Source organism: Streptomyces sp. Ru71, assembly GCF_002920535.1.
Lineage (GTDB): Bacteria > Actinomycetota > Actinomycetes > Streptomycetales > Streptomycetaceae > Streptomyces.
The window spans coordinates 1-56,367 of the sequence record NZ_PQSS01000010.1; the positions used below are offsets into that span (position 1 = coordinate 1).

Here is a 56,367-nt window from a genome sequence, read left to right on the forward strand (position 1 = left end):
GGCGGTTCCGACTCTATCAGATCCTTTCGGCGTCTGACCCCCAGTCAGCGGGGTTCGTCTTCCCGGCCGTTGGGCCGTTCCGACGAGTGAGACTTTAGCGGATTCCCGGCTCCCGAGCTAATCGGGGGCCCTGCGTCCTTTCGAACGCGGATTCCTCATTTCGCAAATGCGCGCGCCAATGACACGAGGGCAGCATCGTGAAACGACTGCCGTCGAGTAGTGGTGGTGCTTGCGGAATGGCTGCCCGCGGACCGACCGGGGTCGGCTCTCACGCCGGACAACTCGAAGAACCTTACGGATGCCACCGGGGTGTGTCAACTCATGGCGGGACCCCACCCCGGCGGGCGATCTGGGCCGATCGGCGGGGTCAGTCCTTCTTGCCGGAGGCGAGCTCGCGGCTGCGGTCGCGGGCGGCTTCGAGCGCTGCGATCAGGGCGGCTCGGACGCCGTGGTTCTCCAGCTCCCGGATGGCGTTGATCGTGGTGCCGGCGGGAGAGGTGACGTTCTCGCGGAGCTTGACGGGGTGCTCACCGCTGTCGCGGAGCATGGTCGCGGCGCCGATCGCTGACTGGACGATCAGGTCGTGGGCCTTGTCCCGGGGCAGGCCGAGCAGGATGCCGGCGTCGGTCATGGCTTCGACCAGGTAGAAGAAGTAGGCCGGGCCGGAGCCGGACAGGGCGGTGCAGGCGTCCTGCTGGGACTCGGGGACGCGGAGCGTCTTGCCGACGGCGCCGAAGATCTCCTCGGTGTGGGCCAGGTGGTCCGCCGTGGCGTGGCTGCCTGCGGAGATGACGGACATGGCCTCGTCGACGAGGGCGGGGGTGTTCGTCATGACGCGGACGACCGGGGTGCCCGCGGCCAGGCGCTCCTCGATGAACGCGGTGGTGATGCCCGCGGCTCCGCTGATGACGAGGCGGTCGGCGGGGACATGCGGGGCGAGCTCGTCGAGGAGGGCGCCCATGTCCTGCGGCTTGACCGTGAGGATCAGCGTGTCGGCGGTCTTGGCGGCCTCGGCGTTGCTGACCGGGGTGACGCCGTATCGGGTGCGGAGCTCGTCGGCGCGTTCCTGACGGCGGGCCGTGACGAGGACGTCGGCCGGGGTCCAGCCGCCGCGGATCATTCCGCTGAGCAGGGCTTCGCCGATCTTGCCGGTGCCGAGAACTGCGACTTTCTGCGTCATGGCTGGGGATGCCTCCGAGGGGTGCGTCGTCCTGGAGGCATCCTCGCACCCGGGGGCGGGCCCGGCCCGGGTTGTCCGGTGGGCGGGACGCCTGCGCGTGCGGCCGCCGTCATGCCGTACGGCGTCGGAGGGTGGCTGCGCCGAGGGCGAGGACGAGGAGGGCGCAGCCGGCCACGATGAGCACGTCGCGGATGAACGTGGCGGTCATGTCGCTGTGGTGAAGGACCTCGTTCATCCCGTCGACGGCGTACGACATGGGGAGGACGTCGGAGATCGCTTCGAGGGCGGGGTGCATCTGGGACCTGGGGGTGAACAGGCCGCACAGGAGGAGCTGGGGGAAGATCACTGCCGGCATGAACTGGACCGCCTGGAATTCCGAGGCCGCGAAGGCCGAGACGAAGAGGCCGAGGGCTGTGCCGAGAAGGGCGTCGAGCAGCGCCACCAGGAGGAGCAGCCAGGGGCTGCCCATGACGTCCAGGCCGAGGGCCCATACGGCGAGGGCGGTGGCCAGCGCGGACTGGATGATCGCGACGGTGCCGAAGGCGAGGGCGTATCCGGCGATCAGGTCGCCCTTGCCGAGGGGCATGGCGAGGAGGCGTTCGAGGGTGCCCGAGGTGCGTTCGCGCAGCGTGGCTATGGACGTGACCAGGAACATCGTGATGAGCGGGAAGATGCCGAGCAGGGAGGCGCCGGTGCTGTCGAAGGTGCGCGGGCTGCCGTCGAAGACGTAGCGCAGCAGGAAGAGCATCAGGCAGGGGATGAGGAGCATCAGCGCGATGGTGCGCGGGTCGTGCGCGAGCTGGCGCAGGACCCGGGCGGCGGTGGCGGTGGTGCGGGCGGGGTTCAGGGCGCGGGCGGGGGCCGGGGCCGTGGTGGTGCTCATCGGGTCGTCTCCTGTGCGCGGGCTGCGTTGGTCGCCTGGTCGACCAGGTGGAGGAAGGCGGTCTCGACGGTGTCGGCGCCGGTGCGGGCGCGCAGGGCGTCGGGGGTGTCCTCGGCCAGGATCTCGCCGTCGCGCATGAGCAGCAGGCGGTGGCAGCGCTCGGCCTCGTCCATGACGTGGGAGGAGACGAGGAGGGTGGCGCCGCGCTCGGCGAGGGTGTGGAAGAGGTTCCACAGGTCGCGGCGCAGGACGGGGTCGAGGCCGACGGTGGGTTCGTCGAGGACGAGCAGTTCGGGGGTGCCGAGGAGCGCGACCGCGAGGGAGACGCGGCTGCGCTGGCCGCCGGAGAGGTTGCCGGCGAGGGCGTCGGCGTGGTGGGTGAGGTCGACGTCGGTGAGGACGCGGTCGACGTCGGCGCGGCGGTCGGGGGCGGGCTGCGCGGGGTCGAGGATCGCGGCGAAGTAGTCGAGGTTCTGGCGGACGGTCAGGTCGTCGTAGACGGACGGGGCCTGGGTGACGTAGCCGATGCGGGTGCGCAGGGCGGGGTGGCCGGCGGGGTGGCCGAGGACGTCGAGGGTGCCGGTGACCTTGGCCTGGGTGCCGACGATCGCGCGCATGAGGGTGGACTTGCCGCAGCCCGAGGGGCCGAGCAGGCCGGTGATGCGGCCGCGCGGGACGGTGAAGTCGAGTCCGCGCAGGACGGTGCGGGGGCCTCGGACGGCGGTGAGGCCGGTGGCGTGGATGGCCGGGGACAGGGGCGCTTCGGGGGCTCGCCGGGGGTGCGCCGGACACGTAATTCATCATGTGGTGAATAATGCGTCCGGTGGTGGGGAACGTCAAGCGCCCGCGGGGCGCGGGGCCTCGCGGGCGCGGGTCGGGGGTGTCGGCCGGGTCAGGCGGTGCGGGCGACCAGCAGCTGGACGTCGTAGGTCTCCTCCACCACGCCGTCCGGGAAGGCGGTCAGCAGATGGGCGCGCTCGGCGGTGAGGAAGGCCTGGGCGCTCGCCTCGCCGTGGACGAGGAAGACGGAGTGGCTGCCGATGTTGGCGAGGTGCGTGTCGACGGGGACGCGGCGGCTCCAGCGCACCCGGCGGTGCGCGAAGTGGAGGCTGCCGGTGGGGTCGGCTGCGGCCGGGTCGAAGGCGCCCTTCTTCGCCTGGGCGTCGTCGATGTGGAAGTGGCGGGCGATCCGGACCGACTGGTCGGCGATCCAGGACACGTCGAGGGCGCTGGTGTTCCACCACAGCGCCAGTGCGCCGCCGGGCCGCAGCACGCGCCGGGCCTCCGGCACCGCGCGGAGCGGGTCGGTCCAGTGCCAGGACTGGGCGTAGGTGAGCAGGTCCAGGGAGGCATCGGCGAGCGGCAGGGCGTTGCCGTCGCCGCGTACGAGGGGGACCCCGGGCAGGCTGCGGTGCAGCTCGGCCGCCATCCCGGCGCCCGGCTCCACGGCGAGGACGTCGGCGCCGCGGCGGGCCAGCAGGGCGGTCGCGATACCGGTGCCCGCTCCCACGTCGGCGACGCGGGCGCGGGCCAGGGGGCGTCCGGCCAGCTCCTCGACGGCGTCGAACAGGGCCTCGGGGTAGGACGGGCGGTGAGCGGCGTACTGGGCCGCGGCGGCGTTGAAGGAGTGGGCGCGGGCGGCGTGGAGGCGGGCGGGGTCGCGTGGTTCGGGTGCGTGGGCGCGAGTGGATTCCGACGTGGCTGCCATGGGGCCATGGTGGGCGCGTGGGGGTGTCGGGGGCAGCCGGTTTTCGGGTCGCGCGGGGGCCGGGTTCGGGGCCTGCAGGGGCTCGGGTTCGGTCCGTGCAGCGGCTGGTTTGCGTGCGTGCCGCGGCCGGCTTCGGTACGTGCAGCGGCCGGTTTTGATGCGTTCCGGGTGCGTACTGCGTACTAGGAGCGGCGGCGCTTCTTGGACGGGCCGGCCGTGCTCTTGCCCGGGTTGCCCGAGCGCTTGGCGGTGCGGCGCCGGTGCCGGTCGAGGGCCTCTTGGTACTCGGCGCGGTGGAGCTTCTCGCCCGGTGCCTCGGTCAAGGAGCGGAAGAAGTAGGCGAGCAGGGAGCCGATGAAGCCGATGGCGAGCAGACCGCGCAGGTTGGCCTGCCGCTCGGCGTCGGGACGCTTGCCGAAGGAGTCCCAGGTGTGCCGGAAGGCGAGTGCGCTGCAGATCGCGAACATCGCGACGACCAGCACGGTCAGGAAACTGCCGGTGGCCGCGAGGGCCAGTCCCTCGTAGGCGAGGCGGAGCACCAGGCAGGCGGCGGCCGCCGCGGCGAGGGAGCCGACGGCCACGCCGATGCGGCGGGCGGTGTAGCCGTGCGCGTGGTCGACCCAGGTGGTGCCGAAGAAACGCAGGGGCTCCGGCCGGGGGCCGGTGGTCTGGGTGCCGTTCTCGTCGCTCACGCCCTCGATTATGGCGCTGCCGGCCCGGCGGGCCCGGGCCGCGGCTGCGCGTGCTCGCCGCGGCTCGGGATCGTCCCTGCTCAGGAGCAGCGTGGCGCGATGTAGCCGTCGCTGCCGGTGTTCACATAGGCGTCGGAGACGAACTCGCCGTTGGCGATGTTGTCCCAGATGTTGGTGGTGCCGTAGTAGCCGGACACCCAGGTGCCCGGCGACTGGCAGTAGACCGGCACCTTGATGCCCTCGGGCAGGATCTTGACGATCGGGTAGCCGGTGCCGGGGCCGCTGCGGACGTTCAGCCGGACGCCCGGCGCCACCGAGTAGTAGCGCAGAGCCGTCGTGGCCTGGCTGCGCACGTCCGCGTTTTCGTCGACACGGTCGACGGACATGATGACCTCCCCCGTTGCACCCCATGACGTCCATGGGGTCCCGTTGATTCACTCGCGTCGCGCGGCGGAACGCCTGTACGCGACTCGCGCACGCGAACGCTAGCAAGCCGCCTCGGTCCTGTTCGAGTCATCGACTAGGCTCCGTGCGTCGCGCGCGCGGACGAACAGCACGGGGGTGGTTCCATGGCGCCACGGAGGAACACCGGAGCGGGCGCGGAAGCGGAACTTCCGGAATACGCCGGTCACTATCTGCTGGAGTCCCGGCTGGGCTCGGGCGGTATGGGCGTCGTCCACCTGGCCCGCAGCCCCTCGGGCATGCGGCTCGCGGTGAAGGTCGTGCACGCCGAGTTCGCGCGGGACCCCGAGTTCCGGGGCCGGTTCCGGCAGGAGATCGTGGCCGCGCGCCGGGTGAGCGGCGCCTTCACCGCGCCCGTGGTGGACGCCGATGCGGAAGCCGAACGGCCGTGGATGGCCACGCTGTTCATCCCCGGACCGACGCTGTCCGAGCATGTGAAGCAGAACGGTCCCATGGGGGCGGCGGAGTTGCGCCGGCTGATGGCGGGGCTCGCGGAGGCGCTGCGCGACATCCACCGGGTCGGGGTGGTGCACCGGGACCTGAAGCCGAGCAATGTGCTGCTCGCCGAGGACGGTCCGAAGGTCATCGACTTCGGTATCTCCCGGCCCAAGGACAGCGAACTGCGCACTGAGACGGGGAAGTTGATCGGTACGCCGCCGTTCATGGCCCCGGAGCAGTTCCGGCGGCCCCGGCAGGTGGGGCCCGCCGCCGACATCTTCGCGCTGGGTTCGGTGATGGTGCACGCGGCGACCGGGCGGGGGCCGTTCGACTCCGACAGTCCGTACGTCGTCGCCTACTCGGTCGTGCACGACGAGCCGGATCTGACGGGCGTGCCCGGGAACCTGGCGCCGCTGGTGAGACGTTGTCTGGCCAAGGAACCGGAAGAGCGGCCGACACCGGACGAGCTGATGCGCGAGCTGCGCTCGGTGGCGGCCTCCTACGACACGCAGGCGTTCATACCGGCACAGCGGGCGGCGGACGGCCCATCGCCGTCCGTGCCGGGCGAGAGCGGGGACGACGAGAGCAGCAGGGACAGCGGGAACAGCGGCGCGACGGGGGGTGGTCGAGGGGCTGAGCGGAAGGAGAGCGCTTCGGCGCGCGGCGGCGCCGGTGCGAGCGGTGGCTGGGCCGGTGCGGGCGGCGGCGGGGCCGGTGCGGGCGGCGGCGGGGCCGGTGCGGGCGGCGGCGGGGCTCAGCGGGCGGCGGTGCGCAGGCGTCGGCTCGGGCGGGTGCTGCTGGCCGCCGGGGCGGTGGCGCTGCTCGCGGGCGGTGCGCTGGCCGTCGTACCGCTGATCGACGGCGGTCCGGCGCGGAGTGCGGCGCCGCGGTCCGCGCCGGCCGGCTTCGCCGGGTGGGAGGCCGAGGCGGCGGTGGCGGGCGGCGGTGCCGCCGAGTGCGCCCAGGGCGGCGGCAGGCTGCTGTGCGCCCGGCCCGGGATGGTCTTCGCGCTCGATCCCGGTGACGGGCGGCTGTTGTGGCGGCACCCGGCGGCGCGGGGGCGTGCCGGTGGTCCGCCGGTCGTCGCGGGCGGGCTCGTGTACGCGCCCGCGGACCAGGGGCGGCGCCTTGAGGCGCTCGACCCCGCCTCGGGTGAGGTGCGCCGGAGCCAGGACGTGCCCGCGTACTCCGGGTTCTCGGCCGTCGGCGGCATGCTGCTGCTCACCGGCGCGCACGGCACGGTGACCGGCGTGGACGCGGCGACGGGCGCCACGGTGTGGAGCCACCGGATCCCCGGACAGGCCATGCCGTCGTTCGAGGCGTTCGCGGGCAGCCCGCTGGCGTTCTCGGCGAGCGTGTCGGGCGACGGGAAGCACACCCGCGTCACCGCCGTGAACCCGCGCACCGGTGACGTGCGCTGGGACACCCGGCTCGACGGGATGCTGGAGCCGGTCGGCGCCGAGGACGGGTCGGTCTATCTGCTCGCCCTCGACCGGGCGTACGGCGAGGCCACGGGCGTGGTCCGCCACTCCCCCGCGACGGGCGTCACGCGCCGGGTCGCGCTGCCCGTCTCCCGGCAGGGGGTGCAGGCCACCGTGCGGGGGGACGTCGTCTACCTCATGGCGGTCGGGGGTTCCCTGGACGCCGTCGACATGGGCGCGCGCAGACGGCTGTGGTCGTTGGAGACGTCCGTGAGCCGGGCCTCGGCGCCTTCCGCCGACGGCGACCATGTGTATGTGACGGCGGCCGACGGGCGGCTGCTCGGCGTCGACGCCCGCTCGGGCGACCTCGTCGGCCAGACCCGCGCCCGGCTGGGCAGCGGCGCGGACCGGGTCCCCGCGGCCCTGCCCGTCCCGGTGGTCAGTGGCGGCCGCGTGTACGCCTCCGCGCCCGACGGGACGGTGTTCGCGGTGCCCGCGGGGGCGCCGGGCGACTGGTAGCCAGGATCCGCATACGACGAAGGGCCGCCCCCGAGGGAGCGGCCCTTCGTCGTCGTACGGCTGTGCCGTCCGGCCGGGCGCGGTCAGCCCAGCTTGGACACGTCGCGGACCGCGCCCTTGTCGGCGCTGGTGGCCATGGCGGCGTAGGCGCGCAGGGCGGCCGAGACCTTGCGGTCGCGGTTCTTCGGGCGGTAGGCGCCGTTCAGGGCCTGCTCGCGGCGGGCCAGCTCGGCGTCGTCGACCAGGAGCTCGATGGAGCGGTTCGGGATGTCGATGCGGATGCGGTCGCCGTCCTCGACGAGGGCGATGGTGCCGCCCGAGGCCGCCTCCGGGGAGGCGTGGCCGATGGACAGGCCCGAGGTGCCGCCGGAGAAGCGGCCGTCGGTGACCAGCGCGCACGCCTTGCCCAGGCCCCGGCCCTTCAGGTACGAGGTCGGGTAGAGCATCTCCTGCATGCCGGGGCCGCCCTTGGGGCCCTCGTAGCGGATGACGACGACGTCGCCCTCCTTGACCTGCTGGGTGAGGATCTTCTGGACGGCCTCCTCCTGCGACTCGCAGACGACCGCGGGCCCCTCGAAGGTCCAGATCGACTCGTCGACGCCGGCCGTCTTCACGACGCAGCCGTCGACGGCGAGGTTGCCCTTGAGGACCGCCAGGCCGCCGTCCTTGGAGTAGGCGTGCTCGGCGGAGCGGATGCAGCCGCCCTCGGCGTCGGTGTCCAGCGCCTCCCAGCGCTCGGACTGGGAGAAGGCCTCGGCGGAGCGGACGCAGCCGGGGGCCGCGTGCCACAGCTCGACCGCCTCGGGCGACGGGGAGCCGCCGCGCACGTCCCAGGTCTTGAGCCAGTCGGCCAGGGACGGGCTGTGCACGGAGTGGACGTCCTCATTCAGCAGGCCCGCGCGGTGCAGCTCGCCGAGGAGGGCGGGGATGCCGCCGGCGCGGTGCACGTCCTCCATGTAGTACGTGCGGTCCTTGGCGACGTTCGGCGCGACCTTCGCCAGGCACGGCACCCGGCGGGAGACGGCGTCGATCTGCTCCAGACCGAAGGGCACACCGGCCTCCTGGGCGGCGGCCAGCAGGTGCAGGATCGTGTTGGTGGAGCCGCCCATCGCGATGTCGAGCGCCATGGCGTTCTCGAACGCCTGGAAGGTGGCGATGTTGCGCGGCAGGACGGAGTCGTCGTCCTGCTCGTAGTAGCGGTGGACCAGGTCCATCACGGTGCGCGCGGCGTCGACGTACAGCTTCTTGCGCGCGGTGTGGGTGGCGAGGACCGAGCCGTTGCCGGGGAGGGACAGGCCGATGGCCTCGGTCAGGCAGTTCATCGAGTTGGCGGTGAACATGCCGGAACAGCTGCCGCAGGTCGGACAGGCGTTCTCCTCGATACGGAGCATGTCCTCGTCGGAGATCTTGTCGTTCACGGCGTCGGCCATCGCGTCGACCAGGTCGAGCGTGCGGACCGTGCCGTCGACGAGGGTGGCGCGGCCGGACTCCATCGGACCGCCGGAGACGAAGACCGTCGGGATGTTCAGGCGCAGGGCCGCGTTGAGCATGCCCGGGGTGATCTTGTCGCAGTTGGAGATGCAGACCAGGGCGTCGGCGCAGTGCGCCTCGACCATGTACTCCACGCTGTCCGCGATCAGGTCGCGGGAGGGCAGGGAGTAGAGCATGCCGCCGTGGCCCATCGCGATGCCGTCGTCGACGGCGATCGTGTTGAACTCGCGCGGGATGCCGCCCGCCTCCTTGATCGCCTCGCTGACGATCCGGCCGACCGGGGCCAGGTGGGTGTGGCCGGGGACGAACTCGGTGAAGCTGTTGGCGACCGCGATGACGGGCTTCCGGCCGATGTCCGCACCGGGTACACCGGAGGCGCGCATAAGGGCGCGGGCGCCCGCCATGTTGCGGCCGTGGGTGACTGTGCGGGACCTCAGCTCGGGCATCGTCGCTCGCTCCTTCTAGGACCTTCGGTCAGAGACTTCTGACTTCAGTCGAGCGTACGCCGGTCATCCAGGGGGCGGACGGGGTGTCCGGAATGCGGGACGGGCGTCTCGCCGTTCAGCGTCTTCCGGGCGCCGGTGACCTGCGCGGGTATCGCTCTCAGTCGCCGGTCAGGTGCGTCTGTACGACCGGGGCGAGGCGGGCGATGATCTGTTCGATGTCCGCCGACGCCAGCGGCTCCACCTTGATCACGTACCGCAGCATCACCGTGCCGACCAGCTGCGCGGCCGCCAGCTCGGCGCGCAGCTCGGCGTCCTCGGCCTGCAGTTCCCCGGCGATCCGGCGCAGCAGCTGGGCGGAGACCAGGCGGCGCAGGGCGGCCGCGGCGGTGTCGTTGTTCACCGCCGAGCGGATGATCGCGAGCAGCGGTGCCCGGCTGGCGGGGTTCTCCCACAGGCCGAACAGCAGGCGGGTCATGCGCTCGCCGACGCCGGTGACGGGGCCGGCCAGGGCCGCGTCGCGCATCGTCAGGGCGGGCGCGAAGGCGACCTCGATGGCCGCCTCGAAGACCTGTTCCTTGGTGCCGAAGTAGTGGTGGACGAGGGCCGAGTCGACACCGGCGGCCTTGGCGATGCCGCGCACGGACGTCTTCTCGTAGCCGCGCTCGGAGAACTCCTCGCGGGCCGCGCCCAGGATGCGGTCGCGGGTGTCGGCCGACTCGGTGCGCGGCGGGCGGCCCCGGCGGCGGGACCCGGCGGTGCCGGCCTTGGTGATCGCCGGGCCGGCGTCGCGGTGCGCCGTCGCCGGAGTGCCTTCGCGGGGGGTCGTCGCCGGGGTCCCTTCGCGGGAGGTCGTCGCCGGGGTCCCATCGCGGGAGGTCATCGCCGGGGCACCTTCACGGCGGACGCCAGGTGCAGGCGGGTGAAGGCGAGGGCCTCGGCGAGGTCGGCCTCGCGCTCCGCGCTGGACATGGCGCGGCGGGTGTTGACCTCGATGACGACATGGCCGTCGAAGCCGTTCACGGCCAGCCGCTCCAGCACCTCTGCGCACGGCTGCGTGCCGCGGCCGGGCACCAGGTGCTCGTCCTTGGCCGAGCCCCGCCCGTCGGCGAGGTGCACATGGCCGAGGCGGTCGGCCATGCGGTCGATCATCTGCAGCGCGTCGGTGCGGGCGGTCGCGGTGTGGCTGAGGTCGATCGTGAAGTGGCGGTAGTCGTCCTTCGTGACGTCCCAGTCGGGGGCGTAGGCGAGCATCTCGCGGTCGCGGTAGCGCCAGGGGTACATGTTCTCGACGGCGAACCGCACATCCGTCTCGTTCGCCATGCGCCAGATGCCGTCCACGAAGTCCCGGGCGTACTGGCGCTGCCAGCGGAAGGGCGGGTGGACGACGACCGTGCTCGCGCCCAGCTTCTCGGCCGCCGCCTGGGCGCGCTGGAGCTTGGTCCACGGATCGGTGGACCACACCCGCTGCGTGATCAGCAGGCAGGGGGCGTGCACGGCGAGGATCGGGATCTGGTGGTAGTCGCTGAGCCGGCGCAGCGCCTCGATGTCCTGGCTGACCGGGTCGGTCCACACCATGACCTCGACCCCGTCGTAACCGAGGCGCGCGGCGATCTCGAAGGCCGTGGCCGTCGACTCCGGATAGACCGAGGCCGTCGACAGCGCGACCTTCGCATCCGGGATCCGTACGACTGGCTCTGCCATGGGGGACAGGTTACGGGGTGCGGCATCGTGGACGCCGGGTGCGTAATCGCCGTTGTGGTGAGCGCCATATCGCGGCTGCGGGGTGGGGTGGGGGCGCGGGTTCGCCGTGCGGCGGGCACCACGCGCGTGTGCGGGGCGGGCCGGGGAGCGCGTCTTCGCCGTTGTGGTGAGCGCCCGTGCGCGTGTGCGGGGCGGGGCGGGGGCGCGTGTGCGCCGTTGCGGCTCGCGCCCGTGCGCGTGTGCGGGGCGGGGCGGGGCGGGGGCGCGTGTGCGCCGTTGCGGCTCGCGCCCGTGCGCGTGTGCGGGCTGGGGTGGGGCGCCCACTCGCCGTTGTGGTGAGCGCCGTGCGCGTGTGCCGGTGCGTTGTGGCTTGTCGCGCGGTTCCCCGCGCCCCTCTGGGTCGGCTACGCGGAGCCCATGTGGTCGAGGCGGCGCAGGATCACGCCCTCTCTCAGGGCCCAGGGGCAGATCTCCAGGGCCTCCACGTCGAAGAGGTCCATCGCGCCCTCCGCCACCAGCGCGCCCGCCAGCAGCTGGCCCGCCCGGCCCTCGGAGACTCCGGGGAGCTCCGCGCGCTGGGCCGCCGTCATGTCGGCGAGCTTGGGGACCCAGGCCTCCAGGGTCTCCCGCTTCAGCTCCCGCTGGACGTAGAGGCCGTCGGCCGAGCGGGCGGCTCCCGCGAGGCGGGCCAGTTGTTTGAAGGTCTTGGAGGTGGCGACCACATGGTCGGGTGCGCCGAAGCGGCTGAACTCGCCGACCGTGCGGGCGATCTCCGCGCGGACATGGCGGCGCAGGGCGCGCACGTCCTCGGGGTCGGGCGGGTCGCCGGGCAGCCAGGCGGCGGTGAGGCGGCCGGCGCCCAGCGGCAGCGACACCGCCGCGTCCGGCTCCTCGTCCATGCCGTAGGCGATCTCCAGGGAGCCCCCGCCGATGTCCAGGACCAGCAGCTTCCCGGCGGACCAGCCGAACCAGCGGCGGACGGCGAGGAAGGTCAGCTTGGCCTCCTCCTCGCCGGTGAGCACCTGCAGCTCGACGCCGGTCTCCTCGCGCACGCGCGCGAGGACGTCGTCGGCGTTGCCGGCCTCGCGCACGGCGGAGGTGGCGAAGGGCAGCAGGTCCTCGACGCCCTTGTCCTCGGCGGCCTGGAGGGCGTCCTGAACGACCGAGACCAGTTTGTCCACGCCGTCGGCGCCTATGCAGCCCTCGTGATCCAGCAATTGGGCGAGCCGCAGCTCCGCCTTGTGCGAGTGGGCGGGCAGCGGGCGCGCGCCGGGGTGCGCGTCCACCACCAGCAGGTGCACCGTGTTCGATCCCACGTCGAGGACACCGAGTCTCATGTACGGAACGCTACTGCCAGCGGCGCGATGCTCGGACCGGCGAGCGGTGCCGGTTGACGCGCGGGGCGACTTACCCTGGACGCGTGCCAAAGACGAAAAAGGCGAAGGACGAAAACCCGGCGAAGTCGGCGAAGGCCGACAAGGTGACCAAAACATCCAAGGTTCCTTCGCAGGCGAAGGCGGCCAAGAAGTCGAAGAAGGCCCTGGAGACCGACGAGAAGGGGCTCGACTTCGCGCGCGCGTGGGTGGAGTTCCCGGATCCGGCGGACGACGAGCAGGTCTTCCGCTGCGATCTGACATGGCTGACCTCCCGCTGGAACTGCATCTTCGGCAGCGGCTGCCAGGGCATCCAGGCGGGCCGTGCGGACGACGGGTGCTGCTCGCTGGGCGCCCACTTCTCCGACGAGGACGACGAGAAGCGGGTCGCCGAGCACGTGGCGCGGCTCACGCCGGAGATCTGGCAGCACCACGCCGAGGGCACGAAGAACGGATGGGTCTCCGAGGACGAGGACGGCGAGCGGCAGACACGGCCCTACCAGGGCTCCTGCATCTTCCAGAACCGGCCCGGCTTCCCGGGCGGCGCGGGCTGCTCACTGCACATCCTGGCCCTGCGCGAGGGCCGCGAGCCGCTGGAGAGCAAGCCGGACGTGTGCTGGCAGCTGCCGATCCGGCGCACCTTCGACTGGATCGACCGGCCCGACGACACGCGTGTGCTGCAGGTGTCGATCGGTGAGTACGACCGCCGGGGCTGGGGTCCGGGCGGCCACGACCTGCACTGGTGGTGCACGTCGGCGACGTCGGCGCACGGCGCGGGCGAGCCGGTGTACGTCTCCTACCGGGCGGAGCTGACCGAACTGATGGGCAAGGCCGGCTACGACCGGCTGGTCGAGCTGTGCGAGGAGCGGCTGGCGTCCCAGCTGCCCCTGCTGGCCCCGCATCCGGCGGACCCGGCCGGCTGACGCCGCCACGGGGCGTGCGGCTCCGTCTCTCCTACGGCCCCGTATCGCGTCCCCCGCGCCGCCGGGTGTACGGCGCCGTATCGCGTCGGGCGCGCTGCCAGACGTACGGCTTCGTATCGCGTCCGGCGTCACGACGTCGCCGGGCTCGGGGTGCCGCTGTCGCCGGGCGGCGGGGAGGAGCTGCCGGGGTCGGTCGAGCCGCCCGGCTCGGACGGGGCGGGGTCGGTGGGCGTCGGGTCGGGGGACGACGGGGGGGCTGCTCGGGGTGGGCGAGCCGCCGGGGTCCGTGGGGGCCGAGGAGGTGGGCGTCGGGTCGGGATCGGGGGGCGTGGACGGGTCGCCCGGGGTGCCGGTGCCGGGGTCGGAGGGGCCGGGCGCGGTGCCGTAGCCCTCGATGGAGACGACGGCGCCGGCGGGTGCGATCGCCACCCGCGCGCTCCAGTGGCCGGACGGCTCGCGCAGGGGGTCGACGTGCACCTGGATCGTGAACGACTCGCCGGGGCGGAGGGTTCCCGAGGACCGGCTGAAGTAGAGCCAGTGGGCCGTGGTGCCGGCCGACCAGCGCACGGGGGCCGACCCGGTCGCGGTCAGCGTGATCAGCGTGGAGTCGCCCCGGCTCGCGGCGGTGACCTCCAGCACCCCGGTGCCGCTGCCGGCCCCGGCGACGCTGACCACCTCGACCGACACCTCGGGCTTGCCGCCCGGACCGAAACGGGCGCCGGGCCGGGTGCTGGCGTTCCCGGCGTTCTCGTAGCCGCCGCTCGCGCGCTCGCCGTCGAGGCTGTCCGCGCCGTGGTCCTGGCGGGCGGTGGCCGGGCCGGCGGCGCCCTCGCCGACCGGAGCGCCCCGGTAGGCGGCCCACAGGGCGAGCACGGGCGCGGCGACCACGGTGGCGACGACCGTCGTGGTGACGGCACGCGCGCGCAGGCGGTCCCGGCGGGCCGCCCGGTCCTTGGGGTCCATGGGGAAGCCACGCCGGTCGAAGCGCGGCGCCGCGTGACCACGCGCGCGTGGATGGTGCGCCAGAGCGACGTGCAGCACCGCGCGGGGCGCCTCCAGCACGGGCAGTTCGGCGGGCGTGACGGTGGCGCCGGGCCAGCGGCCGGGGACCGCGCGCTCGGCGGTACGGCGGCAGCGGGGGCAGTCGTCGACGTGCCGGACCAGTTCGCGGCGCAGGGTGCTGCTCAGCACGAACCGGCCGTCGCCGGTGAGGCGGGCGGCGCTCGCGCAGGTGCCGGTCTCGACGACGGCGAGCGCGGCGCGGGTGCGCTCCACCTCGCAGGCCGCCGCGGCGAGCAGTTCGCGGGCGGCGGCGAGGTCCATGCCGAGCACGGCGGCGACCTCGTGGGCGGCCAGGTGGTGGCGCACGGCGAGTTCGAGGGCCTCGCGCTGCTCGGGGGTGGTGCCGGCGGCCTCCGGCCAGGCCAGCAGGCCCAGTTCGCGGCGCCGCTGCTCCTGCACCTCCGGGGCGACGGGGACCTCCGGTTCCTGGCGCCCGTGCCCGCCGGGCCGGCCCGCCGCATGGGTGGCCTGACGTTTCTGCTTGGCCTCGGCGAGCTTGCGCAGGCACGACCAGCGGGCCAGCGCGTACAGCCAGGCGCGGCGGTCCCCGGCGGCCTCCGGTACGCGCGTGCCGCGCCGCTCGGCGAGGGCGAGCGCGTCGGCGAGGGCGGCGGTGGCCGCGTCGTGGTCGCACAGGACGGACAGGCAGTAGGTGAACAATCCGTCCAGGTACGGCTCGTAGCGCGCGGGCGGGCGCTGCGCCAGCGTGCGCGCCGCGGCGCGGTCGCGCGCCTCCCGGTGCGCTCGGTGTGCGCCGGTGGTGCGGGTCGTGGTCTCCGGACTGCTGCTCATCACCCGTGCGACCGTAGGCGGCATGAGCAGGCCCTCCCGGGCGCCTTGAGCACTTTTAATCCGTACGGGTGAAACGATCCCTCAATAGGGGACACGAGCCGTTCGTTCCGTGGCCGGTTCCGGGTGGAGGGTGGCCGGTTCGGGATGCGGGGTGGCAGGTTCCGGGTGGAGGGAGACCGGTTCCGGGCGAAGGCAGGCCGGTTCCGGATGGGGGGTGGCGGTTGCTGCCGGGAGAGCTGCGGGCAGTCGTGGCTCCGCCCGTGCCTCAAGCCGCTGTCAGACCCGCCCGCTACGGTTTGACGCATGGCTGCCCGTACCAAGACCACCAAGGACCGTCCCTCCTACCGCTGCACGGAATGCGGCTGGCAGACGGCGAAGTGGCTCGGCCGCTGCCCCGAGTGCCAGGCCTGGGGCACGGTCGAGGAGTACGGCGTGCCCGCGGTCCGTACGACGGCGCCGGGCCGTGTCACCACCTCCGCGCTCCCCATCGGGCAGGTCGACGGCCGTCAGGCCACCGCCCGCTCCACCGGCGTGCCCGAGCTGGACCGGGTGCTCGGCGGCGGCCTGGTGCCCGGCGCGGTCGTGCTCGTCGCCGGCGAGCCCGGCGTCGGCAAGTCCACCCTCCTCCTCGACGTCGCCGCGAAGTCGGCCAGTGCGGAGCACCCCACCCTCTATGTCACCGGTGAGGAGTCCGCGAGCCAGGTCCGGCTGCGCGCCGACCGGATCAACGCGATCGACGACCACCTCTACCTGGCCGCCGAGACCGACCTCGCGGCCGTGCTCGGCCACTTGGACGCGGTCAAGCCGTCCCTGCTGATCATGGACTCGGTGCAGACGGTCGCCTCCCCGGAGATCGACGGCGCTCCCGGCGGCATGGCCCAGGTCCGTGAGGTCGCCGGCGCCCTGATCCGCGCCTCCAAGGAGCGCGGCATGTCCACGCTGCTGGTGGGCCACGTCACCAAGGACGGCGCGATCGCCGGTCCGCGCCTGCTGGAGCACCTGGTGGACGTGGTGCTGCACTTCGAGGGCGACCGGCACGCGCGTCTGCGCCTGGTGCGCGGCGTGAAGAACCGCTACGGCACCACGGACGAGGTGGGCTGCTTCGAGCTGCACGACGAGGGCATCATGGGCCTGGCCGACCCGAGCGGACTTTTCCTGACTCGTCGTGACGAACCGGTACCGGGCACCTGCCTGACCGTCACCCTGGAGGGCCGCCGCCCGCTGGTGGCCGAGGTCCAGGCGCTCACGGTGGACTCGCAGATCCCCTCCCCGCGCCGTACGACGTCCGGCCTGGAGACGTCCCGGGTGTCGATGATGCTGGCGGTGCTGGAGCAGCGGGGCCGGATCAGCGCCCTGGGCAAAAGGGACATCTACTCCGCGACGGTGGGCGGGGTGAAGCTGTCGGAACCGGCCGCGGACCTGGCGATCGCCCTCGCCCTGGCGTCCGCCGCCAGCGACACTCCACTGCCGAAGAACCTGGTCGCGATCGGCGAGGTGGGTCTGGCGGGCGAGGTCAGACGGGTCACGGGCGTGCAGCGGCGCCTGTCCGAGGCGCACCGGCTGGGCTTCACGCACGCGCTCGTGCCGGGCGACCCGGGGAAGATCCCGCCCGGTATGAAGGTCCTGGAAGTCGCCGACATAGGGGACGCGCTGCGGGTGCTGCCGCGCTCCCGTCGCCGAGAGGCCCCACGGGAGCAGGAGGACCGCCGGTAGACTTTGCCCTGGTCTCGCCCGTCCGTACGAACCGAGTGCGCGAAACGGGAGCGCCCCAGAACCTGCGACCGGAGGAGTGCAGTGGCAGCCAACGACCGGGCAGCGGCTCCCGGAAAGTCCGGTGGGAGTGCCGGTTCCGATGGCCTGATGCGCGCCTCGCTGAGCGCCGTGGCACCCGGCACGTCCCTGCGGGACGGCCTTGAGCGGGTGCTGCGCGGCAACACGGGCGGACTGATCGTGCTCGGCTCCGACAAGACCGTCGAGGCGATGTGCACGGGCGGCTTCGTGCTGGACGTGGAGTTCACCGCCACCCGGCTGCGCGAGCTGTGCAAGCTGGACGGCGGCATCGTGCTCTCCTCGGACCTGTCGAAGATCCTCCGGGCGGGCGTGCAGTTCGTGCCCGACGCGACGATCCCGACGGAGGAGACCGGTACCCGGCACCGCACGGCGGACCGGGTCTCCAAGCAGGTCGGCTTCCCGGTCGTCTCCGTCTCCCAGTCGATGCGGCTGATCGCCCTGTACGTGGACGGGCAGCGCCGTGTCCTGGAGGACTCAGCGGCGATCCTGTCCCGCGCCAACCAGGCGCTGGCCACCCTGGAGCGCTACAAGCTGCGCCTGGACGAGGTCGCGGGCACGCTGTCGGCGCTGGAGATCGAGGACCTGGTGACGGTCCGGGACGTCTCCGCGGTGGCCCAGCGGCTGGAGATGGTGCGCCGCATCGCCACCGAAATCGCCGAATACGTGGTCGAACTGGGCACCGACGGGCGTCTGCTCGCTCTCCAGCTCGACGAGTTGATCGCCGGCGTCGAGCCCGAGCGCGAGCTGGTCGTGCGGGACTACGTCCCCGAGCCGACCGCGAAGCGTTCCCGCACGGTCGAGGAGGCGCTGGCCGAGCTGGACAAGCTCACCCACGCCGAGCTGCTGGAGCTGTCCACGGTGGCCCGCGCGCTGGGCTACACCGGCTCCCCCGAGGCCCTCGACTCCGCGGTCTCCCCGCGCGGCTTCCGGCTGCTGGCCAAGGTCCCGCGGCTGCCCGGCGCGATCATCGACCGCCTGGTGGAGCACTTCGGCGGTCTGCAGAAGCTGCTCGCCGCCAGCGTCGACGACCTCCAGACGGTCGACGGCGTCGGCGAGGCCCGCGCGCGCAGCGTCCGGGAGGGCCTGTCGCGCCTCGCGGAGTCGTCGATCCTGGAGCGGTACGTCTAGCCTGCGGCGCCAGTGCCGCCGACGTACGTGAGGGGTGCCCGGCCGAGACGGCCGCGCACCCCTCGTCGTATCACCGGACCCCGCCGCCGTATCGGCGTCAGTCCGCCGCCAGCACGAACGACGTCTGCGCCTTCTCGAACCCGGGCGCCTTCGCCTGCACCAGGTACGTGCCCGGCGCGGCCGTCCCCGCCTCGGGCGTGGCGCACTGCGGCGCGCTCTGCCTGCGGTCCCACGTCACCACGTAGGTGATGGTGCTGCCTCCGGGCACCCGGTACAGCAGACTTCCGCTGCCCTTGGGGCAGTCCGCGGACGACCACAGATCGTCGGCGCCGTCTGCCTGAGTGATCGTCACCACCGCGCTCCTGGGCCCGAGATCGACCTTGCAGTCGTGGGCGGAGGTGTTGCGCGCGACGATCTGGAACGTCGGCGTCTGCTCCGGCGTGTAGCTGTTGCGGACGCTGCGCAGCGTCAACGAGACCGTGCTGGGAGTGCAGTTGGGCAGCGGGGAGCCGGCGGGCAGCGTCGTACCCGTGCCGCTGCCGCCGCCGGCGCTGCCGTTGATGCCGTCGTCCAGCCCGCCGGCGGAGCCCGCGCCGGCACCGCCGGAACCGCTCGTGTCACCCGGGTCGGAGCCGGTGCCGGCGCCGGAACCGGAACCGCTGGAGTCCCCGCCGCTCGACTCGTCGCGTCCGCCGGGGTGTTGGCTGATCGCCGGACCGGAACCGGACGGTCCGGGAGTGATCGAGGGCGCGGGATTCTTGCCGTTGGATCCGCCGGTGTCCTTCTTGCCGCCACCGCCACCGGAGGTGACGATCAACGTGATCACGAGCGCCAACAGCGCGATCACAGACAGCAGTACGGCCCTCCGTCGCCAGTAGATGGAGGAGGGAAGCGGCCCGACCGGATTGCGCAGAGATCCCACGGCGCAAACTGTACGAGAGATCACCGCGTTCGCCTGCGTCACCCGCCGCCCGCAGCGCAACTTTTCCGGATCATCATCCCGGAGACATGCCCGGTCACCGCCGCCTTTCGCCGGGCACGCCACCCGGTGATCGCGGACGGTCACCGAACGGCGCCCGCACTCACCGTCCGTGACCGTGAGCGTCGGTGCAGCGGAACTCTGCGGCGACATCACCGGGGCCGGCGCGGCACCCCTTCGTGGGTACGGCGCGCGGCGGGAATCCGGCCCCGCCCCGGCCTCCGAAGTGACGGGTGGGACCGGGGAGTTCGCAGCTCGGGGCGCGAGGGAGGCGGTCCGCGCGGGCGGCGGGCGCAAGCGCCGCACCCCGACCCGCCCCCTGTCGGTACGCACGCGCGCGTGCCGCCGCATGGCAGGATCGGTAGCGTCATGACTGCGCCCACGAAGCTTCCGAACAGCAGCCCCGTCCCGTCGGCCGCGCCGGCCGGGGAGGAGCTGCACACCCCCGTCATCGCCTGGTTCGACGCCCACGCGCGCGACCTTCCCTGGCGGCGCCCGGAAGCGGGCGCCTGGGGCGTGATGGTCAGCGAGTTCATGCTCCAGCAGACGCCGGTCAGCCGGGTCCTGCCGGTCTACGAGCAGTGGCTGGCCCGCTGGCCGCGCCCCGCCGACCTGGCCGCGGAGGCGCCCGGCGAAGCGGTGCGCGCCTGGGGCCGGCTCGGCTACCCGCGCCGCGCGCTGCGGCTGCACGGGGCCGCGGTGGCGATAACGGAACGGCACGGCGGCGACGTACCGTCCGACCACGCCCAGTTGCTCGCGCTGCCCGGCATCGGCGAGTACACGGCGGCCGCGGTGGCCTCGTTCGCGTACGGGCAGCGGCACGCGGTGCTGGACACCAACGTGCGGCGGGTCTTCGCGCGCGCGGTGACCGGCGTGCAGTACCCGCCGAACGCCACGACGGCCGCCGAGCGGCGGCTGGCCCGCGTACTGCTGCCGGAGGACGAGCGCACCGCCGCCCGCTGGGCCGCCGCCTCGATGGAGCTGGGCGCGCTGGTGTGCACGGCGAAGAACGAGGACTGCCACCGCTGCCCGATCGCCGCACAGTGCGCGTGGCGGCTGGCGGGCAAGCCGGAGCACGACGGCCCGCCGCGGCGCGGTCAGACGTACGCGGGCACCGACCGGCAGGTGCGCGGCAAGCTGCTCGCCGTTCTGCGGGAGGCGCACGCGCCGGTGCCGCAGGCGGCGCTGGACCGGGTGTGGCACGAGCCGGTGCAGCGCGCCAGGGCGCTGGACGGCCTCGTCGCGGACGGTCTGGTGGAACCGCTGCCGGGCGGCCTGTACCGGCTGCCGCTGAGCTGAGGCACGGCCCGTGCCGGGCTGACGCACAGACACATCACGGCGTCGGTCCACGCGTTACGGTCCACCACAGACGCCAAATCGGGACATACAGCACCCAATCGACCAACCCCTCTACCCACGACCGGCTTTCGTTACACAACCGACGGACAGCCGAGCGCTGGCCGCAGGCTGCTCCGCACAACGCCGTGACAACGCCTCCGTAGCTTCTTCCTCGTGCCCGACAGGGGCACGACGGGGACAGACCACAAGCGGGACACCGGCAGCAGGCAGCCGGCACCACGGGGACTTTTCGGAGGCGGTTGATCATGGCGCAGGGCGAGGTGCTCGAATTCGAGGAGTACGTCCGCACCCGGCAGGACGCGCTGCTGCGCAGCGCCCGTCGGCTGGTGCCGGACCCGGTCGACGCCCAGGACCTCCTCCAGACCGCGCTGGCCCGCACCTACGGCCGCTGGGAGGGCATCGCGGACAAGCGGCTCGCGGACGCGTACCTGCGCCGGGTGATGATCAACACGCGCACCGAGTGGTGGCGGGCCCGCAAGCTGGAGGAGGTGCCCACCGAGCAGCTCCCGGACGCCTCCGTGGACGACTCCACCGAGCAGCACGCCGACCGCGCCCTGCTGATGGACGTCATGAAGGTGCTCGCCCCGAAGCAGCGCAGCGTGGTCGTGCTGCGACACTGGGAGCAGATGTCCACGGAGGAGACGGCCGCCGCCCTCGGCATGTCGGCCGGAACGGTCAAGAGCACGCTGCACCGGGCGCTCGCCCGGCTCCGCGAGGAGCTGGAGGCCCGCGATCTGGACGCACGCGCGCTGGAGCGTGAGGAGCGGGAGCGGTGCGCGGCCTGACGGAAGGGGAGGTCTCCCCGGCCCGGGGAAGTCTTCAGGCGGTGATCACGGCAGCGGCCGTGCTCGCCGCCCTCGCCCTTTTGGTCTCCGCCTGTGCCACCGGCGGCACCGGGACCCGTGACGAGGGTCCCGCCCACGCCGACTCGGTGGCGGGCGCGGCGGCCGCCTCGCCCTCCCCCAGCCCCGCCCCCACCCTGCAGCGGGTGGACGCGGTGCAGCTCGTCAAGGACGACCCGCTGGTCTCGAACGCGGTCAAGAAGACCCTGCAGCCGTGCGCCGGGGACGACTACCCCGTCGACGTCAGCTACGGCGATCTGACCGACGGAGCGGTCGACGACGTCGTCATCAACGTGCTCACCTGCGGGGACGCGGTGGGGGTCGGCTCGTACGTGTATCGCGCGGACGGCGACCGCTACCAGAACGTGTTCCAGTCCGAGGAGTCCCCGGTCTACGCGGAGATAGACCGCGGCGCGCTGATGGTGACCAAGCAGGTGTACGAGAATGGCGACCAGGTGTCGAACCCGTCCGGCGAGAACGTGATCACGTACATCTGGAAGGACGGCCGGTTCGTGCAGGACGACTTCCATCACACGGACTTCGGCACCACGGTGGACACCTCTCCCACCAAGGCGCCGGCACCGGCGCCGGCGGAGAACTGACACGGGAATCCACCGCGGGCGTGAACCGATCCGCCCCCTCCATCCGATGGAGAAGTGAACGCACCGCGGGCTCCACGCGTCCATGCAGAGAGCCCGACGACCGAGAAGCACCAAGGACTGAGAGCACCCGGATGGCAGACCAGACCCACGTCCTGTTCGTCGAGGACGACGACGTCATCCGCGAGGCCACCCAGCTCGCCCTGGAGCGGGACGGCTTCGTGGTCACCGCCATGCCCGACGGACTGTCGGGCCTGGAGGCGTTCCGGACGAACCGCCCCGACATCGCCCTGCTGGACGTCATGGTCCCGGGCCTGGACGGCGTCAGCCTGTGCCGGCGCATCCGCGACGAGTCCACCGTGCCGGTGATCATGCTGTCCGCGCGGGCCGACGCCATCGACGTGGTCCTGGGCCTGGAGGCGGGCGCCGACGACTACGTGACCAAGCCGTTCGACGGGGCCGTCCTGGTCGCCCGCATCCGCGCGGTGCTGCGCCGCTTCGGCCACGCGGGCGGCGACCGGCAGGCGGAGGACACGTCCTCGTCGGGCAACGGCGGCGTGCTGACCTTCGGCGACCTGGAGATCGACACCGACGGGATGGAGGTGCGCCGGGCAGGCCGGCCGGTGGCGCTGACGCCCACCGAGATGCGCCTGCTGCTGGAGTTCTCCACCGCGCCGGGCACGGTCCTGTCGCGGGACAAGCTCCTGGAGCGCGTGTGGGACTACGGCTGGGGCGGGGACACCCGGGTCGTCGACGTCCATGTGCAGCGGCTGCGCACCAAGATCGGCCAGGACCGCATCGAGACGGTCCGCGGCTTCGGCTACAAGTTGAAGGCCTGAGCGGGGCGCGGCATGCGGGGGATCGTGCGACGACTGCTTCCGGACCACCTGGAGCGCGTGGGTATCCGGACGGGGCTGAGGTGGAAGCTCAGCGCCGCCATCGCGCTGGTCGGCGCGCTGGTGGCGATCGTGCTCAGCCTGGTCGTGCACAACGCGGCGCGGGTGTCGATGCTGGACAACGCCCGCGATCTGGCGGTGGAGCGGATCAAGATCGCCCAGCGCAACTACGACCTGACCCACCGGACGAACTTCCCGGGCGTCGCGGTCAACGACCCGGCCCTGCCCGCACCGCTGCGGGAGCGGGTCCTGGCCAACCGGGTGGCGACGTACGTCTCCGACCACAGGGGCCACCCGCCGGACATCTGGGCCGCGACCCCGGCGAAGGACGGGAACGTGCTCTCGCTGCACACCCACTTCACCGACCGCTCCACGGACATCCTGCGCGATCTCGACCAGGCTCTGGTCATCGGTTCCATCGCGGTGGTCCTGGGCGGCAGCGCGCTGGGCGTGCTGATCGGCGGCCAGCTCTCGCGCCGGCTGCGCAAGGCGGCGGCAGCGGCCAACCAGGTCGCCCGCGGGGAGAGGGACGTACGGGTGCGGGACGCCATCGGCGGGATCGTGCGGGACGAGACCGACGACCTGGCCAGCGCCGTGGACGCCATGGCGGACGCGCTCCAGCAGCGACTGGAGGCCGAACGCCGGGTCACCGCCGACATCGCGCACGAGCTGCGCACCCCGGTGACGGGGCTGCTCACCGCGGCCGAACTGCTGCCGCCCGGCCGCCCGACCGAGCTGGTCCTGGACCGGGCGAAGGCGATGCGCACCCTGGTCGAGGACGTCCTGGAGGTGGCCCGCCTGGACGGTGCCTCGGAGCGGGCCGAGCTGCAGGACATCCTGCTGGGCGAGTTCGTCGCGCGCCGGGTTGCGGCCAAGAACCCGCAGATCGACGTACGGGTCGTCCATGAATCCGAGGTCACCACCGACCCGCGCCGCCTGGAACGCGTGCTGTTCAACCTTCTGGCCAACGCCGCCCGCCACGGCAAGCCGCCGGTCGAGGTCACCGTCGAGGGCCGGGTGATCCGGGTCCGCGACCACGGCCCCGGCTTCCCCGAGGACATCCTCGCCGAGGGCCCGAGCCGTTTCCGCACCGGCAGCACCGACCGCGCCGGCCACGGCCACGGCCTGGGCCTGACCATCGCCGCAGGCCAGGCCCGAGTCCTGGGCGCCCGCCTCACGTTCCGCAACATCCGCCCGGCAGGCGCCCCACCCCACATACCCGCCGAGGGCGCGGTAGCAGTCCTCTGGCTCCCAGAACACGCCCCAACAAACACAGGCAGCTACCCCCTGCTCCCACCTGGCGCGTAACCGGGGGTGGGTCACGCAACCCGGCGCGACGGGGTGCCGCAGGCATTTCAGGGGCGCGGGGAACTGCGCGGGCAACCACAACGCACCCGCAGACGAACAACCGACCCAGCGCCGCAGGCACCCGCAGACAAACGAACAGGGCGCCCCCCAAAGGGAAGGCGCCCCATCACACAGACCAACGGCCGGCAGTCCACCCACCGCTGACTACAACGCATCAACCTCCGGCCCCGGCGCCCCCGCCCCCCGCAGCGGCACTTCCTTCACGAACACCGCCGACACCAGCACGATCACCGCAACCACCGCCCCGAGCAGGAACGCCGCATGCGTACCGGAGGACACCGCGTACTGGTACGCCTCCCGCGCCTGAACCGGCAGCTTGGCCAGGCTCGCCGCATCCAGCTGCGCGGACTTCTCCGTGATCTGCGACCCCAGCGCCCCGGCCTTCTCGGACATCACATCCGCCACCCGGTGGTTGAACAGCGCACCCATGATGGCGACACCGAAGGAGGACCCGAGCGTACGGAACAGCGTGGTCGAGGAGGACGCGACACCCATGTCCTTCATCTCGACGCTGTTCTGCGCGACCAGCATGGTGATCTGCATCAGGCAGCCCATGCCGAGACCGAGCACCGCCATGTAGACCCCGGAGGTGAACCGCGAGGTCCCCGTGTCCATCAGCGACAGCAGCCACAGCCCGGCAATCATCAGCACACCGCCGACGATCGGGAAGGCCTTGTACCGCCCGCTGCTGGTGGTGACCCGTCCCGCCACCATCGAGGTGACGAGCATCGCGCCGAGCATCGGCAGGAGCAGCAGCCCGGAGTTGGTCGCGGACGCGCCCTGCACGGCCTGCTGGTACAGCGGCAGGAACAGCGTGGCGCCGAACATCGCGAAGCCGGTGATGAAGCCGATGACGGACATCAGGGTGAAGTTGCGGCTGCGGAAGATGTGCAGCGGCACGACCGGCTCGGCGGCCTTGGTCTGCCAGAACACGAACCCGACCAGGGCGACGACACCGATGCCGATGAGCTCCATGATCCGCGCCGACGTCCACGCGTACTCCGTGCCGCCCCACGTGGTGACGAGCACGATCGCGGTGATGCCGACGGTCAGCAGCGCCGCGCCCAGGTAGTCGATACGGGCCTTGGACCGCTTCTTCGGCAGGTGCAGCACCGCGCTGATCAGGCCGAGCGCGACGACGCCGAGCGGCAGGTTGATGTAGAAGGCCCAGCGCCAGCCCCAGTGGTCGGTGATGGTGCCGCCGACCAGCGGGCCGCCGATCATCGCCAGCGCCATGATGCCGGCCATCATGCCCTGGTACTTGCCACGCTCGCGCGGCGGAACCAGGTCACCGATGATCGCCATGACGCCGACCATCAGACCGCCGGCGCCGAGACCCTGCACGGCGCGGAAGCCGATCAGCTGGCCCATGTTCTGCGCCATGCCGCTGAGCGCCGAACCGATCAGGAAGAGGATGATCGACGTCATGAACGAGCCCTTGCGGCCGTACATGTCGCCGAGCTTGCCCCAGATCGGGGTGGCGGCCGCGGTGGCGAGGGTGTACGCCGTGACGACCCAGGACAGGTGCTCCAGCCCGCCGAGCTCGCCCACGATGGTCGGCATCGCGGTGCCGACGATCATGTTGTCCAGCATCGCGAGCATCATCGTGATCATGAGTGCGAGCACGACGACCCGGACACTTCTCGGCCGTTTGCCCGACTCCGTCTCCACCGCTCCTGTGGCGGCTGCTTCTGTGACGGCCATCGTCCCCACTCCCCCAGCGACTGGTACTTACTTGCCGACCGGCTAGTTGACTACACTGGGAAAGGTAGCCCCGTAACTAGCCGGTCGTCAAGTAAGTTTTACCAGCCGGGCGGCAGGTAAGTTTCCGGGGAAGCGCTAGGAGGACGAGGATGGACGTCACCATGGAAGGCACCAAGCAGCAGCGCCGGGGGAACACCCGCCAGCGCATCCAGGACGTCGCGCTCGAACTCTTCGCCGAGCAGGGCTACGAGAAGACCTCCCTGCGGGAGATCGCCGAGCGCCTGGAGGTCACCAAGGCGGCGCTGTACTACCACTTCAAGACCAAGGAAGAGATCCTCGTCAGCATCTTCGAGGATCTCTCACGGCCGATCGAGGCCCTGATCGAGTGGGGCCGGCAGCAGCCGCACACCCTCCAGACCAAGCAGGAGATCGTCCGCCGCTACAGCGAGGCCCTCGCCGGTGCCGCTCCGCTCTTCCGCTTCATGCAGGAGAACCAGGCCACGGTGCGTGAGCTGCGCATCGGCGAGACCTTCAAGGAGCGCACGCTCAGCCTGCGGGACATCCTCGTCGATCCGGACGCCGACCTGGTGGACAAGGTGCGCTGCGTCAGCGCGCTGTTCACGCTGCACGCGGGGATGTTCGTCCTGCAGGACGTCGAAGGCGACCCCGAGGAGAAGCGCAAGGCCACCCTGGAGGTCGCGTTCGATCTGGTGGCTCAGGCGCACAAGGGCGCCTGAGCGTCCGCCCCGGGGGCGGAGACGGGTCAGACGGACAGACCCTTGGCCTTCAGGAAGGCGACCGGGTCGATGGCCGAGCCGTAGTTCGGGGTCTTGCGGATCTCGAAGTGCAGGTGCGGGCCGCTGGAGTTACCGGTGTTGCCGGACTTGGCGATGTGCTGACCGGTGGCGACGACCTGGCCGACCTTCACGTCGATGCGGGACAGGTGGGCGTACTGGGAGTACGTGCCGTTGCCGTGCCGGATGACGATGGCGTTGCCGTAGGCGGGGCCGTCACCGGCGCCGTTCGGGCCGGCCTTGACGACGGTGCCACCGTGGGCGGCGACGACGTTGGTGCCGCTCGGCACGGCGAAGTCCTGGCCGGAGTGGCGGTGCGACCACATGCCGCCGGCCTGGTTGAAGCTGGCGGAGAGGGAGTAGTGGGCCACCGGGTGGACCCAGGACGTGGCCTTCTTCTTCGCGGCGGCCTTCTGGGCCGCGGCCTTCTTCGCGGCGGCCTGCGCGGCGGCGGCCTTCTGGGCGGCGGCGGCCTTGGCCTTGGCGGCCGCGGCGACCTCGGCGGCCTTCGCGGCCTTGGCCTGAGCGGCGGCCTGCGCCTCGACCGCGCTCGCGGTGACGGAGGTGGAGGCGGACGTGGCGTCGGCGGCGGCCGCGACCCCGGCTCCCAGTGCGACCGAGACCCCCAGACCGGCGGCCAGCACGGCGGCACGGGTGCGGAGGGTGGACGTACGGGACGAACGGGACGTGACGCGCTGGGACATGTGAACCTCGTGGATCCGGGGACAGAGAAAGGCCACCCGACGCACAGGCATCCGCCGGATGGGCTCATCCTTGGTAACCCCCCGGCGCACATCAGCTCAAATGTGTGATCTACGACGACCTCTAGTAGTCCAACGCAAAACCTTCGACTTCCGGCAGAACTCCGATTTCGGGCAAAACACCCGCCACCCGGGTCCGAACAGGGCGAATTCCGTACCGAAAGTCCGATTCTGGATCTCGCGGGGCCACTATTCCGGCTCGTACGTGACGCAGGTCGCGTGCGGCACGTCACCGGAGCGGCCCGTCGGCACCCCTCGAAATGTGGCGCAGACCTCTAGTCACTTACCCGCCGGTAACCCTACGGTTCCTCCCGCGCCACCCTCACCAAAGAGCATGCACACGACACCCTCGTGCGCACGGACGGGAGAGGAACCCCCACATGACGATCAGACGCGCCTGGCTGCGCGGAGCCTCCACAGCCGCTGTCTCGGCGGCCGCGCTGACGGCCCTGGCCGCTCCCGCGGACGCCACCGAATCCGCGCCCCAGGCGACGCCGGCCACCGCCGCGGCGGCCGGACCCGTCGACTACGCCACCTGGCAGCGCGACTGCCAGGCCGTGATGGACCAGGCGCTGCCCCATCTCCGGCAGCGGATCGCCGACGCCCGGCCGGGCGAGCGGCAGGCGATCGTCTTCGACATCGACAACACGACGCTGGAGACCGACTTCGGCTTCCACTACCCGCAGCCCGCCAACAGGCCGGTCCTCGATGTCGCCCGGTACGCCCAGGAGCACGGCGTGGCGCTGTTCTTCGTCACCGCCCGCCCCGGCATCCTCTACGCGCCCACCGAGTTCAACCTGGAGTACGACGGCTACGAGGTCTCCGGACTGCGCGTCCGAGGCCTGTTCGACCTCTTCAAGGACGTCGCCGCCTACAAGACCGCCGAGCGCGCCCAGATCGAGAGCCAGGGCTACTCGATCATCGCCAACATCGGCAACAGCGCCACCGACCTCTCCGGCGGCCACGCCGAGAAGACGTTCAAGCTCCCGGACTACGACGGACAGCTGTCCTGAGACCAGCGCGGCGGCCGGAGCCGTACGGACATGCCGAAGGGGGCCGGTGCTCGAAAGCACCGGCCCCCTTCAGTGGCCCCTGACGCTTACGCGTCCTTGCTCAGGTTCGGTCCGGCGCCGCCGGCCGCCTGCTCGATCGGCGGGACGTCGGGCAGCGCCGACTTGTCCTCGCCGCGGAAGGTGAAGGTCTTCTCCTCACCCTCGCCCTCGGTGTCCACGACCACGATCTGACCGGGGCGCACCTCGCCGAAGAGGATCTTCTCCGACAGGGTGTCCTCGATCTCGCGCTGGATCGTGCGGCGCAGCGGCCGCGCGCCCATCACCGGGTCGTAGCCCTTCTTGGACAGCAGCTCCTTGGCGGACTGGGAGAGCTCGATGCCCATGTCCCGGTCCTTCAGGCGCTCGTCCACCTTGCCGATCATCAGGTCGACGATCCGCAGGATGTCGTCCTGGGTCAGCTGCGGGAAGACCACCACGTCGTCGACGCGGTTGAGGAACTCGGGGCGGAAGTGCTGCTTGAGCTCGTCCGACACCTTGTTCTTCATGCGCTCGTAGTTGGTCTTCGTGTCACCCGCGGCGGCGAAGCCGAGGTTGAAGCCCTTGGAGATGTCCCGGGTGCCGAGGTTGGTCGTCATGATGATGACCGTGTTCTTGAAGTCCACGACCCGGCCCTGGGAGTCGGTCAGGCGACCGTCCTCCAGGATCTGCAGCAGCGAGTTGAAGATGTCCGGGTGGGCCTTCTCGACCTCGTCGAAGAGGACGACCGAGAACGGCTTGCGGCGCACCTTCTCCGTCAGCTGGCCGCCCTCCTCGTAGCCCACGTAGCCGGGGGGCGAACCGAAGAGACGCGACACCGTGTGCTTCTCGCTGAACTCCGACATGTCGAGGGAGATCAGCGCGTCCTCGTCACCGAAGAGGAACTCGGCGAGGGCCTTGGACAGCTCGGTCTTACCGACACCGGACGGGCCGGCGAAGATGAACGAGCCACCCGGGCGCTTCGGGTCCTTCAGACCGGCACGGGTACGGCGGATCGCCTTCGACAGCGCCTTGACGGCGTCGTCCTGGCCGATGACCCGCTTGTGCAGCTCCTCCTCCATGCGGAGCAGGCGGCTGGACTCCTCCTCGGTCAGCTTGAAGACCGGGATGCCGGTGGCCGTGGCGAGGACCTCGGCGATCAGCTCGCCGTCGACCTCGGCGACGACGTCCATGTCGCCGGCCTTCCACTCCTTCTCCCGCTTGGCCTTCGCCGCCAGCAGCTGCTTCTCCTTGTCGCGGAGAGAGGCCGCCTTCTCGAAGTCCTGGGAGTCGATCGCGGACTCCTTGTCGCGGCGCACGCCGGCGATCTTCTCGTCGAACTCGCGCAGGTCCGGCGGAGCGGTCATCCGGCGGATGCGCATCCGCGAGCCGGCCTCGTCGATCAGGTCGATCGCCTTGTCCGGCAGGAAGCGGTCGGAGATGTACCGGTCGGCCAGGGTGGCGGCCTGGACCAGTGCCTCGTCCGTGATGGAGACGCGGTGGTGCGCCTCGTACCGGTCGCGCAGGCCCTTGAGGATCTCGATCGTGTGCGGCAGGGACGGCTCGGCGACCTGGATGGGCTGGAAGCGGCGCTCCAGGGCCGCGTCCTTCTCCAGGTGCTTGCGGTACTCGTCCAGCGTCGTCGCACCGATGGTCTGCAGCTCACCGCGGGCCAGCATCGGCTTCAGGATGGAAGCCGCGTCGATGGCGCCCTCGGCGGCACCCGCACCGACCAGCGTGTGCAGCTCGTCGATGAACAGGATGATGTCGCCGCGGGTGCGGATCTCCTTGAGCACCTTCTTCAGGCGCTCCTCGAAGTCACCGCGGTAGCGGGAGCCGGCGACCAGCGCGCCGAGGTCCAGGGTGTAGAGGTGCTTGTCCTTGAGGGTCTCGGGCACCTCGCCCTTGACGATGGCCTGGGCGAGGCCCTCGACGACGGCGGTCTTGCCGACGCCGGGCTCACCGATCAGGACCGGGTTGTTCTTGGTACGGCGGGACAGCACCTGCATGACCCGCTCGATCTCCTTCTCGCGCCCGATGACCGGGTCGAGCTTGGACTCACGAGCGGCCTGGGTGAGGTTCCGGCCGAACTGGTCGAGGACCAGGGACGTCGAGGGGGTGCCCTCGGCAGGGCCACCGGCGGCGGCGGTCTCCTTGCCCTGGTAGCCGGAGAGCAGCTGGATCACCTGCTGCCGCACCCGGTTCAGATCTGCGCCCAGCTTGACCAGGACCTGGGCGGCGACGCCCTCGCCCTCACGGATCAGGCCGAGCAGGATGTGCTCCGTGCCGATGTAGTTGTGGCCCAGCTGAAGCGCCTCGCGCAGGGAGAGCTCCAGCACCTTCTTGGCACGGGGGGTGAAGGGGATGTGGCCGGACGGCGCCTGCTGGCCCTGGCCGATGATCTCCTCCACCTGCTGGCGGACCGCCTCGAGCGAAATCCCGAGGCTCTCAAGGGCCTTGGCGGCGACACCCTCACCCTCGTGGATCAGGCCCAGGAGGATGTGCTCGGTGCCGATGTAGTTGTGGTTGAGCATCCGGGCTTCTTCCTGAGCCAGGACGACAACCCGCCGCGCGCGGTCGGTGAACCTCTCGAACATCGTTAATCGCTCCTCAGAGCGGTCAGGCAGTGGGGGGAACTTCCCCTCCCTGTCCTTCCGCAGCTTAGTCCCGCAAGCGGGGACCGCTCATTCCAACTGCCGACACCGTCGATGGCCTCCTGACCCCGAACGCCGACATCTGCTCCAACCCGATGGTGCGAGACGATGTTCCCGCAGGCCAGGCAGTTACCCCAGTCGCCAGTACGCCGATGGCGAACGGGGAACGTCCCGACCTGCGTGTCGCCCCCTCCCACTAGGGATGTCTTACCCGCTGCGACGGACAGGTCATGCCGCGCGCACCGCTTCCCTCCGCTACGGGCGAACAACCTTGCGCCTCCACGTACCCCCGCACGCCCCCACGGCCGGCACTGTGAGCACATGTCGGAACACCCAGCGTAACCCTCGGGTGTCTTCGCCGGTTTGGCTTGGCATGGCTGGCTCAGTCCCCCCATGGCACTCGGTCCCCCTTCCCCGCCGGTCGCCCGAGACGGGCGGTCCCGTCCGGCGTTGGTACGAGAACGAACTGGGCTGGCCGGTGGTGCCCGGGGAACCGGTACGACTTTCCGTGGGCCCGCGCTTCGACGTCCTGGACGTCCCCGTCGAGGCGGGGCTGGCCGCACTGCGGCATCTGAGCCCCGGCTCGCCGGTGGCCGTCCGCGGCGGGCGCATGTGGCTCCTGCTGGCCCCCGGCAGCGCGGACGAACTGCCCGGCCTGCTGGAGTGGCTGGAGTGGGCCCCGCTCTCGCCCTTCCTGGACCTGACGGCCCTGGGCCCGGGCAGCACGCTGGAGGCCCCGCTGCCGCCGGCACGGTTCCTGGCTGGACCGACCGGCTCATCCGGGAATGGCCCCGCAGGGCCGTCCTCGGACGGCCTGAGAGGCCCGCGCGGAGGCTGCTGGGGTGAATCGCCCGGCGAGGCCCCGGCAGGGCCGTACACAGACCACCGGGGGCAGTCCGCCGGGGTTGGGGCAGCAGATGCGGTCAGGGGCCGCCCGGAGGCGTCCGCCGTGACAAGGCCGGCCACAACCAGGTCCGCCGATCCGGGGGCGGGCGACGTCCGGCCGACCGGGGCCGGGCCCGGCGGGACATGGGCGGCCGGGGCTGGCCGCTCCGCTTCCCAGGGGGCCGCCGTATGGCTGCGGCCCCCGGTGCCGGGGTGCGAGGTCGAGGCCTCGCTGCCGACGATGTCGGCGCTGGGGGGCGATGCGGGCACCCCCGATCTCGTACGGGTGGTGGAAACGGTGGCCACGCAGTGCCACCGCATCCGCCTGCGGCGCGCGTGCGCTCAGCCGTTGGCCTTCTCGTAGGCCTCGCGAATGGACGCGGGAACCCGGCCGCGGTCATTGACCTCGTAACCGTTCTCCTTGGCCCAGGCGCGGATCGCGGCGGTGTCCTGGGTACCGCCGCCGGAAGCGGCACGCGCCTTTCCGCGTCCGCCCGACGCACGGCCACCGGTGCGACGACCATTCTTCACGTACGGCTCAAGAAGGCCGCGCAGCTTGTCGGCATTGGCGGTGGTGAGATCGATCTCGTACGTCTTCCCGTCCAGCGCGAACGTCACGGTCTCGTCTGCCTCGCCGCCGTCGAGGTCGTCGACAAGAAGGACCTGAACCTTCTGTGCCACCGGATTTCCTTTCATCGATAACGTGAGGACCCAGGGTGCGCGGCGTCCGCCCGTTTCACCGCCGCCCCTGTTATATGCAGTACTGCAGTACGTCGGAAAGCAAACCGCTTTTGCCGGAAAAACACAAACCCCTGGCAGAGGCCGACCCACGGCCCCAGGGCCGGAAACATGCGCGTTTCGGACATAGGGAACCTGGGCAACGGCCGGCGGTGCGGAATATGCCGTGACAGCGTTGCCGTTGCCCGGCGATCACAGATGCAGAAGCATGCGGCTGTTGCCGAGGGTGTTCGGTTTCACTCGTTCGAGACCGAGGAACTCCGCGACGCCCTCGTCATAGGAACGCAGGAGCTCCGCGTACACATCGCGGTCCACCGGGGTCTCACCGATCTCCACGAAGCCGTGCTTGCCGAAGAACTCGACTTCGAAGGTCAGGCAGAATACGCGGCGAACACCCAGCCAGCGGGCGGTCTGCAGCAACTTCTCCAGCACCTGGTGACCGACGCCCGCGCCCTTCAGGCCGGGCTTCACGGCGAGTGTGCGGACTTCCGCGAGGTCTTCCCACATCACGTGCAGTGCGCCGCAGCCGACCACCTCGGCGTTGTCGTCGCGTTCCGCGACCCAGAACTCCTGGATGTCCTCGTAAAGCGTCACCGTCGCTTTGTCGAGCAGGATGCCGCCGCGGACGTAGGCATCGAGGAGTCGGCGCACTGCGGGGACATCGCTGGTGCGGGCCCGCCGGACCGTGATGGCTTTAGCGGTGGGTTCGGGGCTCTGTGCGGACATGGCGGGACGCTATCGCCCGCCGCCCCGCGCCGCCGAGTCGGGGTTCTCCTGTACCGGGGCGGCGTTCTGGCCGGCGCCTTCGGCTTCGCCGCGTTCCAGGGCTTGTGTCGCTTGTGTTGTTTCCGCGATGGCTTCCTCGCCCCCGTCGCGGATGATGCGCAGGGCATCCCGCAAGGCCTGCCGCTGTTCGTCGCTCATCATGCCGAAGAAGGCGACGAGAGCGGCGGCGGGGTTGTCGCTCTGCCCCCAGGCGTCGTTCATCAGGGCGGCGGCGTAGGCGGCCCGGGTGGAGACCGCCTCATATCGATAGGCCCGGCCTTCCGCTTCGCGGCGCACCCAGCCCTTCTGATGGAGATTGTCCAAAACGGTCATGACCGTGGTGTAGGCGATCGACCGTTCCTGTTGCAGATCTTCCAGGACTTCTCGAACCGTGACGGGGCGGTTCCACTTCCACACCCGCGTCATGACCGCGTCTTCGAGTTCTCCCAATGGGCGAGGCACAGCTCAGACGATAGTGGGAGATCTCACCCTTGGCGTGCCGGACGGGCACTTTTAGTGACAATCGCGAACAAAAAGGGCGTACGACTCGGCAGCGGGGGCTGCGTGGGAGTCGTACGCCGGTGCAGGCGCCGCGGCGGGACGGCCGGGGACGGTCGCGGTCAGGCGTCGCCGGCGGCGGAGGCCTGGCGGGTGTTCTCCACGCGCGCGAGGGCGGCGTCGACGGCCGCGTCCTCCTTGGCCTTGTTGGCGCCGCCCTGGGTCTTGACGATCACCCGGATCACGCCGACGAAGAAAACGGCCATGACGACCGGGGGCAGGAGCGCGGAGACGTAGTCCATGGCTCCAGAGTAGCCAGGCGCGCGTGCGGATTTCGGGCGGGGTCGGACGATTCGGCCGGCCCCGCCCGGGGTGCGCGGGTGCGGGAGCGGTCAGCCGGCCGCCAGTTGCCGGGGCGGCTTGGCGGGGGCCGGGGCCGGCTTGCGGCGCGGGAAGACCTCGCCGGGGGTCGGGATCGGGCGGCGGGCCGGATCGGGGGCCGAGGGGGACGGCTGGGGCGTCGAGGCCGGCTTCTGCCCCGGCTTCCTCTCCGGCGTGTCGCCGTCGCCGGCCGCGACGGCGGCATCCGCGAGGTCGTCCGCCGCCGTGCGGCCGCCAGGGAGCGCCAGCAGGCGGGTGCGGCAGGCGGGCACGGTCGGTACGGCGCCGGCGGCGGCCTCGCGAGCCGCCGTGCCGCGCGCCAGACGGGCCCGTACGTCCTGTTCGGCCATGGCCTGGCAGCGATCCAGCAGGGCGGCCGCGACGGGGTTGCCGCGCAGGGCGCGCAGGGCGGCCAGGTCGTCGGGGTCCGGCCGGTATCCGGCGCCCAGCGCCTCGTCGAGCAGCGTGAGGTAACCGGCCGCGGTGCCCGGGAGCGCCGCGCGGTAGCGGCCGAGGTCGGCCACGAGGAAGGCGCGCAGCCGGGCGCCCTCGCGCATCGCCTCGTCTAGGGACTCTGCGAGACGGAGACAGTCCTGGACGTCCTCGGCCGAGGCGGGGGCGGGGTTCAGGGCGAGGGCGAGAGCGCGGCGGAGCACACGCAGCTCCTCCACGCCGAACGCCATGCCGCCGCGGGATCCGTATGGCGTGGGCATGCGGCGACCATACGCGCTAATCAGACAAACCAGACACACCGAACGGGCGTGGCGCAACGAGCCACCCGGGTGCACGCGCGAGCGGGCGTACGTCGGGGCGCCGCCCGGCTCGCGCCGGGCGGCGCCGGAGTACGCGGTGGCCGGCGTCCGGGCCGGCCCCCGCCCCGCACCATCCGCACGGTCCGCGTCACATGCGGGCGACGTTCCGCTCGTAGACCAGGCGCAGGCCGATCAGGGTCAGCCACGGCTCGTGTTCGTCGATCTCCGAGGACTCGCCGAGGACCATCGGGGCCAGGCCGCCCGTCGCGATGACCGTGACGTCGTCCGGGTCGTCGGCGAGCTCGCGTGCCATCCGGCTGACGACCCCGTCGACCTGGCCGGCGAAGCCGTACACGACGCCCGCCTGCATGGCCTCGACGGTGTTCTTGCCGATGACACTCCGCGGCCGGGCCACCTCGATCTTGCGCAGCATCGCGGCGCGCATGCCGAGCGCCTCGACGGAGATCTCGATGCCGGGGGCGATGACGCCGCCGACGTACTCCCCGCGCGCGGAGACCGCGTCGAACGTCGTCGCCGTGCCGAAGTCGACGACGATCGCCGGGCCGCCGTACAGCTCGTTGGCCGCGACGGCGTTGATGATGCGGTCGGCGCCGACCTCCTTCGGGTTGTCGAACTGGATCGGCACACCCGTCTTCACACCGGGCTCGACCAGCACGGCGGGCACGTCGCCGTAGTAGCGCCGCGTCACCTCGCGCAGTTCGTGCAGCACCGAGGGGACCGTCGCGCAGATGGCGATGCCGTCGATGCCGTCTCCCAGGTCCTCGCCGAGGAGGGGATGCATCCGCATCAGGCCCTGGAGGAGGACGGCCAGCTCGTCCGCCGTGCGGCGGGCGTCCGTGGAGATGCGCCAGTGCTCGACGATCTCCTCCCCGTCGAACAGCCCGAGGACGGTGTGCGTGTTGCCTACGTCGATCGTCAGCAGCATGACCGGCCCCTACTCCGCCTCGCGCAGGTCCAGGCCGATGTCCAGGATCGGCGAGGAGTGGGTCAGGGCGCCGACGGCCAGGTAGTCCACGCCGGTCTCGGCGTACGCGCGCGCGTTGTCGAGCGTCAGCCGGCCCGACGCCTCCAGCAGGGCCCGCCCGCCGACGATCCCGACGGCCTCGGCGCACTCGGTGGGCGTGAAGTTGTCCAGCAGGATCAGGTCCGCGCCGGCGTCCACGACCTCGCGCAGCTGGTGCAGCGTGTCGACCTCGACCTCGATCGGCACGTCCGGGAAGGCCTCCCGTACGGCCTTGAAGGCCTGCGCGACGCCGCCCGCGGCCACGACGTGGTTGTCCTTGACCAGGGCCGCGTCGGACAGCGACATGCGGTGGTTGACGCCGCCGCCGCAGCGCACCGCGAACTTCTCCAGCGAGCGCAGCCCCGGCGTGGTCTTGCGGGTGTCGCGCACGCGCGCCTTCGTACCGTCCAGCGCGTCCGCCCACGCGCGCGTGGCGGTGGCGATGCCGGACAGCCGGCACATGATGTTCAGGGCGCTGCGCTCGGCGGTCAGCAGGTCACGCGTGCGCGTGGTGACCGACAGCAGCTTCTGCCCGGCCTCGACGCGGTCGCCGTCCTCGACGTGCCGCTCGACCTCGAACTCGTCGGTGCACACCACGGAGAGCACCGCCTCGGCGACCCGCAGGCCCGCCACGACGCCCGCCTCGCGCGCGGTGAAGTCGGCGGTGGCGACGGCGTCCTCGGGGATGGTGGCGACGGTCGTGACGTCCACGCCGTGGTCCAGGTCCTCCTGGATGGCGACGTTGGCGATGTCCTCGACCTCGACGGGGTCGAGTCCGGCGTCGGCCAGGAGCTGCGCGAGCGCGGGGTCGAGCCCGCACTCCAGGTAGTCCTCGTCGGCTTCTGCGCCGCAGGCACAGCCGTCGCCGCAGCCGCCGTTCGAGGCGAGGGGAAGGTCGTGATCGGTCACTTGGGTCACTGCTCCTGGTAACGCTGGGGCGCGGGGGCCTCGGGGCGGGTCGGGGGGAAGTCTGCGCTGTCGGTGGTGTGCACGGCGAGGGACCGGTCGGGATTGAGCGTCACGACGATGTGGCGCCGCCAGTGGGTGTCGTCGCGTCCGGTGCGGTCCTCGCGCCAGTGGCAGCCGCGGGTCTCCTCGCGCCGCTGGGCGGCGGCGACCAGGACGCGGGCCACGCACAGGAGGTTGGTGGCCTCCCAGGTGTCGACGCCGGGCTCGGCGGTCTTGCCGTTCTCCTCCAGCGCGTCGCGGGCCTCGGTGTGCAGCCGCTGGAGCTGGTCGGCGGCCTTGGCGAGGGACTCCGCGGAGCGCAGCACGCCCGCGCCCTCGGTCATGATCCGCTGGATGGCGAACCGGGTCTCAGGGGCGAGCAGCGGGTGCGCGGGCGTGTCCGGGTAGGGCACGGGCTCGGGCACGCGCGCGTCAAGGCCGCTCGCGGCGTGGCTCGCGGCGATGTCGTCGGCGATGCGCTCGGCGTAGACCAGGCCCTCCAGCAGGGAGTTGGAGGCGAGCCGGTTCGCGCCGTGCACGCCGGTGCAGGCGACCTCGCCGCACGCGTACAGGCCCGGGACGGTGGTGCGGCCGTGGGAGTCGGTGCGCACGCCGCCGGAGGCGTAGTGGGCGGCCGGGGCGATCGGGATGGGCTCGTGGACGGGGTCGATGCCGTGGGCGCGGCAGGCGGCCAGGATCGTCGGGAAGCGCTGTTCCCACATCTGGGCGCCGAAGTGCCGGGCGTCGAGGAACATGTGCTCGGCGTCCTGCTCCAGCATGCGGCGCAGGATGCCCTTGGCGACGATGTCGCGCGGGGCGAGCTCGGCCAGTTCGTGCTGGCCGACCATGAAGCGCACGCCGTCGGCGTCGACCAGGTGGGCGCCCTCGCCGCGCACCGCCTCGGAGACCAGCGGCTGCTGGCCCTCGGCCTCGGGTCCGAGGAACAGCACGGTCGGGTGGAACTGCATGAACTCCAGGTCGGAGATCTCCGCGCCCGCGCGCAGGGCGAGCGCCACGCCGTCGCCGGTGGACACCGACGGGTTGGTGGTCGCCGAGAACACCTGGCCCATGCCGCCGGTGGCGAGGACGACCGCGGGCGCGTGCACGGCGCCCACGCCGTCGTGCTGGCCCTCGCCCATGACGTGCAGGGTGACGCCGGCGGTGCGGCCGTCGGCGTCGGTGAGCAGGTCGAGCACGAGCGCGTTCTCGACGGTCCGCATCCCCCGCGCGCGTACCGCCTCGACCAGGGCCCGGGAGACCTCGGCGCCGGTCGCGTCGCCGCCCGCGTGGGCGATACGGCGCCGGTGGTGGCCGCCCTCGCGGGTGAGCTGCAGGCCGCCCTCGGCGGACTCGTCGAAGTGGGCGCCGGTCGCGATGAGCCGTCGTACGGCGTCGGGGCCCTCGGTGACGAGGACGCGCACGGCCTCCTCGTCGCACAGTCCCGCGCCGGCGACCAGGGTGTCCTCAAGGTGCTGCTCGGGGGTGTCGCCCTCGCCGAGGGCGGCGGCGATGCCGCCCTGCGCCCAGCGGGTGGAGCCGTCGTCGAGGCGGGCCTTGGTGACGACGACCGTGTTCAGGCCCGCGGCCTCGCAGCGCAGGGCCGCGGTCAGGCCGGCGACGCCGGAACCCACGACCACCACGTCCGCGGTGATGGACCACCCGGGTGCGGGCGCGTGCAGTCGTATGCCTGTGCTGGTCACGAGGCGGCTCCGAAGGTGAGAGGAAGGTTGTCGATCAGCCGGGTCGAGCCGACCCGGGCGGCGACGGCGAGGACGGCCTCGCCGGTGAAGTCGTCCCCGATCTCGGTGAAGTCGGACGGGTCGACGAGCGCGAGGTAGTCCAGTTCCAGCGGCGGGTCCAGGCGGGCGGCCTCGTCCAGGACGGCCCGCGCGGCAGCCCGTACGGCGGCCGGCCCGCCGGGGGCGGCGGTGGCGACGGCGTGCGCGTCGGCGGCGGCGCGGGACTCGCCGAGGGCGCTGAGCGCCTCGGCACGCGCGTGCGTGGCGGGCACCTCACGCGCGCGTGCGCGCAGCGCCTCCTGGGCGGCGTGCCGGTCGCGGCCGGCGAACAGCGCGCGGGAGAGCGCGAGCGCGGTGCGCCGCTCCTGCGGGGACAGGTAGCGGTTGCGGCTGGAGAGGGCGAGCCCGTCGTCCTCGCGGACGGTGGGCACGCCGACGATCTCGACGCCGAAGTTCAGGTCGCGCACCATGCGGCGGATCAGGGCGAGCTGCTGGGCGTCCTTCTGTCCGTACAGGGCGACGTCGGGGCGGGTGAGGTGCAGCAGCTTGCCGACGACGGTGAGCATGCCATCGAAGTGGCCGGGGCGGGAGGCGCCCTCCAGGCGCTCCCCCATGGGACCGGCGCTGATGCGGACCTGCGGCTCGCCGCCGGGGTAGACCTCCTCGACGGAGGGCGCGAAGACGACGTCGGCGCCGGCCTGCTCGGCGATCTTGAGGTCGGCCTCCAGGGTGCGCGGGTAGCGGTCCAGGTCCTCGCCCTTGCCGAACTGCAGCGGGTTGACGAAGACGGTGACGACGACCTCGCCGTCGGCGCCGGCGATCCCGCGCGCGGTGCGGATGAGCGTGGCGTGGCCCTCGTGCAGGGCACCCATGGTCATCACGACGGCGCGACGGCCCGCACGCGCGCGTGCGTGGAGTTCGTCGGCGGTGCGCAGCAGGGTGGTGGTCATCGGGCGTCCCCTTCGATGCCGTCGGTCCCGTCCGTTGCGTCGGTCCCGGTGGCGAGTACCCCGAGGAGGTCCTCGGCGAGTTCCGGCTTGAGCAGTCCGTGGGCGAGCGCGCGGTCGGCGGTGGCGCGGGCCATCGCCAGATAGCCGGCGACGGTCTGCGGGGCGTGCTTGCGCAGCTGTTCGACGTGCGCGGCGACCGTGCCGGCGTCCCCGCGCGCGACGGGCCCGGTCAGGGCGGCGTCGCCGGAACGCAGGGCGTTGTCGAGGGCGGCACCCAGCAGCGGGCCGAGCATCCGGTCGGGGGCCTCGACACCGGCCTCGCGCAGCAGCTCCATGGACTGGGCGACCAGGGTGACGAGGTGGTTGGCGCCCAGGGCGAGCGCCGCGTGGTACAGCGGGCGCATCTCCTCGGCGATCCACTCCGGTTCGCCGCCCATCTCGATGACGAGGGCCTCGGCGGCCAGCCGCAGCTCCTCGGGGGCGGTGACGCCGAACGAGCAGCCGGCCAGGCGCTGCACGTCCACGGGGGTGCCGGTGAACGTCATCGCCGGGTGCAGGGCCAGCGGCAGCGCGCCCGCGCGCAGGGCCGGGTCGAGCACCTTCGCGCCGTACCGACCGGAGGTGTGCACGAGCAGCTGGCCGGGCCGTACGGCACCGGTCTCGGCGAGGCCCGCGACGAGGCCGGGCAGGGTGTCGTCGGGGACGGTCAGCAGCACCAGGTCGGCGCGCTGGAGGACCTCGGCGGGCGGGACGAGGGGCACGTCGGGCAGCATGAGCGCGGCCCGCCTGCGGGAGGTGTCGGAGACCCCGGAGACGGCGACCGGGCGGTGCCCGGCGAGCTGGAGGGAGGCGGCGAGCGCGGGGCCGACGCGTCCGGCGCCGACGACGCCGACGGTGAGCCGCGCGGGGCGGTCCCTGGGATCTGGCTGTTGGCTTGTACTCACGCGACGGCGGCCTTCCGTTCCAGTCCGCTCCGGGTACCGGACGATTTCTCGTCATGTTAACGCTATCGGGTCGGAGGGCGTTCGTTCGTCCACAGGCTGTGGGTTACGCCACGCCGCGCCGGGTGCCCTGGAGCGGGGCCATGGGCGCGCTGCGGAGGGGCCCTGCTGAGAACGCGGAGGGCCCGGCTGGGAACGCGGAGGGGCCCGGCGGGAAAAGCGAATGCCCGCCTTATCGGCCGCACGGCATGATCGCGCGCATGAGCGATGCGGCGGAGCAGGACGGACAGCGGGCGGACGGGCAGGGCGGCACGGCGCCGCAGCCGGAGGGGGGCTCGGCCGACGGCTGGCGCGAGCGGATGCGCGACCGGCGCCTTGTCGCGCACAGGGGCGCGCAGCGGGTGCTCTCGCGCCCCGGCTATCTGTCCTCGCTCCGCGACCGTCTGGCGTTCCTGGAGCGCGCGGCGCAGCTGTACGACCTCGACGAGCGCCCCGACCAGTACGGCGACGGCATCGTGGAGGCGCTGGAGCGCAGGGTCGCGGAACTGCTCGGCACCGAGGCCGCCGCGTTCTTCCCGACCGGCACCATGGCCCAGCAGGTCGCCCTGCGCTGCTGGGCGGGCCGCACCGGCAACCCCACGGTCGCCCTGCACGCGCTGGCCCACCCCCAGGTGCACGAGGGCGGGGCGTTCACCGTCGTCAGCGGACTGCGCACGGTCACCGTGACCAGCGCGCCACGGATGCCGACGGCGGAGGAGGTGCGCGCCTTCCCGGAGCCGTTCGGGGCGCTGATGCTGGAGCTGCCCCTGCGGGACGCCGGTTTCCTGCTGCCGTCCTGGGAGGAGCTCACCGAGGTCGTGGAGGCGGCACGCGAGCGCGACGCCGTCGTGCACTTCGACGGCGCGCGCCTGTGGGAGGCCACGGCCCACCTCGGCCGCCCGCTCCAGGAGATCGCCGGCCTGGCCGACAGCGTCTACGTGTCGTTCTACAAGTCCCTCGACGGCTTCGGCGGCGCGGCCCTCGCCGGCCCCACGACCCTGGTGGAGGAGGCGAAGACCTGGCGGCACCGCTACGGCGGCATGGTGCTGCAGCAGTTCCCGACCGTGCTGTCCGCGCTGGCCGGTCTGGAGTGGGAGCTGCCCCGGCTGCCGGAGTACGTGACGCACGCGCGCGTGGTCGCCGCCGCGCTGCGCGAGGGGTTCGCCGAGGCCGGACTGCCCTGGGCGCGCGTGCACCCCGAGGTGCCGCACACCCACCAGTTCCAGGTCTGGCTGCCCTACGACCCGCACCTGCTGTCCGAGGCGGCGGTGCGCCAGGGCGAGGAGACGAAGACGCTGCTCTTCCAGAGCCCTTGGGACGAGGCCGGACCAGGCATGGCCCACACCGAGGTCACGGTGCGCGCCGCCGGCCTGGAGTGGAGCGAGAGCGACGTGCGCGCCGCCGTCGCGGACTTCGTCACGCGCGTGCGTGCCCTCGCCGCCTAGCGCGTACGCGGACCGGGCGGCCGGCGAGCACGGCGCGGAAGCGGCCGTACTGCCTCAGCTCGCGCAGCAGTTGCCACGCGCGGGTGCCCGGCGCGGGCGGGACCGCCTCGCCGTGTTGCCGGGCGCGGTGGGCGTCGAGGAGGTACTGCTGGGTGATGCTCATGACGGATCGCCTCTTCGGGACGTGGAGTGCGGGAAGGGTCCGAAGGCTCCGCGGCTGCCCCGGTGACCTCAGCCTGCGCCGCGGTCGCGGCACGAGTCCCGCCGATTGACGGCGGCCGTCAATCGACGGGGGCGCTGTCAGTGGTGGGGTGCACCATGGGGTCATGAGCGTGCGCATCGACATCACGGGCCTGCCGCCGGAGCGGATCTCCGTCGTGCCTTCGCCGCTCGCCGAGCTCGGGATGGCCCTCCACGCGCTCAGCGAGCCGGGCCACCATCCGCAGTTGCAGGGGTGGGCGACGGCGGTGTCGTCCCGGCTGGACGCCAACCTGGCCGACCGCCTGTGCGAGGCGGACTTCCTGTGGCGCACCACGTTCTCCGACGTCTTCGCCCCGTTCGCCGGAGTCCCCGGCCGGCGCACCATTCCGGGCGGCACACTCGCCGAGGAACTCGACCTGCTGGACAAGCTGACCGACGAACAGTTCGTGCACGCGGCCCTGGAGTTCACCTGCCAGCTGCGCTACGACCTGCCGGAGCCGAGCCCGCTCGACGACGCGGCGCTGCGCCGGCGCGCGCTGGACCTCGCGGCCGCGCGGGGCAGCGTCCAGGCCCGCTTCACCCGCCGGCTGCTGGAGGACCCGCCGGCCGTGCGGGCGTGGCTGCGCCAGCTGCTGGAGGACTGCGACGAGGCGTTCTTCGCCGACATCTGGGCGCGGGTCCAGCCGCAGCTCGCCGCGGACGCCCGGCACAAGACGGAGCTGCTGCGCCGCAAGGGCCTCGCGGACGCCCTCACCGCCGTGTCCAGCGCGGTGACGCTGGACGAGGAGGCCGAGGTCATCACGGTCGACAAGATCATGGACGGCCACACGGCCACCGGCGACGGCGGGCTCCTCCTCGTCCCGACCAGCCTGGGCTGGCCCCATGTGATGGTGCTGCACCGCTACGGCTGGCAGCCCGCGATCACCTACCCGGTCAGCGGCTCGCGTCCGCAGGCGCTGACCGTCGAGCAGCTCACCCGCCGGATGGACGCCCTGGCCCACCCGGTGCGGATGCGGCTGTGCCGTCACCTGGCCCGCGCCCCGCACACCACGAGCGAGCTGGCGGACGCACACGGCATGACCGCCCCCGAGATATCCCGGCACCTCGGCGTCCTGAAGAAGGCGGGCCTGATCACCACCCGCCGCCGCGGCCGTTACGTCCTGCACCAGCTGGACGTGACGATGGTGGCCCGGCTCGGCAGCGACTTCCTGGAGGGAATCCTCCGGTAGCCGGCCGGGTCAGTCGAAGCGGATGTGCCGCAGGCCCACGCCCGCCTGGCGCAGGCGGGTGCGCAGACGCCCCTCCCTGTTCGGGGCCAGTTGGAGCCCGGCCAGGACGGCGATGCGGTCGGCGGTCTTCGCCACCGTGGTGTGGTCGGTCCACAGGTGCTCGGCGAACTCGGGCTTGGCCAGCCGCTCCAGGCAGTGGTCGAGCTGCTGCACGGCCCAGCTCTCCCGGCGCAGCCCGGCGTTCCGCCCGGCGGCGAAGCCCAGCAGATGGCCGAAGCCGCGCTCCCGCAGCCGCTTCAGCACCGTCTCGCGCTCGGCCAGCAGCGTGAAGTGCCGGACGTCATGGCCGAGTTCGCGCAGGCGGCCTACCGTCTCGGCGAAGTACCCCGGGTCCGTGACCGTCATGGGGGCGATCACCACGCCGTCGTGCCCGGTGAGCGCGAGGTCCAGCACCTCGACGACGCCCTGCCGCCAGGAGACCAGGTCCTGGAAGTCCTCGATCAGCGGCCTCCGGCCGCGGGCGCCCCGCAGTTCCGGCGGCAGCATGCGGCGCAGACCGAAGCCGGCGTGCTCGGGGTCGCAGATGACACTGCCCGGCAGCCGGCGCCGTATCTCGTGTGCCGTCTGTGTCTTGCCGCCCCCGAAGGGGCCGTTGATCCACAGGAGCATGGCCCGACACCCTACCGGCGCCGCACCGCCCGGTCAGCCGTCTCGGCGAGTCAGCCGTGCCCACCGGCCCGCACCAGCCCGGTCTCGTAGGCGAGGACCACCACCTGCACGCGGTCGCGCAGCCCCAGCTTGGTCAGGATGCGGCCCACGTGCGTCTTCACCGTCGCCTCGGACAGCACCAGGCGGGCGGCGATCTCCCCGTTGGACAGGCCCTGCGCGACCAGCACCATCACCTCGCGCTCCCGCTCGGTGAGCCGCTGCAGCTCCTTGGCCTGCGGCTCCTTCGCGCCGGAGGGCAGCATCGGCGCGAACCGGTCCAGCAGCCGCCGCGTGGTGGAGGGCGCGACGACGGCGTCGCCGCTGTGCACGGCCCGGATGGCGGCGAGCAGATCACCCGGCGGCACGTCCTTGAGCATGAAGCCGGAGGCGCCCGCCTTCAGCCCGGAGAACGCGTACTCGTCCAGGTCGAAGGTGGTCAGGATCAGCACCTTGGGCGGGTCCGGCTCGGAGCAGATGCGGCGGGTGGTCTCGACGCCGTCCAGCTTCGGCATGCGGACGTCCATCAGGACGACGTCGACGGCCGTCGAGCGCAGCACCTGCAGAGCCTCGACACCGTCACCCGCCTCCGCGACGACCTCCATGTCCGGCTGGGCGGCCAGCACCATCCGGAACCCGGTGCGCAGCAGCACCTGGTCGTCGACGAGCATCACGCGGATCGTCATCGGGCCTCTTCCGTTGTGAGGGTCACAGGGTCGGTCAGTGCGCCGGCTTGAGCGGCAGGAGCGCGCTGATGCGGAATCCTCCGCCGGGGCGCGGGCCGGCGTCCAGGGTGCCGCCGACCATGCCGACCCGCTCGCGCATGCCGATCAGGCCGTGGCCCTGGCCGTCGACGCCGCCCTCCTCGTACAGCTCGTGCGGGGCGCCCTTGCCGTCGTCCTCGATCAGCAGGCCGAGGCCGTCGTCGAAGTACACCAGGCGCACGCTGGCGCCCGCGTTGGGCCCGCCGTGCTTGCGCGTGTTGGTCAGCGCCTCCTGCACGATCCGGTACGCGGTCAGCTCGACGCCGCTGGGCAGCGGACGGGGCGTGCCCTCGACCTTGAAGTCGACGGGCAGCCCGGAGCTGCGGCACTGCTCGACCAGGTCCTCGATCTGCCGCACGTCGGGCTGCGGGACGTACTCGCCGCCCTCCTGGTGCTCGCCGGTGCGCAGCACGCCGAGCAGCCGGCGCATCTCGGCGAGGGCCTGCCGGCCGGTGGAGGAGATCGTCTCCAGGGCCTTCTTGGCCTGGTCGGGGGCGGCGTCCAGGACGTAGGCGGCGCCGTCGGCCTGGACCACCATCACGGAGACGTTGTGCGCGACGACGTCGTGCAGCTCGCGCGCGATCCGGGCGCGCTCGGCGGCCACCGCGACCTTCGCCTGCGCCTCGCGCTCCTTCTCCAGACGGGCGGCGCGCTCCTCCAGCTGCGCGTAGTAGGCCCGCCGGGTGCGTATCGAGTCGCCGAGCACCCAGGCCAGCGCGAAGGGCACCGTCTGGAACACCACCACGGCGACGTTGCCCGCCACGCTCGCGTCCTGGTTGGGCCAGCGCAGCTGCGCCGCGGTCGCGGCGCTCAGCCCGACGGCCAGGGCCAGCCGGGACGCCCAGCGGGCACCGGTCGCGGCGACCGTGTAGACGATCACCAGCATCGCGAAGTCCGCGGCCATCGTCTCGACGTCCAGCGCCAGCTGGGCCACCCCGAGCGCGACGGCCAGCAGCAGCATCCGCTCCGGCATGCGCCGGCGCAGCGCGACCACCAGGCACAGCAGCAGCGCCACCGGGACGATCAGCGCCGGGGCGTCGGTGCCCCGGGTCGCCTGGCCGGCCACCGCGGACATCAGGGAGATCCCGAACAGGACGACGGCCCAGAAGGCGTCGACCCCCATCGGGTGTCTGCGGAGGAAGTCATAGAGGCGCTGCACGTAACCCAGCGTAGGGAAACGAGATAGGTGCAGGGGTCAACCGGAGGGCCGATCCCCGTCTGGCGGGCGTACTCCGCAAGGTGGAGGTGGTGATCACCTGTGCGCCTAGTCTGGGCGGGTGGGCGAGGAGACGACGGACGGCGCGCGCGGCCGGGCGGCCGCGGGCGGGGACGCAGCGGACGGCTGGCGCGGCTGGCGGGCCGCGACCGAGGAGGCGCTGTACGGCGCCGACGGCTTCTACCGCGGGCCGGAGGGGCCGGCCGGGCACTTCCGTACGTCCGTGCACGCCTCGCCGCTGTTCGCCCGGGCCGTGGCGGCGCTGCTGGGGCGGGTGGACGAGGCGCTGGGCCGGCCCGCCGTGCTGGACTTCGTGGACATGGCCGCGGGGCGCGGGGAGCTGGCCGCCGGGGTGCTGGCCGCGCTGCCCGCCGAGGTGGCCGCGCGCACGCGCGTGTGCGCCGTCGAGATCGCCGGGCGCCCCGACGGACTCGATCACCGGATCGAGTGGCGGGCCGAGCCGCCGCGGGAGATCACCGGGCTGCTGTTCGCCAACGAGTGGCTGGACAACGTGCCCGTGGACGTCGCCGAGGTGGACGCCGCGGGCGTGCCCCGGCAGGTCCTGGTCCGGCGCGACGGCACCGAACGGCTCGGCGAGCCGGTGTCCCCGCAGGACGCGCGGTGGCTGGCCCGCTGGTGGCCGCTGGCGGCCGAGGAAGGGCTGCGGGCGGAGATCGGGTCACCGCGGGACGAGGCGTGGGCGTCCGCGGTCGCCTGCGTCGGGCGCGGGCTCGCCGTCACCGTGGACTACGCCCATACGGTGGCGACGCGCCCGCCCTTCGGCACGCTGACGGGCTTTCGCGAGGGGCGCGAGACGGCACCCGTACCGGACGGGTCGTGCGACATCACCGCGCACGTGGCCCTGGACGCGTGCGCCCTGCCGGGCGGGCGCACGCTCCTCCAGCGCGACGCCCTGCGCGCCCTCGGCATCACCGGCGCACGTCCCCCGCTCGCGCTCGCCGCCACGGACCCCGCCGGCTATGTGCGCGCCCTCGCGGGCGCCGGTGAGGCGGCCGAGCTGACTGCGCCGGGCGGCCTCGGCGACTTCGGCTGGCTGCTCCAGCCGGTGGGGATCGTCGATCCCCTGGACGCCGTATGAGCTACTTGTCGATGTCGCCGACCACGAAGAACATCGAGCCCAGGATCGCCACCATGTCCGCGACCAGCGTCCCCGGCAGCAGCTCGGTCAGCGCCTGGATGTTGTTGTACGACGCCGAGCGCAGCTTCAGCCGGTACGGGGTCTTCTCGCCCTTGCTGACCAGGTAGTAGCCGTTGATGCCGAGCGGGTTCTCGGTCCACGCGTAGGTGTGTCCCTCGGGCGCCTTCAGCACCTTCGGCAGCCGCTGGTTGATCGGTCCCGGCGGCAGCTCGGCGAGCCGGTCCAGGCAGGCGTCGGCCAGGTCGAGGGCGTTGTGGGTCTGCTCCAGCAGGCACTCGAAGCGGGCGAGGCAGTCGCCCTCGGTGCGGGTGACCACCTTCAGCGTGTCCCGCAGCTCCCCGTAGGCCAGGTACGGCTCGTCGCGGCGCAGGTCGAAGTCGACGCCGGAGGCGCGCGCGATGGGGCCGCTCACACCGTAGGCGTGCACCGTCTCGGGGGTGAGCGTGCCCACGTCCCGGGTGCGGCCGCGGAAGATCTCGTTGCCGAGCACCAGGTCGTCGAAGACGTCCATACGGGAGCGCACGTCGGCGACGGCGGCACGCGCGCGTGCGGTCCAGCCGGCCGGCAGGTCCTCCTTGAGGCCGCCGACGCGGTTGAACATGTAGTGCATGCGCCCGCCGGAGACCTCCTCCATGACGTGCTGGAGCTCCTCGCGCTCCCGGAAGGCGTAGAAGATCGGCGTGATGCCGCCGAGCTCCAGCGGGTAGGACCCGAGGAACATCAGGTGGTTGAGCACCCGGTTCAGCTCCGCGAGCAGCGTGCGCGTCCACACCGCGCGCTCGGGCACCTCCATGCCGAGCATCCGCTCGACGGCGAGGACCACACCCAGCTCGTTGGAGAACGCCGACAGCCAGTCGTGGCGGTTGGCGAGCACGATGATCTGGCGGTAGTCACGCGCCTCGAACAGCTTCTCCGCGCCGCGGTGCATATAGCCGATCACCGGCTCCGCGCTCGTGATGCGCTCGCCGTCCAGGACGAGCTTGAGCCGCAGCACGCCGTGCGTCGACGGGTGCTGGGGCCCGATGTTGAGCACCATGTCGGTGCTCTCAGCGGCGCCGCCGATCCCGACCATGGTCTCCGTCGTAGGAGTCATGGACACAGTCTCTCCTACGTACGCTGACCGTATGGAGACGGGGAGCCCGCAGGACCGGCGGGATGGGGAAGACACGGGGACGACGGGGGAGGCGGAGGTGGCGGCGGAGCCGGTGTGGACCGGTCTGCCGCCGGGGCTGCTCCGGATGCGGCGGCTGCTGCTGGTGGTGTGGCTGGGGGTGCTCGCGCTGGCGCTGGGGTTGCTGCTGGGGCTGCTCGTCGGGCCGGCCTGGGCGGCGTTCGCGGTGGTGCCGCTGGCGCTGATGGCATGGGGCTGGGTGCTGCTCGGCCGCAACTGGCACTCCTGGCGGTACGCCGAACGCGCCGACGACCTGCTGATCAGCCGGGGCGTGCTGTGGCGGGAGGAGACCGTCGTGCCGTACGGGCGGATGCAGCTGGTGGAAGTGACCTCCGGTCCCGTCGAACGGCACTTCGGGCTGGCCAGCGTGCAGCTGCACACCGCGGCCGCCGCGACCGACGCGACCATCCCGGGCCTGGACCCGGCCGAGGCGGAACGGCTGCGCGACCGGCTCACCGAGCTGGGCGAGGCCCGATCGGCGGGGCTGTGACGGCGCGGGGGGCCGCCGGCGGTGTGGACGGTGTGGGCGCGGAGCCTTCTGTCGTCGAGCGGCGGCTGCATCCGGTGACGCCGCTGCGGCGGGCGTGGGCGCCGATCGCCGTGATCATCGGGTGGGCGGTGCACGACCCCGACCAGGCGCAGCGGCAGCTGACCCGGCTGACCACCACGACGCTGCTGATCGCGGTCGCGGTGATCGTTCCGGCGGCCGCGCTGTACGGGTTCCTGACCTGGTGGTTCACCCACTTCGCGGTGACCGGGACGGAGCTGCGCATCCGTACCGGGCTGCTGTTCCGGCGTACCGCGCACATCCGGCTGGAGCGGATCCAGGCCGTCGACGTCACCCAGCCGCTGCTCGCGCGGATCGCGGGGGTGGCGAAGCTGCGGCTGGACGTGGTGGGCGCGGAGAAGAAGGACGAGCTGGCGTTCTTGGGGGAGCGTGAGGCGCGTGCGCTGCGCGCGGAGCTGCTGGCGCGCGCCGCCGGGTTCGCGCCCGAGACGGCGCACGAGGTGGGTGAGGCACCGGCGCGGGAGCTGCTGCGCGTGCCGCCGCGGGTGCTGGCGCTGTCCCTTGTGCTGACGGGGGCCACGTGGGGTTCGCTGATCGCCGCGCTCGTCGTGCCGCCGGTGCTGTGGCTGGCCACCGACAGCCTGTGGACGGTCATCGCGACCGCGGCGCCGCTGTTGGGCACGGCCGGCGCGAGCAGTGTGGGGCGGTTCGTGGCGGAGTACGACTGGACGGTCGGCGAGTCCCCGGACGGGCTGCGCATCGACCGGGGGCTGCTGGACCGCAGCCACGAGACGGTGCCGCCGGGGCGGGTGCAGACGGTGCGGCTGGTGGAGCCGCTGCTGTGGCGCCGGCGGGGGTGGGTGCGGGTGGAGCTGGACGTGGCCGGCTCGTCGAACTCCGTGCTCGTGCCGGTCGCTCCGCGGGAGGTCGCGGAGTCGGTGGTCGCGCGGGTGCTGCCGGGGGTCGTGGTGCCGGGGGCGTTGTCCCGGCCGGGGCGGCGGGCCGGGTGGTGCGTGCCGGTGTGGTGGCGGGGGTACGGGTTCGCCGTCACCGGGGCGGTGTTCGCCGCCCGGCGGGGGTTGCTGCGGCGGGAGGTGGCGCTCGTGCCGCATGCGAAGGTGCAGAGCGTGCGGCTCACCCAGGGGCCGTGGCAGCGGCTGTGGGGGCTGGCCGACGTGCATGTGGACACGGGGGCCGACAAGACGGTCACCGCGCGGTTGCGGGGGGCCGGGGAAGCGGGTGAGTTGCTGCGGGCGCAGGCGGAGCGGTCGCGGACGGGGCGGAGGGGGGCGCTTCCGGATCGCTGGATGACGTGAGCGTGCCCTCGTCTGCGGGTGCCTGCGGCGCCGGGCCGGTTTTCGTCTGCGGGTGCGTGGTGGCTGGTCGCGCAGTTCCCCGCGCCCCTTGGATGCCTGCGGCGGCCCGTTGCTGTCGCGTCGTGGCGTGCGTAGCGCCTGCGGTTCGTTGTGGGTCGGGGCCGGGGTGGGGGGTATCCGTCCTCGGTCCGGCCCATTGTCCCCGACGCGCTAGCTGTTGGCGGTGCCGGCCGCTGCGGGCGGACACCCCCCACCCGTCCCCTTCCCGCCGTCGGCGGCTTTCCCCGCATAGCTGCGGGCAGTCGTGCCTCCCCCAGTGCCTTAAGGGCCTGGGAGGTGCCCCCAGGGCGGCACGGGTGGGCGCTGGGGGTCCCCCCTGCTCGAAGAGCTTGGGGGAGGCGCCCCGCCAGCGCCGGTGAGCGTGACCCACCCCTGGCCAACCGCAGCTCACCTCGGCCCAAAGAACCGACGGAGTCAGCTCGCTGCCGTGCGGAGGTTCTGGACGTCGATCTGTTCGGTCTCGTCGTGGGCCGTCAGGTCGATGACCTGGCCCGCGCGCGGCGTGTCCTCGTCGGCCGGCTTGAAGTCGGTCTCGGCCTTGTGCAGCGCGAGCGCCTCCTGGCCGACGACATCGGCGAGGTCCTCGTTCTGGACGGCCTCCAGCGCGTCGGGCGTCGGCGACGTCTTCGTACCGAAGAAGTCGAACCCGCCCTCGACCACCGGACGGGCCGGCGTGGGCGGTACGACGGCCACGGCGGTCGGCACGGCGAAGTGCCCGCCCTGCCGGTGCGCGGAGGGCGCCTCGGCCTCCGTCGCGGTCGTCTCCGTGGCGGCGGCCGCGTGCTCGGGCCCGTCGGCCGCCTCCGGCTTCCCCTCGGCCTCGTCCTCCCGCGCGGCCGTGCTGCCGGTGGCCAGGCGGGTCAGCGCCGCGTCGGCCGCGGCGTACAGGCGCGCGCCCTCGCGGGAGAAGGCCGCAGGCGCCGGCTCGGACTCCGCGTTCCTGGGCGGGGCCGGGGGCAGTTCGCGGACCGGGGCCACCGTCTCCAGTTCCAGCAGCCGGCGGCCCTCCAGGGCGCTGGCCCGCTCGGTCTCCGCGGTGGCGTACCGGCGCAGCAGGGCCGCGTGCTCGTTGCGCAGGCCCGCCAGTTCCGCGCGCTTGGCCCGCAGCCGCTGCTCCAGCTTGGCGCGCAGTTCGCGGGACTCCTCCAGGTCGGTCTCCAGTTCGGCGACCCGCTCCTCGTGCCGCCATTCGTCGCCGGCCCGCGCGCGGGTGAGTTCGGCGACCTGCTTGCCGGCCTGGATGTCCCAGCGGCGCATGATGACGGCACCGAGGACGGCCGTCACCGCGGCGGCCCCGGCCAGGACGCGCAGCACCAGGGCTTCCGTGAACAACCAGGGGCCCAGGGCGCACACGAGGGAGACGCCCGCGATCGCCGACGGTGGGAGCAGCCTGTGCAGGGGCGGGGAATGGCGGTGACGTCCACGTGGCATGGCCAGAAACTTACCGCGCGTAGGCGAATCGTGAAGCCCCGGCCCGTAAAAACGCAGTCATGGACGGAGATTCACGAAGCATCGACGAAAGCCAAGGGACACAAGGGCTCAGCCCGCCGTCAGCCGGCCGCTGAGCCACGACAGCGACTCGGGGATCTCACGGCGCCAGGTGTTGAAGTTGTGGCCGCCGCTGTCGAGGATGATCGACGACACGCGCGTACGCCCGTTCGCCTTCACCGCGTCGATGAACTTCAGCGTGCTCTTGTAGTTGTTCTCCCCCACCTTGCTGCTGGTGACGAGCAGTGAGGTGTCGGGTGCCGGCGTGTGCTTGAGGAACCACATCAGGTCCGCGCGGTTGCGCAGCTGCTTGTCGTCGTGGAAGAGGTCGCCCGTGGTCGGGTCGACCGGCGCCTTGTAGTACGCCGACAGGCCCACGGCCGCCGCGTACACGCTCGGGTGGTGCAGCGCGAACTTCAGCGCGCAGTAGCCGCCGGTGGAGTCGCCTATGACGCCCCAGGAGCCGGGCGCGCGGTTCACCCGGTAGTGCCCGCTCACCGCTTCCGGCAGGTCCTTGGCGAAGAAGGTCTCCGTCTGCGGGCCGCCCGGGACGTCCACGCACTCGGTGTCGCGCGGCGGCGCGACCGTCGGGCGCATCATCACCAGGATCATCGGCTGCATCCGGCCCTGTTTGGCGAGGTCACGCGCGGTGCGCGGGTAGTGCAGCTTGTCCACGAGCGCCTCGGCCGTGCCGGGGTAGCCGGTCAGCACGACGGCCGCGGGGAACGTGCGCGTGCGGTACTGCGCCTGGAAGTACTCGGGCGGCAGATAGACGTACGCGGGCGTCGCGATGTGGGTCGTGGTGCCGGTGACGGCGATCTTCTGTATCTGCCCGCCGATCTCCGGCCGCCCGCCGCCCGTCTTGCTCACCTTGCGGGTGTCGAGCACCTGCAGCGGGCCGCCGTCGGGGCCGTGCGCGTTGTGGTCGACGACCACGCCCTGGCCGGTCTCCTGCCCGAACAGGTCGGCCCAGCTGGCGTAGAAACCGAAGGAACGGTTCGCCGCGAGTCCCACGCACGCGAACAGCGTCACCTGTGTGACGAGCAGCAGCCCGACCCGCCCGCTGACCGCACGCCAGTTGCGGCGCGACAGGCGCGGCCACAGCCACACCGTGCCGACGAACAGCACCACGGCGACCACGATCGCCAGCAGCAGCACTTTCTTGCTCGTGAGACCCATGAGGGCTTCTTCCTGCGCTTTCGTCCGGGCCCGGCGCATCCCCACTTCCTTCGCGTGGGCTTGCCCCGGACTTTCCTCGGCCTTTGAACCGGCTTTGACGGGGCGAGTGAACCTCTCCCCCCGAGACACCGTCCTAGAGGACGCAATGTCGCCGGATGCCCGTTACGGCACCGGATTCAAGGTCTCTCGCAGAACTACGGGATGCGATGTCTGTCAGGGAAGATGGGGAAATGTCGGGCGGGGTTCCGAGCCGATCAAGCCGGGTGCGGCGCGTCGTGCGCGGCCCGCGCCCCGAGGCCAGTCCGGTCCTCGTCGGCAGAGCGGCCGCACTCGTGGGCGTCCTGGACATCGCCGCGGGGGTCTTCCCGCGGTTCAGGCACAGCCGTATGCACGAGATCGCCGAGGTGCTGCCCGGATCGTTCGGGCCGTTCGCGGCGGCGGTCTCGCTGGCCGACGGCATCCTGCTGCTGCTCCTCGCCCACGGCCTCAAGCGCGGCAAGCGCCGCGCCTGGCGTGCCGCGGTCGTCCTGCTGCCGGTCGGCGCGGTGGCCCAGTTCGTGTACCGGCACTCGGTCATCGGAGTGCTGATCTCCGCCGCGCTGCTCGCGCCGCTGATCCTGCACCGCGAGCAGTTCACGGCCCTGCCCGACCCGCGCAGCCGCTGGCGGGCCCTGGCCAACTTCGTCCTCATGAGCGCCGGTTCCCTCGTGCTGGGGCTGATCATCGTCAGCGTCCACCCGAACCGGATGGTCGGCGACCCGAGCCTGGCCGATCGACTCACGCATGTGATCTACGGCCTGTTCGGCTTCGAGGGCCCCGTCGACTACCAGGGCAACACCTCCTGGACCGTCGCCTTCTCCCTCGGCGCCCTCGGCTGGCTGACCGCCGTCACCACCATCTACTTCGCCTTCCGGCCCGAGCACCCGGCCGCCCGCCTCACCGAGGACGACGAGGCACGGCTGCGCGAACTGCTCGCCAAGCACGGCGGACGCGACTCCCTCGGCCACTTCGCGCTGCGCCGCGACAAGGCCGTCGTCTTCTCCCCCAGCGGCAAGGCCGCCGTCACCTACCGCGTCGTCTCCGGAGTGATGCTCGCCAGCGGCGACCCCATCGGCGACGTCGAGGCCTGGCCCGGCGCCATCGAACGCTTCATGGACGAGGCCAAGGCCCACTCCTGGACGCCCGCCGTGGTCGGCTGCTCCGAGACCGGCGGCGAAGTGTGGACCCGTGAGACCGGCCTCGACGCCCTCGAACTGGGCGACGAGGCGGTGGTGGACGTCAAGGATTTCTCCCTGTCCGGCCGTGCGATGCGCAATGTCCGCCAGATGGTCAAGCGCATCGAGCGGGCGGGTTACGAGACGCGGGTGCGGCGTATCGCTGACCTCGGCGAGGCCGAACTGGAGCGCATCCGCCGCGCCGCCGACGACTGGCGCGGCACCGACAACGAGCGCGGCTTCTCCATGGCCCTGGGCCGCCTCGGCGACCCCGCCGACGCCGACTGCCTCATCGCCACCGCCCACAAGGCCGACGACGAGCCCGGCGACTACGGCGACCTCAAGGCGATCCTGCACTTCGTGCCCTGGGGCCGGGACGGTGTCTCGCTGGACCTCATGCGGCGCGACCGCAGCGCCGACCCGGGCATGAACGAACTGCTGATCGTGGCCGCCCTGCAGGCCGCCCCGAAGTTCGGCATCGAGCGCATCTCGCTCAACTTCGCCGTCTTCCGCTCCGCGCTCGCCCGCGGCGAGAAGCTCGGCGCCGGCCCGGTGCTGCGCACCTGGCGCGGGCTGCTGATCTTCCTCTCCCGCTGGTTCCAGATCGAGTCGCTGTACAAGTTCAACGCCAAGTTCCAGCCGCGCTGGGAGCCGCGCTTCATCGTCTACCGCGCTTCCGCCGACCTGCCGCGCATCGGCTTCGCCTACATGCAGGCCGAGGGCTTCGTGAACCTCGCCCCGCCGCTGCCGCGCTTCCTGCGCCGCCGCGCCGCCAGCCGGCGCCCGTGCGCCCACGGTCTGGCCGAGCGGGACGTGCGCGCGGCCTGACCCCACCGGTACGCGCGCGTGCGCCGGGCACCACGCACGCGCGCGTACCGCCTCGGCGGGGGGCCTACGCTGAACATATGAGCAACCACAGCGGACGCGGGCGCGTCGCGGGCCTTCCGGACTGGGACCGCTGCGCGGTCATGGGTGTCGTGAACGTCACCCCCGACTCCTTCTCCGACGGCGGCCGCTGGTTCGACACGACCGCCGCCGTCAAGCACGGCCTCGACCTCGTCGCCCAGGGTGCCGACCTGGTCGACGTCGGCGGCGAGTCCACCCGCCCCGGCGCCACCCGGGTCGACGAGGACGAGGAGCTGCGCCGGGTCATCCCCGTGGTGCGCGGTCTGGCCTCCGAGGGCGTCATCGTCTCCGTGGACACCATGCGCGCCCGCGTCGCCGCCCAGTCCCTCGCGGCCGGCGCCGCCCTGGTCAACGACGTCAGCGCCGGCATGGCCGACCCCGCGATGATCCCGGCGGTCGCCGACGCCGGCGCCCCCTTCGTCGTCATGCACTGGCGCGGCCTGCTGGAGGGCAGCAACGTCCGGGGCCACTACGACGACGTCGTCGGCGAGGTCGTCGGCGAGCTGCACGCGCGCGTGGAGGCCGCCCTGAACGGCGGCATCGCCCCCGAGCGGATCATCGTCGACCCCGGCCTGGGCTTCTCCAAGGACGCCGAGCACGACCTGGCCCTCCTCGCCCACGCCGACCGCCTCCACGCGCTCGGCCACCCGCTGCTCATCGCCGCCTCCCGCAAGCGCTTCCTCGGCCGCATCCTGGCCGGTCCCGACGGAGCGCCACCGCCCGCCCGGGAGCGCGACGCGGCCACCGCCGCCGTCTCCGCGCTCGCCGCGCAGGCCGGCGCGTGGGCGGTACGCGTCCACGAGGTGCGCGCCACCGCGGACGCCGTACGGGTCGCACGCGCCATAGAAGGGGCGCGCACGGCGCAGCCGACCACGCCCGGTGGGCACGAAGGAACCCGGTGAGCGCCCCGCACACCGACGTCGAGCAGGTCGAAGCCGCCAACACGGCCTTCTACGAGGCGCTGGAGCGGGGCGACTTCGAGGAGGTCTCCTCGATCTGGCTCACCCCGGCCGACCTGGGCGTCGACGAGACCTACCACGACCCGGCCGACGCCGGCGTGGTCTCCTGCGTGCACCCCGGCTGGCCCGCGCTCACCGGCCGCGGCGAGGTCCTGCGGTCGTACGCGCTGATCATGGCGAACACCGACTACAT

The 56,367-nt window shown here is 72.5% G+C and carries 50 protein-coding genes and 2 pseudogenes (1 of these 52 only partly in view); 20 read left to right on the top strand and 32 right to left on the bottom strand.

Features of this window, described 5'->3' with window-relative positions:
• Positions 1-367: 367 nt before the first annotated feature.
• The 6 genes and pseudogenes from proC to C3489_RS08655 all read right to left on the bottom strand — a co-directional run bounded on the left by proC (position 368) and on the right by C3489_RS08655 (position 4,849).
• Positions 368-1,180, bottom strand: coding sequence for a pyrroline-5-carboxylate reductase (proC, locus tag C3489_RS08630; RefSeq protein WP_103781160.1), 813 nt, complete (start codon positions 1,178-1,180; stop codon positions 368-370).
• Positions 1,181-1,289: 109 nt separating this feature from the next.
• Positions 1,290-2,063 (bottom strand): ABC transporter permease, encoded by a 774-nt coding sequence (locus C3489_RS08635; protein WP_103781161.1) that lies wholly within the window; start codon positions 2,061-2,063, stop codon positions 1,290-1,292.
• Positions 2,060-2,867: pseudogene (locus tag C3489_RS08640) on the bottom strand (ABC transporter ATP-binding protein). The gene C3489_RS08635 and the pseudogene C3489_RS08640 overlap by 4 nt, the downstream one beginning before the upstream one ends.
• 88 nt (positions 2,868-2,955) lie before the next feature.
• The gene (locus tag C3489_RS08645; protein WP_103781163.1) at positions 2,956-3,771 is read right to left on the bottom strand and encodes a class I SAM-dependent methyltransferase; all 816 of its coding nucleotides are present in this window, start codon (positions 3,769-3,771) and stop codon (positions 2,956-2,958) included.
• Positions 3,772-3,953: 182 nt separating this feature from the next.
• Positions 3,954-4,463, bottom strand: coding sequence for a hypothetical protein (locus C3489_RS08650; RefSeq protein WP_103781164.1), 510 nt, complete (start codon positions 4,461-4,463; stop codon positions 3,954-3,956).
• 80 nt (positions 4,464-4,543) lie between these two features.
• The gene (locus C3489_RS08655; RefSeq protein WP_103781165.1) at positions 4,544-4,849 is read right to left on the bottom strand and encodes an SH3 domain-containing protein; all 306 of its coding nucleotides are present in this window, start codon (positions 4,847-4,849) and stop codon (positions 4,544-4,546) included.
• Positions 4,850-5,032: 183 nt separating this feature from the next.
• On the opposite strand from C3489_RS08655, the gene C3489_RS08660 reads away from it, so the two are divergent.
• Positions 5,033-7,303 carry a PQQ-binding-like beta-propeller repeat protein gene (locus C3489_RS08660; protein WP_103781166.1) on the top strand — a complete coding sequence of 757 codons (2,271 nt, stop codon included), beginning with the start codon at positions 5,033-5,035 and terminating at the stop codon, positions 7,301-7,303.
• A gap of 83 nt (positions 7,304-7,386) precedes the next feature.
• Here C3489_RS08660 and ilvD read toward each other — a convergent pair whose 3' ends face one another.
• The 4 genes from ilvD to C3489_RS08680 form a co-directional block, all read right to left on the bottom strand.
• Entirely contained in the window at positions 7,387-9,240 is a 1,854-nt protein-coding gene (ilvD, locus tag C3489_RS08665) for a dihydroxy-acid dehydratase (protein WP_103781167.1), read from the bottom strand.
• 157 nt (positions 9,241-9,397) lie between these two features.
• Positions 9,398-10,120, bottom strand: a complete 723-nt coding sequence (locus C3489_RS08670; protein ID WP_103781168.1) for a TetR/AcrR family transcriptional regulator — start codon at positions 10,118-10,120, stop codon at positions 9,398-9,400.
• Positions 10,117-10,941 (bottom strand): sugar phosphate isomerase/epimerase, encoded by an 825-nt coding sequence (locus C3489_RS08675; RefSeq protein WP_103781169.1) that lies wholly within the window; start codon positions 10,939-10,941, stop codon positions 10,117-10,119. Before C3489_RS08675 ends, C3489_RS08670 begins: the two co-directional genes overlap by 4 nt.
• Before the next feature lie 404 nt (positions 10,942-11,345).
• Positions 11,346-12,278 (bottom strand): Ppx/GppA phosphatase family protein, encoded by a 933-nt coding sequence (locus C3489_RS08680; RefSeq protein ID WP_103781170.1) that lies wholly within the window; start codon positions 12,276-12,278, stop codon positions 11,346-11,348.
• 83 nt (positions 12,279-12,361) lie between these two features.
• Between C3489_RS08680 and C3489_RS08685 the strand changes: the two genes are divergently transcribed.
• Positions 12,362-13,237 carry a hypothetical protein gene (locus C3489_RS08685; protein ID WP_374936726.1) on the top strand — a complete coding sequence of 292 codons (876 nt, stop codon included), beginning with the start codon at positions 12,362-12,364 and terminating at the stop codon, positions 13,235-13,237.
• A gap of 128 nt (positions 13,238-13,365) precedes the next feature.
• On the opposite strand, the pseudogene C3489_RS08690 reads toward C3489_RS08685, so the two are convergent.
• Positions 13,366-15,094: pseudogene (locus tag C3489_RS08690) on the bottom strand (hypothetical protein).
• Positions 15,095-15,394: 300 nt separating this feature from the next.
• Between C3489_RS08690 and radA the strand changes: the two are divergent.
• The gene (gene radA, locus C3489_RS08695; RefSeq protein ID WP_103781172.1) at positions 15,395-16,804 is read left to right on the top strand and encodes a DNA repair protein RadA; all 1,410 of its coding nucleotides are present in this window, start codon (positions 15,395-15,397) and stop codon (positions 16,802-16,804) included.
• A gap of 81 nt (positions 16,805-16,885) precedes the next feature.
• On the top strand, positions 16,886-18,010 hold the full coding sequence (gene disA / locus C3489_RS08700; protein WP_103781173.1) for a DNA integrity scanning diadenylate cyclase DisA: 1,125 nt from the start codon (positions 16,886-16,888) through the stop codon (positions 18,008-18,010).
• Positions 18,011-18,107: 97 nt separating this feature from the next.
• Here disA and C3489_RS08705 read toward each other — a convergent pair whose 3' ends face one another.
• Positions 18,108-18,932, bottom strand: a complete 825-nt coding sequence (locus C3489_RS08705) for a hypothetical protein (RefSeq protein ID WP_181139582.1) — start codon at positions 18,930-18,932, stop codon at positions 18,108-18,110.
• 426 nt (positions 18,933-19,358) lie between these two features.
• On the opposite strand from C3489_RS08705, the gene C3489_RS08710 reads away from it, so the two are divergent.
• From C3489_RS08710 to cseC, 5 genes are all read left to right on the top strand, one after another.
• Entirely contained in the window at positions 19,359-20,288 is a 930-nt protein-coding gene (locus C3489_RS08710) for an A/G-specific adenine glycosylase (protein WP_103781175.1), read from the top strand.
• Between the two features lie 305 nt (positions 20,289-20,593).
• On the top strand, positions 20,594-21,133 hold the full coding sequence (locus C3489_RS08715; protein ID WP_103781176.1) for a SigE family RNA polymerase sigma factor: 540 nt from the start codon (positions 20,594-20,596) through the stop codon (positions 21,131-21,133).
• Complete coding sequence (locus C3489_RS08720; protein ID WP_103781177.1) at positions 21,121-21,792, top strand: hypothetical protein; 672 nt, start codon at positions 21,121-21,123, stop codon at positions 21,790-21,792. Before C3489_RS08715 ends, C3489_RS08720 begins: the two co-directional genes overlap by 13 nt.
• A 131-nt stretch (positions 21,793-21,923) precedes the next feature.
• A complete protein-coding gene (gene cseB / locus C3489_RS08725) occupies positions 21,924-22,628 on the top strand; it encodes a two-component system response regulator CseB (protein WP_103781178.1) in 705 nt (234 codons plus the stop codon).
• A 12-nt stretch (positions 22,629-22,640) separates the two neighbouring features.
• Positions 22,641-23,993 carry a two-component system sensor histidine kinase CseC gene (cseC, locus tag C3489_RS08730; protein WP_103781179.1) on the top strand — a complete coding sequence of 451 codons (1,353 nt, stop codon included), beginning with the start codon at positions 22,641-22,643 and terminating at the stop codon, positions 23,991-23,993.
• A gap of 204 nt (positions 23,994-24,197) precedes the next feature.
• Here the strand turns inward: cseC and C3489_RS08735 are convergent, their stop codons facing one another.
• A complete protein-coding gene (locus C3489_RS08735; protein ID WP_103781180.1) occupies positions 24,198-25,757 on the bottom strand; it encodes an MDR family MFS transporter in 1,560 nt (519 codons plus the stop codon).
• 149 nt (positions 25,758-25,906) lie between these two features.
• Here C3489_RS08735 and C3489_RS08740 point away from each other — a divergent pair, with 149 nt between their 5' ends.
• A complete protein-coding gene (locus C3489_RS08740) occupies positions 25,907-26,494 on the top strand; it encodes a TetR/AcrR family transcriptional regulator (RefSeq protein WP_103781181.1) in 588 nt (195 codons plus the stop codon).
• Positions 26,495-26,520: 26 nt separating this feature from the next.
• Here C3489_RS08740 and C3489_RS08745 read toward each other — a convergent pair whose 3' ends face one another.
• Complete coding sequence (locus C3489_RS08745) at positions 26,521-27,255, bottom strand: M23 family metallopeptidase (protein WP_103781182.1); 735 nt, start codon at positions 27,253-27,255, stop codon at positions 26,521-26,523.
• 437 nt (positions 27,256-27,692) lie between these two features.
• Between C3489_RS08745 and C3489_RS08750 the strand changes: the two genes are divergently transcribed.
• A complete protein-coding gene (locus C3489_RS08750) occupies positions 27,693-28,325 on the top strand; it encodes an HAD family acid phosphatase (RefSeq protein ID WP_103781183.1) in 633 nt (210 codons plus the stop codon).
• Between the two features lie 86 nt (positions 28,326-28,411).
• Here the strand turns inward: C3489_RS08750 and C3489_RS08755 are convergent, their stop codons facing one another.
• Complete coding sequence (locus tag C3489_RS08755; protein WP_103781184.1) at positions 28,412-30,937, bottom strand: ATP-dependent Clp protease ATP-binding subunit; 2,526 nt, start codon at positions 30,935-30,937, stop codon at positions 28,412-28,414.
• A gap of 430 nt (positions 30,938-31,367) precedes the next feature.
• Between C3489_RS08755 and C3489_RS39035 the strand changes: the two genes are divergently transcribed.
• Entirely contained in the window at positions 31,368-32,243 is an 876-nt protein-coding gene (locus C3489_RS39035) for an SCO3374 family protein (protein WP_103781186.1), read from the top strand.
• Here C3489_RS39035 and C3489_RS08770 read toward each other — a convergent pair.
• From C3489_RS08770 to C3489_RS08815, 10 genes are all read right to left on the bottom strand, one after another.
• A complete protein-coding gene (locus tag C3489_RS08770) occupies positions 32,222-32,560 on the bottom strand; it encodes an Lsr2 family protein (protein WP_103781187.1) in 339 nt (112 codons plus the stop codon). The genes C3489_RS39035 and C3489_RS08770 overlap by 22 nt on opposite strands.
• Positions 32,561-32,809: 249 nt before the next feature.
• Entirely contained in the window at positions 32,810-33,343 is a 534-nt protein-coding gene (locus C3489_RS08775; RefSeq protein ID WP_103781188.1) for an amino-acid N-acetyltransferase, read from the bottom strand.
• A 9-nt stretch (positions 33,344-33,352) separates the two neighbouring features.
• On the bottom strand, positions 33,353-33,844 hold the full coding sequence (locus C3489_RS08780; protein WP_181139584.1) for a BlaI/MecI/CopY family transcriptional regulator: 492 nt from the start codon (positions 33,842-33,844) through the stop codon (positions 33,353-33,355).
• Between the two features lie 158 nt (positions 33,845-34,002).
• The gene (locus C3489_RS08785) at positions 34,003-34,182 is read right to left on the bottom strand and encodes a hypothetical protein (protein ID WP_103781190.1); all 180 of its coding nucleotides are present in this window, start codon (positions 34,180-34,182) and stop codon (positions 34,003-34,005) included.
• Between the two features lie 90 nt (positions 34,183-34,272).
• Positions 34,273-34,944 carry a hypothetical protein gene (locus tag C3489_RS08790; RefSeq protein WP_103781191.1) on the bottom strand — a complete coding sequence of 224 codons (672 nt, stop codon included), beginning with the start codon at positions 34,942-34,944 and terminating at the stop codon, positions 34,273-34,275.
• A gap of 217 nt (positions 34,945-35,161) precedes the next feature.
• On the bottom strand, positions 35,162-35,959 hold the full coding sequence (locus C3489_RS08795) for a type III pantothenate kinase (RefSeq protein ID WP_103781192.1): 798 nt from the start codon (positions 35,957-35,959) through the stop codon (positions 35,162-35,164).
• Positions 35,960-35,968: 9 nt separating this feature from the next.
• A complete protein-coding gene (gene nadC / locus C3489_RS08800; protein ID WP_103781193.1) occupies positions 35,969-36,946 on the bottom strand; it encodes a carboxylating nicotinate-nucleotide diphosphorylase in 978 nt (325 codons plus the stop codon).
• 5 nt (positions 36,947-36,951) lie between these two features.
• Positions 36,952-38,685 carry an L-aspartate oxidase gene (locus C3489_RS08805; protein ID WP_103781194.1) on the bottom strand — a complete coding sequence of 578 codons (1,734 nt, stop codon included), beginning with the start codon at positions 38,683-38,685 and terminating at the stop codon, positions 36,952-36,954.
• Complete coding sequence (gene panC, locus C3489_RS08810; protein WP_103781195.1) at positions 38,682-39,674, bottom strand: pantoate--beta-alanine ligase; 993 nt, start codon at positions 39,672-39,674, stop codon at positions 38,682-38,684. Before panC ends, C3489_RS08805 begins: the two co-directional genes overlap by 4 nt.
• Positions 39,671-40,618, bottom strand: coding sequence for a Rossmann-like and DUF2520 domain-containing protein (locus tag C3489_RS08815; protein WP_103781196.1), 948 nt, complete (start codon positions 40,616-40,618; stop codon positions 39,671-39,673). Before C3489_RS08815 ends, panC begins: the two co-directional genes overlap by 4 nt.
• A 257-nt stretch (positions 40,619-40,875) precedes the next feature.
• On the opposite strand from C3489_RS08815, the gene C3489_RS08820 reads away from it, so the two are divergent.
• Positions 40,876-42,099: a low specificity L-threonine aldolase gene (locus C3489_RS08820; RefSeq protein ID WP_103781285.1), complete on the top strand. Its 1,224-nt coding sequence runs from the start codon at positions 40,876-40,878 to the stop codon at positions 42,097-42,099.
• On the opposite strand, the gene C3489_RS08825 is transcribed toward C3489_RS08820, so the two are convergent.
• On the bottom strand, positions 42,071-42,262 hold the full coding sequence (locus C3489_RS08825; protein ID WP_103781197.1) for a hypothetical protein: 192 nt from the start codon (positions 42,260-42,262) through the stop codon (positions 42,071-42,073). The two genes, C3489_RS08820 and C3489_RS08825, sit on opposite strands and share 29 nt — an antisense overlap.
• Positions 42,263-42,425: 163 nt before the next feature.
• Between C3489_RS08825 and C3489_RS08830 the strand changes: the two genes are divergently transcribed.
• Positions 42,426-43,529 carry a DUF5937 family protein gene (locus tag C3489_RS08830; protein WP_103781198.1) on the top strand — a complete coding sequence of 368 codons (1,104 nt, stop codon included), beginning with the start codon at positions 42,426-42,428 and terminating at the stop codon, positions 43,527-43,529.
• A gap of 9 nt (positions 43,530-43,538) precedes the next feature.
• On the opposite strand, the gene C3489_RS08835 is transcribed toward C3489_RS08830, so the two are convergent.
• From C3489_RS08835 to C3489_RS08845, 3 genes are read right to left on the bottom strand one after another with little or no spacing between them, the layout of a single operon-like run.
• Positions 43,539-44,198, bottom strand: coding sequence for an AAA family ATPase (locus C3489_RS08835; protein ID WP_103781199.1), 660 nt, complete (start codon positions 44,196-44,198; stop codon positions 43,539-43,541).
• Between the two features lie 50 nt (positions 44,199-44,248).
• Positions 44,249-44,920 (bottom strand): response regulator transcription factor, encoded by a 672-nt coding sequence (locus C3489_RS08840; RefSeq protein WP_103781200.1) that lies wholly within the window; start codon positions 44,918-44,920, stop codon positions 44,249-44,251.
• 34 nt (positions 44,921-44,954) lie between these two features.
• Complete coding sequence (locus tag C3489_RS08845) at positions 44,955-46,157, bottom strand: sensor histidine kinase (RefSeq protein WP_103781201.1); 1,203 nt, start codon at positions 46,155-46,157, stop codon at positions 44,955-44,957.
• Between the two features lie 118 nt (positions 46,158-46,275).
• Here C3489_RS08845 and C3489_RS08850 point away from each other — a divergent pair, with 118 nt between their 5' ends.
• A complete protein-coding gene (locus C3489_RS08850; RefSeq protein WP_103781202.1) occupies positions 46,276-47,313 on the top strand; it encodes an SAM-dependent methyltransferase in 1,038 nt (345 codons plus the stop codon).
• A 1-nt stretch (position 47,314) separates the two neighbouring features.
• On the opposite strand, the gene C3489_RS08855 is transcribed toward C3489_RS08850, so the two are convergent.
• The gene (locus tag C3489_RS08855; RefSeq protein WP_103781203.1) at positions 47,315-48,466 is read right to left on the bottom strand and encodes an NADH-quinone oxidoreductase subunit D; all 1,152 of its coding nucleotides are present in this window, start codon (positions 48,464-48,466) and stop codon (positions 47,315-47,317) included.
• A 31-nt stretch (positions 48,467-48,497) separates the two neighbouring features.
• Here C3489_RS08855 and C3489_RS08860 point away from each other — a divergent pair, with 31 nt between their 5' ends.
• Entirely contained in the window at positions 48,498-49,034 is a 537-nt protein-coding gene (locus C3489_RS08860) for a PH domain-containing protein (protein WP_103781204.1), read from the top strand.
• Positions 49,031-50,368 (top strand): PH domain-containing protein, encoded by a 1,338-nt coding sequence (locus C3489_RS08865; protein ID WP_181139586.1) that lies wholly within the window; start codon positions 49,031-49,033, stop codon positions 50,366-50,368. The genes C3489_RS08860 and C3489_RS08865 overlap by 4 nt, the downstream gene beginning before the upstream one ends.
• A 474-nt stretch (positions 50,369-50,842) precedes the next feature.
• Here the strand turns inward: C3489_RS08865 and C3489_RS08870 are convergent, their stop codons facing one another.
• Positions 50,843-51,859 (bottom strand): hypothetical protein, encoded by a 1,017-nt coding sequence (locus C3489_RS08870; protein ID WP_103781205.1) that lies wholly within the window; start codon positions 51,857-51,859, stop codon positions 50,843-50,845.
• 108 nt (positions 51,860-51,967) lie between these two features.
• Positions 51,968-53,095 (bottom strand): esterase family protein, encoded by a 1,128-nt coding sequence (locus C3489_RS08875; RefSeq protein ID WP_103781206.1) that lies wholly within the window; start codon positions 53,093-53,095, stop codon positions 51,968-51,970.
• 230 nt (positions 53,096-53,325) lie between these two features.
• On the opposite strand from C3489_RS08875, the gene C3489_RS08880 reads away from it, so the two are divergent.
• The 3 genes from C3489_RS08880 to C3489_RS08890 form a co-directional block, all read left to right on the top strand.
• Positions 53,326-55,137: a phosphatidylglycerol lysyltransferase domain-containing protein gene (locus C3489_RS08880; protein ID WP_103781207.1), complete on the top strand. Its 1,812-nt coding sequence runs from the start codon at positions 53,326-53,328 to the stop codon at positions 55,135-55,137.
• Positions 55,138-55,214: 77 nt separating this feature from the next.
• Positions 55,215-56,117, top strand: coding sequence for a dihydropteroate synthase (gene folP, locus C3489_RS08885; RefSeq protein ID WP_103781208.1), 903 nt, complete (start codon positions 55,215-55,217; stop codon positions 56,115-56,117).
• On the top strand, positions 56,114-56,367 hold the 5' portion of the coding sequence (locus tag C3489_RS08890) for a nuclear transport factor 2 family protein (RefSeq protein ID WP_103781209.1). 250 nt of this gene lie beyond the right edge of the window; 254 of the gene's 504 nt are visible here — the first part of the coding sequence; the start codon lies at positions 56,114-56,116; its stop codon lies off the right edge, out of view. Before folP ends, C3489_RS08890 begins: the two co-directional genes overlap by 4 nt.

Excerpts from the sequence above, each read along its gene's own strand:
- C3489_RS08870 (WP_103781205.1), bottom strand. The coding sequence starts at position 51,859 with ATGCCACGTGGACGTCACCGCCATTCCCCGCCCCTGCACAGGCTGCTC.
- C3489_RS08855 (WP_103781203.1), bottom strand. The coding sequence starts at position 48,466 with ATGACTCCTACGACGGAGACCATGGTCGGGATCGGCGGCGCCGCTGAG.
- C3489_RS08825 (WP_103781197.1), bottom strand. The coding sequence starts at position 42,262 with ATGAGCATCACCCAGCAGTACCTCCTCGACGCCCACCGCGCCCGGCAA.
- proC (WP_103781160.1), bottom strand. The coding sequence starts at position 1,180 with ATGACGCAGAAAGTCGCAGTTCTCGGCACCGGCAAGATCGGCGAAGCC.
- C3489_RS08795 (WP_103781192.1), bottom strand. The coding sequence starts at position 35,959 with ATGCTGCTGACGATCGACGTAGGCAACACGCACACCGTCCTCGGGCTG.
- C3489_RS08860 (WP_103781204.1), top strand. The coding sequence starts at position 48,498 with ATGGAGACGGGGAGCCCGCAGGACCGGCGGGATGGGGAAGACACGGGG.
- C3489_RS08835 (WP_103781199.1), bottom strand. The coding sequence starts at position 44,198 with ATGCTCCTGTGGATCAACGGCCCCTTCGGGGGCGGCAAGACACAGACG.
- C3489_RS08655 (WP_103781165.1), bottom strand. The coding sequence starts at position 4,849 with ATGTCCGTCGACCGTGTCGACGAAAACGCGGACGTGCGCAGCCAGGCC.
- C3489_RS08875 (WP_103781206.1), bottom strand. The coding sequence starts at position 53,095 with ATGGGTCTCACGAGCAAGAAAGTGCTGCTGCTGGCGATCGTGGTCGCC.
- C3489_RS08775 (WP_103781188.1), bottom strand. The coding sequence starts at position 33,343 with ATGTCCGCACAGAGCCCCGAACCCACCGCTAAAGCCATCACGGTCCGG.
- C3489_RS08645 (WP_103781163.1), bottom strand. The coding sequence starts at position 3,771 with ATGGCAGCCACGTCGGAATCCACTCGCGCCCACGCACCCGAACCACGC.
- C3489_RS08710 (WP_103781175.1), top strand. The coding sequence starts at position 19,359 with ATGACTGCGCCCACGAAGCTTCCGAACAGCAGCCCCGTCCCGTCGGCC.
- panC (WP_103781195.1), bottom strand. The coding sequence starts at position 39,674 with ATGACCACCACCCTGCTGCGCACCGCCGACGAACTCCACGCACGCGCG.
- C3489_RS08750 (WP_103781183.1), top strand. The coding sequence starts at position 27,693 with ATGACGATCAGACGCGCCTGGCTGCGCGGAGCCTCCACAGCCGCTGTC.
- cseB (WP_103781178.1), top strand. The coding sequence starts at position 21,924 with ATGGCAGACCAGACCCACGTCCTGTTCGTCGAGGACGACGACGTCATC.
- ilvD (WP_103781167.1), bottom strand. The coding sequence starts at position 9,240 with ATGCCCGAGCTGAGGTCCCGCACAGTCACCCACGGCCGCAACATGGCG.
- C3489_RS08635 (WP_103781161.1), bottom strand. The coding sequence starts at position 2,063 with ATGAGCACCACCACGGCCCCGGCCCCCGCCCGCGCCCTGAACCCCGCC.
- C3489_RS08675 (WP_103781169.1), bottom strand. The coding sequence starts at position 10,941 with ATGGCAGAGCCAGTCGTACGGATCCCGGATGCGAAGGTCGCGCTGTCG.
- C3489_RS08745 (WP_103781182.1), bottom strand. The coding sequence starts at position 27,255 with ATGTCCCAGCGCGTCACGTCCCGTTCGTCCCGTACGTCCACCCTCCGC.
- C3489_RS08790 (WP_103781191.1), bottom strand. The coding sequence starts at position 34,944 with ATGGCGTTCGGCGTGGAGGAGCTGCGTGTGCTCCGCCGCGCTCTCGCC.
- C3489_RS08820 (WP_103781285.1), top strand. The coding sequence starts at position 40,876 with ATGAGCGATGCGGCGGAGCAGGACGGACAGCGGGCGGACGGGCAGGGC.
- C3489_RS08740 (WP_103781181.1), top strand. The coding sequence starts at position 25,907 with ATGGACGTCACCATGGAAGGCACCAAGCAGCAGCGCCGGGGGAACACC.
- C3489_RS08840 (WP_103781200.1), bottom strand. The coding sequence starts at position 44,920 with ATGACGATCCGCGTGATGCTCGTCGACGACCAGGTGCTGCTGCGCACC.
- C3489_RS08735 (WP_103781180.1), bottom strand. The coding sequence starts at position 25,757 with ATGGCCGTCACAGAAGCAGCCGCCACAGGAGCGGTGGAGACGGAGTCG.
- cseC (WP_103781179.1), top strand. The coding sequence starts at position 22,641 with ATGCGGGGGATCGTGCGACGACTGCTTCCGGACCACCTGGAGCGCGTG.
- C3489_RS08830 (WP_103781198.1), top strand. The coding sequence starts at position 42,426 with ATGAGCGTGCGCATCGACATCACGGGCCTGCCGCCGGAGCGGATCTCC.
- C3489_RS08785 (WP_103781190.1), bottom strand. The coding sequence starts at position 34,182 with ATGGACTACGTCTCCGCGCTCCTGCCCCCGGTCGTCATGGCCGTTTTC.
- C3489_RS08880 (WP_103781207.1), top strand. The coding sequence starts at position 53,326 with ATGTCGGGCGGGGTTCCGAGCCGATCAAGCCGGGTGCGGCGCGTCGTG.
- C3489_RS39035 (WP_103781186.1), top strand. The coding sequence starts at position 31,368 with ATGGCTGGCTCAGTCCCCCCATGGCACTCGGTCCCCCTTCCCCGCCGG.
- C3489_RS08670 (WP_103781168.1), bottom strand. The coding sequence starts at position 10,120 with ATGACCTCCCGCGATGGGACCCCGGCGACGACCTCCCGCGAAGGGACC.
- C3489_RS08715 (WP_103781176.1), top strand. The coding sequence starts at position 20,594 with ATGGCGCAGGGCGAGGTGCTCGAATTCGAGGAGTACGTCCGCACCCGG.
- folP (WP_103781208.1), top strand. The coding sequence starts at position 55,215 with ATGAGCAACCACAGCGGACGCGGGCGCGTCGCGGGCCTTCCGGACTGG.
- C3489_RS08755 (WP_103781184.1), bottom strand. The coding sequence starts at position 30,937 with ATGTTCGAGAGGTTCACCGACCGCGCGCGGCGGGTTGTCGTCCTGGCT.
- C3489_RS08660 (WP_103781166.1), top strand. The coding sequence starts at position 5,033 with ATGGCGCCACGGAGGAACACCGGAGCGGGCGCGGAAGCGGAACTTCCG.
- C3489_RS08680 (WP_103781170.1), bottom strand. The coding sequence starts at position 12,278 with ATGAGACTCGGTGTCCTCGACGTGGGATCGAACACGGTGCACCTGCTG.
- radA (WP_103781172.1), top strand. The coding sequence starts at position 15,395 with ATGGCTGCCCGTACCAAGACCACCAAGGACCGTCCCTCCTACCGCTGC.